This window comes from Micromonospora echinaurantiaca (assembly GCF_900090235.1).
Taxonomy (GTDB): Bacteria; Actinomycetota; Actinomycetes; order Mycobacteriales; family Micromonosporaceae; genus Micromonospora; species Micromonospora echinaurantiaca.
The window spans coordinates 113,550-168,910 of the sequence record NZ_LT607750.1; the positions used below are offsets into that span (position 1 = coordinate 113,550).

Annotated in this window: 49 protein-coding genes and 2 pseudogenes (1 of these 51 only partly in view); 31 read left to right on the top strand and 20 right to left on the bottom strand. The window is 72.7% G+C overall.

Annotation, left to right across the window (positions count from 1 at the left end):
• Positions 1-369, top strand: partial view of an FAD-dependent oxidoreductase gene (locus tag GA0070609_RS00535; protein ID WP_088991963.1) — the 3' end only. It extends 1,329 nt beyond the left edge of the window; only the last 369 of its 1,698 coding nucleotides appear in the window; its start codon lies off the left edge, out of view; it ends in the stop codon at positions 367-369.
• 18 nt (positions 370-387) lie between these two features.
• On the opposite strand, the gene GA0070609_RS00540 is transcribed toward GA0070609_RS00535, so the two are convergent.
• Together GA0070609_RS00540 and GA0070609_RS00545 are read right to left on the bottom strand one after the other, a co-directional pair.
• Positions 388-1,305, bottom strand: a complete 918-nt coding sequence (locus tag GA0070609_RS00540) for a Brp/Blh family beta-carotene 15,15'-dioxygenase (RefSeq protein ID WP_157748025.1) — start codon at positions 1,303-1,305, stop codon at positions 388-390.
• 139 nt (positions 1,306-1,444) lie between these two features.
• Positions 1,445-2,143 carry a bacteriorhodopsin gene (locus tag GA0070609_RS00545; RefSeq protein WP_088991965.1) on the bottom strand — a complete coding sequence of 233 codons (699 nt, stop codon included), beginning with the start codon at positions 2,141-2,143 and terminating at the stop codon, positions 1,445-1,447.
• A 355-nt stretch (positions 2,144-2,498) separates the two neighbouring features.
• Here GA0070609_RS00545 and guaA point away from each other — a divergent pair, with 355 nt between their 5' ends.
• Positions 2,499-4,052, top strand: a complete 1,554-nt coding sequence (guaA, locus tag GA0070609_RS00550) for a glutamine-hydrolyzing GMP synthase (protein ID WP_088991966.1) — start codon at positions 2,499-2,501, stop codon at positions 4,050-4,052.
• A gap of 7 nt (positions 4,053-4,059) precedes the next feature.
• Here the strand turns inward: guaA and GA0070609_RS00555 are convergent, their stop codons facing one another.
• Positions 4,060-4,392 (bottom strand): PspC domain-containing protein, encoded by a 333-nt coding sequence (locus tag GA0070609_RS00555; RefSeq protein ID WP_088991967.1) that lies wholly within the window; start codon positions 4,390-4,392, stop codon positions 4,060-4,062.
• Between the two features lie 144 nt (positions 4,393-4,536).
• On the opposite strand from GA0070609_RS00555, the gene GA0070609_RS00560 reads away from it, so the two are divergent.
• The 3 genes from GA0070609_RS00560 (at position 4,537) to GA0070609_RS00570 (ending at position 7,953) form a co-directional block, all read left to right on the top strand.
• Positions 4,537-5,484: an NUDIX domain-containing protein gene (locus tag GA0070609_RS00560; RefSeq protein WP_088991968.1), complete on the top strand. Its 948-nt coding sequence runs from the start codon at positions 4,537-4,539 to the stop codon at positions 5,482-5,484.
• Positions 5,485-5,596: 112 nt separating this feature from the next.
• A complete protein-coding gene (locus GA0070609_RS00565; RefSeq protein WP_088991969.1) occupies positions 5,597-6,502 on the top strand; it encodes an NUDIX hydrolase in 906 nt (301 codons plus the stop codon).
• Between the two features lie 530 nt (positions 6,503-7,032).
• A complete protein-coding gene (locus GA0070609_RS00570; protein ID WP_088991970.1) occupies positions 7,033-7,953 on the top strand; it encodes a CDP-alcohol phosphatidyltransferase family protein in 921 nt (306 codons plus the stop codon).
• A gap of 55 nt (positions 7,954-8,008) precedes the next feature.
• Here GA0070609_RS00570 and GA0070609_RS00575 read toward each other — a convergent pair whose 3' ends face one another.
• The 3 genes and pseudogenes from GA0070609_RS00575 to GA0070609_RS00585 all read right to left on the bottom strand — a co-directional run bounded on the left by GA0070609_RS00575 (position 8,009) and on the right by GA0070609_RS00585 (position 11,728).
• Positions 8,009-9,256: a phosphatidylserine decarboxylase gene (locus tag GA0070609_RS00575; protein ID WP_088991971.1), complete on the bottom strand. Its 1,248-nt coding sequence runs from the start codon at positions 9,254-9,256 to the stop codon at positions 8,009-8,011.
• A gap of 535 nt (positions 9,257-9,791) precedes the next feature.
• A pseudogene (locus GA0070609_RS00580) lies at positions 9,792-10,058 on the bottom strand (hypothetical protein); the annotation flags it as partial.
• Positions 10,055-11,728 carry a PspC domain-containing protein gene (locus GA0070609_RS00585; RefSeq protein WP_088991972.1) on the bottom strand — a complete coding sequence of 558 codons (1,674 nt, stop codon included), beginning with the start codon at positions 11,726-11,728 and terminating at the stop codon, positions 10,055-10,057. The gene GA0070609_RS00585 and the pseudogene GA0070609_RS00580, both read right to left, overlap by 4 nt.
• A 240-nt stretch (positions 11,729-11,968) precedes the next feature.
• Between GA0070609_RS00585 and GA0070609_RS00590 the strand changes: the two genes are divergently transcribed.
• The 3 genes from GA0070609_RS00590 to GA0070609_RS00600 all read left to right on the top strand — a co-directional run bounded on the left by GA0070609_RS00590 (position 11,969) and on the right by GA0070609_RS00600 (position 15,180).
• On the top strand, positions 11,969-13,165 hold the full coding sequence (locus tag GA0070609_RS00590; RefSeq protein WP_231928824.1) for an ATP-binding protein: 1,197 nt from the start codon (positions 11,969-11,971) through the stop codon (positions 13,163-13,165).
• Complete coding sequence (locus tag GA0070609_RS00595) at positions 13,165-13,851, top strand: response regulator (RefSeq protein WP_088997398.1); 687 nt, start codon at positions 13,165-13,167, stop codon at positions 13,849-13,851. The genes GA0070609_RS00590 and GA0070609_RS00595 overlap by 1 nt, the downstream gene beginning before the upstream one ends.
• Positions 13,852-14,037: 186 nt before the next feature.
• Positions 14,038-15,180 (top strand): thioester domain-containing protein, encoded by a 1,143-nt coding sequence (locus tag GA0070609_RS00600; RefSeq protein WP_088991973.1) that lies wholly within the window; start codon positions 14,038-14,040, stop codon positions 15,178-15,180.
• Between the two features lie 123 nt (positions 15,181-15,303).
• On the opposite strand, the gene GA0070609_RS00605 is transcribed toward GA0070609_RS00600, so the two are convergent.
• The gene (locus GA0070609_RS00605; protein ID WP_088991974.1) at positions 15,304-15,486 is read right to left on the bottom strand and encodes a PIG-L family deacetylase; all 183 of its coding nucleotides are present in this window, start codon (positions 15,484-15,486) and stop codon (positions 15,304-15,306) included.
• Between the two features lie 430 nt (positions 15,487-15,916).
• On the opposite strand from GA0070609_RS00605, the gene GA0070609_RS00610 reads away from it, so the two are divergent.
• The 5 genes from GA0070609_RS00610 (at position 15,917) to GA0070609_RS00630 (ending at position 21,658) form a co-directional block, all read left to right on the top strand.
• Entirely contained in the window at positions 15,917-17,560 is a 1,644-nt protein-coding gene (locus GA0070609_RS00610) for a peptide ABC transporter substrate-binding protein (protein WP_088991975.1), read from the top strand.
• Positions 17,561-17,706: 146 nt separating this feature from the next.
• A complete protein-coding gene (locus GA0070609_RS00615) occupies positions 17,707-18,633 on the top strand; it encodes an ABC transporter permease (RefSeq protein ID WP_088991976.1) in 927 nt (308 codons plus the stop codon).
• Entirely contained in the window at positions 18,626-19,603 is a 978-nt protein-coding gene (locus tag GA0070609_RS00620; RefSeq protein ID WP_088991977.1) for an ABC transporter permease, read from the top strand. The genes GA0070609_RS00615 and GA0070609_RS00620 overlap by 8 nt, the downstream gene beginning before the upstream one ends.
• Positions 19,604-19,629: 26 nt before the next feature.
• Complete coding sequence (locus GA0070609_RS00625; RefSeq protein WP_088991978.1) at positions 19,630-20,652, top strand: ABC transporter ATP-binding protein; 1,023 nt, start codon at positions 19,630-19,632, stop codon at positions 20,650-20,652.
• Positions 20,645-21,658 (top strand): ABC transporter ATP-binding protein, encoded by a 1,014-nt coding sequence (locus GA0070609_RS00630; protein WP_088991979.1) that lies wholly within the window; start codon positions 20,645-20,647, stop codon positions 21,656-21,658. The genes GA0070609_RS00625 and GA0070609_RS00630 overlap by 8 nt, the downstream gene beginning before the upstream one ends.
• A 78-nt stretch (positions 21,659-21,736) precedes the next feature.
• Here GA0070609_RS00630 and GA0070609_RS00635 read toward each other — a convergent pair whose 3' ends face one another.
• Positions 21,737-22,147: a chorismate mutase gene (locus tag GA0070609_RS00635; protein ID WP_088991980.1), complete on the bottom strand. Its 411-nt coding sequence runs from the start codon at positions 22,145-22,147 to the stop codon at positions 21,737-21,739.
• A gap of 287 nt (positions 22,148-22,434) precedes the next feature.
• On the opposite strand from GA0070609_RS00635, the gene pcrA reads away from it, so the two are divergent.
• A complete protein-coding gene (gene pcrA, locus GA0070609_RS00640) occupies positions 22,435-24,840 on the top strand; it encodes a DNA helicase PcrA (RefSeq protein WP_088991981.1) in 2,406 nt (801 codons plus the stop codon).
• A gap of 93 nt (positions 24,841-24,933) precedes the next feature.
• Positions 24,934-26,028, top strand: coding sequence for a winged helix DNA-binding domain-containing protein (locus GA0070609_RS00645; RefSeq protein ID WP_088991982.1), 1,095 nt, complete (start codon positions 24,934-24,936; stop codon positions 26,026-26,028).
• Between the two features lie 77 nt (positions 26,029-26,105).
• Here GA0070609_RS00645 and GA0070609_RS00650 read toward each other — a convergent pair whose 3' ends face one another.
• On the bottom strand, positions 26,106-26,876 hold the full coding sequence (locus tag GA0070609_RS00650; protein ID WP_408630623.1) for a M23 family metallopeptidase: 771 nt from the start codon (positions 26,874-26,876) through the stop codon (positions 26,106-26,108).
• 271 nt (positions 26,877-27,147) lie between these two features.
• Positions 27,148-27,858, bottom strand: a complete 711-nt coding sequence (locus GA0070609_RS00655) for a M23 family metallopeptidase (RefSeq protein ID WP_088991983.1) — start codon at positions 27,856-27,858, stop codon at positions 27,148-27,150.
• A 456-nt stretch (positions 27,859-28,314) separates the two neighbouring features.
• Here GA0070609_RS00655 and GA0070609_RS00660 point away from each other — a divergent pair, with 456 nt between their 5' ends.
• The 3 genes from GA0070609_RS00660 to sucD all read left to right on the top strand — a co-directional run bounded on the left by GA0070609_RS00660 (position 28,315) and on the right by sucD (position 31,302).
• On the top strand, positions 28,315-28,719 hold the full coding sequence (locus tag GA0070609_RS00660; RefSeq protein WP_088991984.1) for a cobalamin B12-binding domain-containing protein: 405 nt from the start codon (positions 28,315-28,317) through the stop codon (positions 28,717-28,719).
• Positions 28,720-29,233: 514 nt separating this feature from the next.
• On the top strand, positions 29,234-30,412 hold the full coding sequence (gene sucC / locus GA0070609_RS00665) for an ADP-forming succinate--CoA ligase subunit beta (protein WP_088991985.1): 1,179 nt from the start codon (positions 29,234-29,236) through the stop codon (positions 30,410-30,412).
• Positions 30,413-30,414: 2 nt separating this feature from the next.
• On the top strand, positions 30,415-31,302 hold the full coding sequence (gene sucD / locus GA0070609_RS00670; RefSeq protein WP_088991986.1) for a succinate--CoA ligase subunit alpha: 888 nt from the start codon (positions 30,415-30,417) through the stop codon (positions 31,300-31,302).
• Between the two features lie 49 nt (positions 31,303-31,351).
• Here sucD and GA0070609_RS00675 read toward each other — a convergent pair whose 3' ends face one another.
• On the bottom strand, positions 31,352-31,609 hold the full coding sequence (locus GA0070609_RS00675) for a hypothetical protein (protein ID WP_088991987.1): 258 nt from the start codon (positions 31,607-31,609) through the stop codon (positions 31,352-31,354).
• A 156-nt stretch (positions 31,610-31,765) separates the two neighbouring features.
• Here GA0070609_RS00675 and GA0070609_RS00680 point away from each other — a divergent pair, with 156 nt between their 5' ends.
• A complete protein-coding gene (locus GA0070609_RS00680) occupies positions 31,766-33,055 on the top strand; it encodes a cell division protein PerM (RefSeq protein ID WP_088991988.1) in 1,290 nt (429 codons plus the stop codon).
• Positions 33,056-33,160: 105 nt separating this feature from the next.
• On the opposite strand, the gene GA0070609_RS00685 is transcribed toward GA0070609_RS00680, so the two are convergent.
• Positions 33,161-33,736, bottom strand: a complete 576-nt coding sequence (locus GA0070609_RS00685; RefSeq protein ID WP_088991989.1) for a DUF4190 domain-containing protein — start codon at positions 33,734-33,736, stop codon at positions 33,161-33,163.
• A gap of 25 nt (positions 33,737-33,761) precedes the next feature.
• The gene (locus tag GA0070609_RS00690; protein ID WP_088991990.1) at positions 33,762-34,061 is read right to left on the bottom strand and encodes a CD225/dispanin family protein; all 300 of its coding nucleotides are present in this window, start codon (positions 34,059-34,061) and stop codon (positions 33,762-33,764) included.
• A 179-nt stretch (positions 34,062-34,240) separates the two neighbouring features.
• Here GA0070609_RS00690 and purN point away from each other — a divergent pair, with 179 nt between their 5' ends.
• Together purN and purH are read left to right on the top strand one after the other, a co-directional pair.
• The gene (gene purN, locus GA0070609_RS00695; protein ID WP_088991991.1) at positions 34,241-34,861 is read left to right on the top strand and encodes a phosphoribosylglycinamide formyltransferase; all 621 of its coding nucleotides are present in this window, start codon (positions 34,241-34,243) and stop codon (positions 34,859-34,861) included.
• Positions 34,858-36,429: a bifunctional phosphoribosylaminoimidazolecarboxamide formyltransferase/IMP cyclohydrolase gene (gene purH / locus GA0070609_RS00700; protein ID WP_088991992.1), complete on the top strand. Its 1,572-nt coding sequence runs from the start codon at positions 34,858-34,860 to the stop codon at positions 36,427-36,429. The genes purN and purH overlap by 4 nt, the downstream gene beginning before the upstream one ends.
• A gap of 79 nt (positions 36,430-36,508) precedes the next feature.
• On the opposite strand, the pseudogene GA0070609_RS00705 reads toward purH, so the two are convergent.
• Positions 36,509-37,204: pseudogene (locus tag GA0070609_RS00705) on the bottom strand (IS30 family transposase); the annotation flags it as partial.
• 169 nt (positions 37,205-37,373) lie between these two features.
• On the opposite strand from GA0070609_RS00705, the gene GA0070609_RS00710 reads away from it, so the two are divergent.
• On the top strand, positions 37,374-38,234 hold the full coding sequence (locus tag GA0070609_RS00710) for a bifunctional methylenetetrahydrofolate dehydrogenase/methenyltetrahydrofolate cyclohydrolase (protein WP_088991994.1): 861 nt from the start codon (positions 37,374-37,376) through the stop codon (positions 38,232-38,234).
• A gap of 132 nt (positions 38,235-38,366) precedes the next feature.
• Positions 38,367-39,317: a malate dehydrogenase gene (mdh, locus tag GA0070609_RS00715; protein WP_088991995.1), complete on the top strand. Its 951-nt coding sequence runs from the start codon at positions 38,367-38,369 to the stop codon at positions 39,315-39,317.
• 162 nt (positions 39,318-39,479) lie between these two features.
• Here mdh and GA0070609_RS00720 read toward each other — a convergent pair whose 3' ends face one another.
• Positions 39,480-40,274, bottom strand: coding sequence for an MBL fold metallo-hydrolase (locus GA0070609_RS00720; RefSeq protein ID WP_231928482.1), 795 nt, complete (start codon positions 40,272-40,274; stop codon positions 39,480-39,482).
• A gap of 161 nt (positions 40,275-40,435) precedes the next feature.
• Here GA0070609_RS00720 and GA0070609_RS00725 point away from each other — a divergent pair, with 161 nt between their 5' ends.
• A complete protein-coding gene (locus tag GA0070609_RS00725; RefSeq protein ID WP_088991996.1) occupies positions 40,436-41,653 on the top strand; it encodes an NADP-dependent isocitrate dehydrogenase in 1,218 nt (405 codons plus the stop codon).
• A gap of 304 nt (positions 41,654-41,957) precedes the next feature.
• Here the strand turns inward: GA0070609_RS00725 and galT are convergent, their stop codons facing one another.
• The 4 genes from galT to GA0070609_RS00745 form a co-directional block, all read right to left on the bottom strand.
• Positions 41,958-43,034, bottom strand: a complete 1,077-nt coding sequence (galT, locus tag GA0070609_RS00730; RefSeq protein ID WP_088991997.1) for a galactose-1-phosphate uridylyltransferase — start codon at positions 43,032-43,034, stop codon at positions 41,958-41,960.
• Positions 43,031-43,852, bottom strand: coding sequence for a DeoR/GlpR family DNA-binding transcription regulator (locus GA0070609_RS00735; RefSeq protein WP_088991998.1), 822 nt, complete (start codon positions 43,850-43,852; stop codon positions 43,031-43,033). Before GA0070609_RS00735 ends, galT begins: the two co-directional genes overlap by 4 nt.
• A gap of 112 nt (positions 43,853-43,964) precedes the next feature.
• On the bottom strand, positions 43,965-45,494 hold the full coding sequence (gene cysC / locus GA0070609_RS00740) for an adenylyl-sulfate kinase (RefSeq protein ID WP_088991999.1): 1,530 nt from the start codon (positions 45,492-45,494) through the stop codon (positions 43,965-43,967).
• Between the two features lie 162 nt (positions 45,495-45,656).
• Positions 45,657-46,217 (bottom strand): DM13 domain-containing protein, encoded by a 561-nt coding sequence (locus GA0070609_RS00745; protein ID WP_088992000.1) that lies wholly within the window; start codon positions 46,215-46,217, stop codon positions 45,657-45,659.
• A 208-nt stretch (positions 46,218-46,425) separates the two neighbouring features.
• Here GA0070609_RS00745 and GA0070609_RS00750 point away from each other — a divergent pair, with 208 nt between their 5' ends.
• From GA0070609_RS00750 to GA0070609_RS00760, 3 genes are read left to right on the top strand one after another with little or no spacing between them, the layout of a single operon-like run.
• The gene (locus GA0070609_RS00750) at positions 46,426-47,355 is read left to right on the top strand and encodes a polyphosphate polymerase domain-containing protein (RefSeq protein WP_088992001.1); all 930 of its coding nucleotides are present in this window, start codon (positions 46,426-46,428) and stop codon (positions 47,353-47,355) included.
• Positions 47,356-47,360: 5 nt separating this feature from the next.
• On the top strand, positions 47,361-48,038 hold the full coding sequence (locus GA0070609_RS00755) for a DUF4956 domain-containing protein (protein ID WP_088992002.1): 678 nt from the start codon (positions 47,361-47,363) through the stop codon (positions 48,036-48,038).
• A complete protein-coding gene (locus GA0070609_RS00760; protein WP_088992003.1) occupies positions 48,038-49,846 on the top strand; it encodes a CotH kinase family protein in 1,809 nt (602 codons plus the stop codon). The genes GA0070609_RS00755 and GA0070609_RS00760 overlap by 1 nt, the downstream gene beginning before the upstream one ends.
• Here the strand turns inward: GA0070609_RS00760 and GA0070609_RS00765 are convergent.
• The gene (locus GA0070609_RS00765) at positions 49,824-51,344 is read right to left on the bottom strand and encodes a glycosyltransferase family 2 protein (protein ID WP_088997400.1); all 1,521 of its coding nucleotides are present in this window, start codon (positions 51,342-51,344) and stop codon (positions 49,824-49,826) included. The genes GA0070609_RS00760 and GA0070609_RS00765 overlap by 23 nt on opposite strands.
• Before the next feature lie 194 nt (positions 51,345-51,538).
• Here GA0070609_RS00765 and GA0070609_RS00770 point away from each other — a divergent pair, with 194 nt between their 5' ends.
• From GA0070609_RS00770 to GA0070609_RS00785, 4 genes are read left to right on the top strand one after another with little or no spacing between them, the layout of a single operon-like run.
• Positions 51,539-52,453: an ABC transporter ATP-binding protein gene (locus tag GA0070609_RS00770; RefSeq protein ID WP_088992004.1), complete on the top strand. Its 915-nt coding sequence runs from the start codon at positions 51,539-51,541 to the stop codon at positions 52,451-52,453.
• Positions 52,446-53,333 carry an ABC transporter permease gene (locus GA0070609_RS00775; RefSeq protein ID WP_088992005.1) on the top strand — a complete coding sequence of 296 codons (888 nt, stop codon included), beginning with the start codon at positions 52,446-52,448 and terminating at the stop codon, positions 53,331-53,333. The genes GA0070609_RS00770 and GA0070609_RS00775 overlap by 8 nt, the downstream gene beginning before the upstream one ends.
• Positions 53,330-54,301, top strand: a complete 972-nt coding sequence (locus GA0070609_RS00780) for an ABC transporter ATP-binding protein (protein WP_088992006.1) — start codon at positions 53,330-53,332, stop codon at positions 54,299-54,301. Before GA0070609_RS00775 ends, GA0070609_RS00780 begins: the two co-directional genes overlap by 4 nt.
• A 1-nt stretch (position 54,302) precedes the next feature.
• Entirely contained in the window at positions 54,303-55,013 is a 711-nt protein-coding gene (locus GA0070609_RS00785) for an ABC transporter permease (protein ID WP_088992007.1), read from the top strand.
• Positions 55,014-55,361 lie beyond the last annotated feature (348 nt).

Genomic DNA, 55,361 nt, shown 5'->3' on the forward strand with positions numbered 1-55,361 from the left:
CTCGCCGAGGAGATCGGTGGGGTGCCCGGCGGCTCGCTCACCGAGCCCTTCGACATCCCGATGACCGCGCACATCCTGGGCGGAGCGGTGATCGGCGCCACGGCGGCCGACGGGGTGATCGACCCCTGGCACCGGGTCTACGGGCACCCCGGGCTGCACGTGGTGGACGGCGCGGCGATCTCGGCGAACCTCGGGGTGAACCCGTCGCTGACCATCACCGCCCAGGCCGAACGCGCCATGTCGTTCTGGCCCAACAAGGGCGAGCCGGACCCCCGGCCCCCGCTCGGTGCCGCGTACCGCCGCCTGGACCCGGTCCCCCCACGCCACCCCGCGGTCCCGGCGGACGCCCCCGGCGCCCTCCGGAGGTGACCGGGGCCGGCGCCCGGGTCAACCCGCCGGGCGTCGGAGCACGGGTTCGCGCCGGTCCGTCCAGGCGACCAGTGCCGCGTGCGGGAGGGTCAGCGCGGCCAGCACGGCGACCGTCGCGGGCAGCGGGTCCGCCCGGTGGCCGGGCCAGGTGACCAGGGCGAGCAGGGCGGCGACGGCGACCGCCGTGGGGGCCGCCGCCTGCCGCGCGAAGCGACGCAGCGGCGGTCCGACCCGCCCGGCCTCCAGGTCGGCCGCGTTCCCCGGATCGTGTCGCAGCAACCGGGCGACGTGGCGGCAGGAGTGCCAGGCCGCGAAGTACGCCCCGATGGCCAGGGCCGGCGGCACGGTGCTGAACAGCGCGGTGAGCAGGGCCGGTGGGACGGCGTCGCGGACGCGTCCGGCACGCACCTCCCGGATCGCGGTGGCCGCGACCGCGCACAGCACGGTGGCCAGTGCCAGCGTCCTCACCTCGACGGTGAGCAGCGCCGGTGCCCGTGGGGCCACCGCCGCCAGCAACGGGTCGACCTGGTCCCGCCACAGCGCCAACGGGACGACCACCGGCGGTCCCCCGTACGCGAGCACGGCGGCCACTCTCGGCCGGATCGGTCGGCGGTCCCGTTCGGCGTGGAACGCCTCGTCGGCGGTGCCGAAGTGGACAACCGACACGATGAGGAAGCCGACCAGCGCCAGGTCCGGCGCGGCCCGGAAGGCCGTCAGCCCGACGCCGGCCACGGCCGGGTAGGCGACCAGCAGCGCCACGCGTGCCGACACCGGGCGGCCGCGCGCCGACAACCAGGCGGGCACCAGGTGGTCGACGGCGCCGTGCGGGAGCCCGAGGAGCAGCCCCGCGAGCAGGAAGGCCGGCGAGCTGACCGGCCCGGCGGCGTCGATCAGCGGCGACAGTGCCAGCAGGCCGCCGAGCGCGAGCTGCGACACTGTCCCGGCGCACCGCAGCAGCCGGTCCGGCCTTCGCGGGCCCTCCGCCTCGTCGGTCGCGCCCGACGGCGGCCGTGCGGTCCGGGCGGGTGCCCGGCCGTCCGCCACCGGCACTCGGGGGCCGGCCCCGCGCGCCGGGTCAGACGACGGTGAGGTGTCCACGGTCGGACAGGGCGCGAAGCCGGCCGAGATCGAGGATGCTCCAGCCCACCTTCGTGAGGATGGACAGCAGGACGAAGAGCAGGCTGGTGGTGGCGGAGCTGATCAGGCCGAGACCGGTCGGGCCGATCATCCAGAACAGGGGGTAGCCCACCCAGAGCACGCTGAGCATCAGGGCGGCCTCCGTGTACACCGCCGCGACCGGTTCCGGCTGACGGTGCGCGTGGGTGCGCAGCGGGCCCCAGACCAGGCCGTAGATGCCGAGGAACGCCAGGACCCCGATCGTGAACAGGGTGTATCGGAGCGTGGCGTCCGCCGCGAGCTCGGCGGTCACCCCGCTGAGGAACACCACCAGGTTCGTCCCGACGAGGGCACCCGCCAGTCCCCAGCGGCGCCCGGGCAGCGAGTGCGTCGCGGTCAGAACCAGGGCCACCAGCAGCAGGGGGGAGGTGACCGCCCAGTCGACGTACCGCGCCCAGTAGAGCGTGTGGCCAGCCACCTCCGCCCGGCCGCCGCCCAGCGCCATGACCAGGTACCAGAAGCCCGACCAGAGCGGGATCGCGATCGCCACCCGGTACTCGCTGAGCGGGACTCCCCGCGGGTTGGCCTGCCAGCGAATGAACAGCACGACCCCAGCGGCCATGGCGGCGACGTACATCCACAGCCACCACTCGGTCATGCCCACTCCTCGGCCGACTCCCGACGCGCCGCGCACCCGGCTGCGCGCTTCCGATCCCGGGCGGGAGCCTGTGCGGGACGACAGGGACACCGTATACAGCCCAAAAGCCGCAGATCTGGCTAATGACTCCCGCGGGCGGGGTGGTGCCGCCGTCAGATCACCTGCACGGTGGCCGACATCACCTCCGGGGTGGCGCGCGGCGTCCGGCTCCACGACGTCGCGTGCGGGCTCGGCGTGGCCGAGAGGTACGTGCGCCGGTCGCCGCGCGTCGCCCGGCCACCTGGGGGTCTACCCGCGGTGGCGTAGCGGCGGACCGGCGGGGGGTCCGGCGGCGTCGTCGGTAGGATTTGCTGCCATGAGCACGCCTCGCCCCGTCCTCGTGGTGGACTTCGGAGCCCAGTACGCCCAGCTCATCGCGCGCCGGGTGCGCGAGGCCAACGTCTACTCGGAGATCGTGCCGCACTCGATGCCGGTCGCCGAGATGCTGGCCAGGGACCCGGCCGCGATCATCCTCTCCGGCGGTCCGGCCAGCGTCTACGCCCCGGAGGCGCCGCAGATCGACGCCGGCATGTTCGACGCCGGGGTGCCGGTCTTCGGCATCTGCTACGGCTTCCAGGCGATGGCCCAGGCGCTCGGCGGCACGGTGGCCCGCACCGGCAACCGGGAGTACGGCGGCACCCCGCTGCGCGCCCGCTCAGAGGCCGGTGTGCTGCTCCGCGAGCTGCCGGACGACCTGCCGGTCTGGATGAGCCATGGCGACTGCGTGACCGAGGCCCCGGCCGGCTTCACGGTGACCGCCGAGTCGGCGGGCGCGCCGGTGGCCGCGTTCGAGGACCTGGCCGGCCGCCGCGCCGGCGTGCAGTTCCACCCGGAGGTCGGGCACACCGCGCACGGCCAGGAGATGCTGCGCCGCTTCCTCTACGACATCGCCGGCATCGAGCCCACCTGGACGCCGGAGAACATCATCGACGAGCAGGTGGCCCGGATCCGTGAGCAGGTCGGTGACAAGGAGGTCATCTGCGGCCTGAGCGGCGGGGTCGACTCGGCGGTCGCCGCCGCGCTGGTGCACAAGGCCGTCGGCGACCAGCTCACCTGCGTCTTCGTCGACCACGGCCTGCTCCGCGCCGGTGAGGCCGAGCAGGTGGAGAAGGACTACGTCGCCGCCACCGGGATCAAGCTGAAGGTGGTGGACGCCGCCGACCGGTTCCTCGGCGCGCTGACCGGGGTGACCGACCCGGAGCAGAAGCGCAAGATCATCGGCCGGGAGTTCATCCGGGTCTTCGAGGCCGCCGCCCGTGAGGTCGCCGCGCACGGCGACGTCGAGTTCCTGGTGCAGGGCACCCTCTACCCGGACGTGGTGGAGTCCGGCGGCGGCACCGGCACGGCCAACATCAAGAGCCACCACAACGTCGGCGGTCTTCCGGAGGACCTGAAGTTCGCCCTGGTCGAGCCGCTGCGCACGCTCTTCAAGGACGAGGTCCGCACGCTCGGCCTCCAGCTCGGCCTGCCCGAGGCGATGGTCTGGCGGCACCCGTTCCCGGGGCCGGGCCTGGCCATCCGGATCATCGGCGCGGTGGACCGGGAGCGGCTGGACGTGCTGCGCCGGGCCGACCTGATCGCCCGGGAGGAGTTGAGCGCCGCCGGGCTGGACCGGGGCGTCTGGCAGTTCCCGGTGGTGCTCCTGGCCGACGTGCGCAGCGTCGGGGTGCAGGGCGACGGGCGCAGCTACGGGCATCCCGTGGTGCTGCGCCCGGTCTCCAGCGAGGACGCGATGACCGCCGACTGGTCGCGGCTGCCGTACGAGGTGGTCGCGAAGATCTCCACCCGGATCACCAACGAGGTCGCCGAGGTCAACCGGGTGGTGCTGGACGTGACCAGCAAGCCGCCGGGCACCATCGAGTGGGAGTGACCCGGCGTCACGCCGCCGGCGGGTAGGTCGGCGGCGCCGGCTGCCCGGTGGCGGTCGGCGGGACGGTGGGCTGCGCCACCGTGGGCGGCGCGGTCTCCGCCGGGTGCGGCCAGGCCGGCGCGTCCGCCGGCTCCTCGGGCATCAGGAACCACATGATCGGGTACGCGAGCAGCGCGAGCCCGCCGGTGAGCAGGCCGGTGACGGCGAACACGACCCGGACCAGGGTGGGGTCGACGGCGAAGTAGCGGCCGAGGCCGCTGGCCACCCCGGCCACCATCCGGTCGGTGGTCGGGCGGCGGAGCTGCTTGTACGGGGCCTGGGGAGGGCTGGTGTGTGTCATGCCTCAACCCTCCGCGCGGGCGGCCGGATCGACCTCGGTGACCGCCCGGAGCCTTACCCTGACCGGCCCCTGATTCGGGAGCCTTGAGTCAGGAATCTGACTCTTTTCGATGCCGGTAACCGGCGCCGGGGAGAATTTCCTCCCGTGACCACCACGCTCAAGCCGCTCCGCAGGATCGCGGCATACGCAGTCTGTGCTGACCCGATCGGCCGGGTGTTGCTGGTCCGCGCGTCGGAGCGGTCCGGCACACCGGGCACGTGGTCGCTGCCCGGCGGGGCGGTCGACCACGGCGAGGACCCGAACCACACGGTGGTCCGGGAGACCGCTGCCGAGACCGGCCTCTCGGTCACCGTCGACGGTCTCGACGACGTGCTGGCCGACATGCGGGCGCTGCCCGAGCGGGGCATCACCATCCACACCGACCGGCTGCTCTACCGGGTGTCGGTCCGCGGCGGGACGCTCACCGACCGGGTCGACCGGCCGACCGACCTGGCCCGCTGGTTCACCCGTGAGGAGGCCGCCGAGCTGCCGCTGCGCTCGTTCACCGCGCGCGCCCTCGACCTGCCCGCCTCCTCGGCCGACGTGGTGCCCGACGAGCCGCCGGAGTTCCCCTCCTTCTACGCCGTGCCCGGCCCCGACGGGCTGCACCGGGCGCAGCGCTTCGCCGCGTACGCGGTCTGCACCGACCCGGAGGGGCGGGTGCTGCTCACCCGGGTGGCCGACGGCTACCCCGGCGCGGGCTGCTGGCACCTGCCCGGCGGCGGCACCGACTACGGCGAGCAGCCGGGTGCGGCGCTGATCCGGGAGCTGGTCGAGGAGACCGGGCAGACCGGCCGGCTGGTCGAGCTGCTCGGGGTGGCCAGCCACCGGGACGCCGCCTCGCTCGGCCCCGAGGGTTACCCGATCGACTGGCACGGCGTCCGCGCGTTCTACCGGGTGGTGGTCGACCAGCCCGCCCCGCCCACGGTCGCCGACGTCGGCGGCTCCACCTGCGAGGCCCGCTGGTTCGCCCCCGCCGAGCTCGGCGCCCTGCCCACCGACCGGCTCACCGAGGTGACCGCCGAGGCCGTCCAGGCCGCCCGCCTCGCCTGACCCGGTTCCGCACCCGCCCGTTGATCATGAGGTTGACCGCGCGACACGCCGCCACGCAGCCCGCTAACCTCATGATCGACGGGGTGGAGCCGGCGGTGCGGGGGAGCGGCGGGTGGTCCGGGAAGTGCGGCGGGTGGGGGCGTACGGGGTGTGCGAGGACGCCGGGCGGGTGTTGCTGGCCCGGAGCTCGGCCGGGTGCCCGTACCCGGGCGTCTGGCAGTTGCCGGGCGGCGGGGTGGAGCACGCCGAGCACCCGGCGCACGCCGTGGTCCGCGAGTTCGCCGAGGAGACCGGCCTCACCGTCGAGGTGACCGGGCTGCGGGCCGTCCTGGCGGACGTGGCCAGCTTCTCCGAGGACGACGTCGCCGTGCACACCGACCGGCTGGTCTTCGACGTGGTCGCGCGGGGCGGCGAGCTGCGGCCGGAGCCGGCCGGCGGCAGCGACGACGTGGCCTGGTTCACCCCCGCCGAGGCGGCCGGGGCGCCGCTGATGCCGTTCACCGCCGAGCTGCTCGGGTTGCCCGTGTCGCCCCTGCCCGGCCTGCCCCGGTCACTGCCTGTCGAGCAGGCCGCCCCGCCGCACCCCGACCGGCGGCTGCGCTTCGGTGCGTACGGGCTGGTGACCGATCCGGCCGGGCGGGTGCTGCTGACGATGATCGCCGACGGCTACCCGGGGGCGGGCCGGTGGCACCTGCCCGGCGGCGGCACCGACCACGGTGAGCAGCCGGTCGCCGCGCTGCTGCGGGAGCTGGTCGAGGAGGGCGGCCAGCTCGGCCGGGTGGTCGAGCTGATCGGGGTGGACAACCTGCACAACCCGGCCGCCCTCGGCCCGGAGGGGCGCCCGCTGGACTGGCACGGCGTCCGGGTGATCTACCGGGTGGCGGTGGACGCGCCCACCGAGGCGCGGGTCACCGAGCTGGCCGGGGGCTCCACCGCGCGGGCCGCCTGGTTTACCCCGGAGCAGCTCGCCGGGCTCCCGCTCACCGAGATCGCCGCAAAGGTGGTCCCGCGCCCGTAAAGCTGACCGGCCCGACCCGGCCCGACCCGGCGCGACCCGGCGCGGCCCGGCGCGGCGCGGCCCGGCCCGACCCGGCGCGGCCCGGCCCGGACGGGCATGGCCACGGTCCCGGTCAGCCGTGTCCGGGCAGGCCGTGTCCGGTCGGTCACCGTTCGGTGGCGGGAACCGGACAGCCGGGCGGACAGCACCCGCTCACCGAGCTGAGGTGGGCGCGCTCCGGTACAGTCGGGGTGGGGTTGGTGGAGGAAACGGGCGATGGAGCCCGGGATGGGAATAAGAGAGCGGTTCGCGCGGTTTAAGGGAGATATAAGTACCGCCGGCAGCTATCGCCAATCCCCGTCCCTCTATGCAATGGTGTACTCCGCAAAACGGCTGCCGGGCCGAAGCGGTCCGGCACGAGACAGCCGGACGCTCCCGCCCTCGCGGCGGCCAGCCGATCCGGTGATGGAGGAAACGTGCCGAGAGCCCCATGGCGCCGGCGTCGTACGACTGACAGTCCGCGCCCCGCAGGGCGTCGCTGGGCGGGCCCGTTGCGCCGCAGCAGCACGTTCGCCCGCCAGGTGCTGCTGGTCCGGGTGGGTCGCCGCGATGGCGGTCCCCAGTCCGCCACCGACGTCGCGCTGCCGGAGCACCGTTACGCCGACCGACCCGGTCGCCGTTACGGCCTGAGCCGGATCCGTCGCGCCGAGGTCGAGGCGGTCATGCCGGTCAGCCCGGCCCTCGCGCCCGCCGCGCCGGTCGACGAGTCGCCCTCGATGTCGATCCCGCTGCTGCCCGGCGAGCGGACGGCCGCCCGCCGGATGAAGTTCGCGGTGGTCAACGCGTGCACTCTGGCCAGCCTGATGCTCGGCATGCTGGCGATCTTCCTCGCCATGCAGGGCGAGGTGCGGGTGGCCGCGCTCTGCCTGATCGCCTGCGTCGCCTTCGACGGGCTGGACGGCGCGCTCGCCCGCAAGCTCGGCGTGGCCAGCCCGTTCGGCGCGCAGATGGACTCGCTGGCCGACATGTGCTCGTTCGGCCTCGCCGCCCCGGTGGTGGTCTACGCCTCACTCGCCGGCTCGGTCTCCACGCCCGCCGCCGCGGTGGCGTGCGCGCTGGTCGCGGCGTGCGCGGCGATCCGGCTGGCCCGGTTCAACGTCTCGCCCAAGGACGGCCGGTTCTTCTGCGGGGTGCCCACCACGATGGCCGCCGCGGTGCTCGCGCTGACCGTCGCCATCGGGCTGCCCGTGCCGGGACCGGTGCTGGTGGCCGGGGTGGCCGTGCTGGCCTTCACGATGGTCTCCAGCTTCCCGTACGCCAAGCTCGCCCGGCTGGTCAAGCTACCGCCGTGGCTGTGGCTGGCGCCGGTGATCGGCGCCCTGGTCGACGTCCGGCTGACCTTCGCCCTGGTCGTGGTCGGCTACCTGGTCAGCGGCCCGGTGCTCTGGCTGCGCCAGCGCCGCACCGCCTGATCCTGAACAGCGAGAAGGGGGCGCCGCGAGCAGCGGCGCCCCCTTCTTCGTTCGCTCAGCGCCAGCGGGCGATGATCGTCGACCCGCCGACCACCTTGTCGCCCGGGCCGACCAGCGGCTCGGCGGCCTCGGCGGGCAGGTAGACGTCGGTCCGCGAGCCGAACCGGATCAGCCCGAAGCGCTCGCCCCGGGCCAGCAGCGTCCCGACCGGGGCCCGCTGCACGATCCGCCGGGCGATCAGGCCGGTCCGCTGCGCCACCACGACCGTGCCGCGGGTGGTGTCCAGCACCGTGTACGCCGCCACGTTGTGCTCCGCGTCCGGCTTCATCGCGTTGACGAAGCCGCCGTCGGCGACGAAGTAGTCGACCACCTTGCCGGCCACCGGCGACCGGTTGACGTGCACGTCCAGCACCGACAGGAAGACAGCGATCCGCAGCCACTCGCCGTCGCCGAAGCGCTCGTCGTGCAGCCGCTGCACCGACAGCACCTGGCCGTCGGCGCTGGCGACCACGGCCGACGGGTCCTCGGGCACGTCCCGCTCCGGGTCCCGGAAGAACGCCGCCACCGGAGCGGCGGCCAGCGCGGGCAGCAGCCAGAGCTTCGACTTGGGCCGGGCGAGGCGGGCCAGCGCGGCCAGCCCCAGGGTGATGCCGGCCGCGGCCACCCCGTTCGAGTCGATGTGCATGGTCCGGGTCAGCGGCACGCTCGACGGGCGGTAGGCCGGGGCCAGCCGGTCCGCCGCGGCGACGTCGGCCGGGGTGAAGCGCAGCCGGTGCACCCGTACCGGCGGGTTGTTGCGCAGCACCAGGTCGTTGCCGACGCCGTACAGCGCGCTCTGCCGGTCGAGTTCGGCCGCGGCTCCGGCGGTACGGCCCGGTGCGGTGGCCACGCTGAGCACCCCGCCGTCGGCGAGGTACTTCGTCAGCGACTCGATGCTGGTGCGGGCCTCGTCGGCGGTGCCGACGAACGCCTCGCCCGCGACGACCACGGCGGCGGGCTCGGCCTCGGCGAGCGTGTCCACCACCCGGACCCGCTCGGCGACCCAGCGGCCCTGGGCGGTCACGTGCTCCCGCAACCCGGCCGAGCTGGCCGTCCCGGCCGGCACGAGGGTGAGCGTGTCACCGGGCAGCAGCGCCTCGATCGCCGCGGCCAGCACCGCGGACTCCGGGGCGGCGCCGACCAGCAGGGCGGCCTTCGGGTCGTTGATCCGGGCGAGCTCGGCGACGAGGGTACGGGCGGCTCGCTCGCCGATGCGGACCGGACCGGACCGGCCGGGGGTGCGCACGGCGGGGGACTGGGTCATGTCGGACGGGCTCCTGACGGGGTAGCGACGGGCATCGCGGCGGGACCGCCACCGCGGCGCGGGCCGGCCGGCGAAGGCGAAATCTCCACCGGCCAGCATAGGCGGCCCCGGACCGGGGTCGCACCGGACGCGGTCAGCCGCGGGACCTGTCCCCGCCGGCCGGTGGCCCGGTGACCGGAGCTCCGGCGGACCGCTCCTCGGTGGCCGGGTTCTCGCCACCCGGCCGGCCCTGGTCGGTGAGGCGGTCCTCGGTCTCGTCGACCGGTCGGTCGGTGACGGTGCCGGCCGGCCATTCGTCGGCGGGGCGGTCCTCGGTGCCCTCGACCGGTCGGTCGGTCACCGCGTCGGTCGGCCACTCGTCGGCCTCGTCCCGGCCGACCCGGTTCGCGTCGGACACCGGGGCACCGGACATGGGCGCGGACACCTCCCAGTCGGAGCGGCCGGTCGGCCAGCCCGACCCGTCCGCCTCCGGCCAGCTGGGCTCGCCCGCGTCCGAGGTCGGCCGGTCGGCGACCGCCGGCAGGTCCAGGGCCGTCGGGTCGGTGCCGGCGGCACCGGCCGTGCCGGTGGCCGGCTCGCCCGTGGCCGGCGTGCTCGGCTGCTCCTCCCGGTTGGCCGAGCGGCCCGAGCGCAGCGCGCCGACCAGGCCGAGCAGGCCGATGACGATCAGCGCGCCGGCCAGGAACCAGCCCACGGGCGGCAGGGCCAACCCGAGCAGTTGGGCGAGCAGCCACCAGGCGGAGAGCCCGACGAAGATCAGCCCGAAGGCGAACGAGACGACGTCCGTGCGGTGGGCCTTCACCGGGTCACCTCCAGGTTGCCGGCGTTGACGTGGATGTAGAGCCGTAGCTTCCCGCCGCCGGGACCGTCCGCGCCCAGGTCCGTGGTCTCCCGCAGCGGGCCGTCCAGGCCGCCCGAGCGCCGGCCGAAGACGTTCGCGTCACCGGCGTTGACGTCCGCGACCGTGGTGACGTCCACGTTCGGCGGCACCACCACGGTGGCCTCACCGAAGTTGATCGACACGGTGATCTCGGTGTCCTTCTGGTCGAAGTCGACCGCCCGCAGATCCAGCACGGCGTCGCCGAAGCTGTTCTCGTACCGGACGGCGAGGTCGCGGTAGTCGGTCGGTGCCCAGGTCACCGCGCCGTCCACGCCGCGCACCCGGTCGTACGACTCGGCGACGGTGGCCACGGCCAGCGCGGCGGCGGTCACCAGACCGAGCGCGATCAGCCAGCGGGCCCGGCCGAACCAGGTGCCGACCAGCAGGCCGAGACCGATGGTGGCCAGCGCCGCCGCGAAGTAGGCCGACGCGCCGACCGCGAAGACGTCCAGCAGGTCGAGCACGGCTACCACGCCGAGGGCGAGGAAGATCAGCGAGAACGTCACGGCACCCAGCGGGGACCGCTCGCGCGGCCGCTTCGGTGGCTTCGGTGGCTTGGGCGGCTTCGGTGCGGGCGCGGTCTTCCCGGCGTACGGCCCGTGCGGGGCGAACGGCGGCCGGTAGCCGGCCGGAGGCAGCGGCGCGGTGACCGGCTGCCCGCTGGTCGGCGCGGGCGCGGGCCAGCCGGAGGTGGGCGCGGCGGGCGGCCAGCCGGTGGCCGGGCCGGCCACCGGGGGGTAGCCCTGCGTGGGAGCGGCCGGCGGGGCCGGCGGCCAGGCGGGCAGCTCGGCGGTGGTCGCGGCCGGCTGGCCGGAGATCGGCGGAGCCGGCGGCGCGCCCAGCTCACCGGTCACCGGGGCGGGTGCCGCGGCGGGCGCGACCGGCCCGGCCTGCGGCGCCGGGTACGCGGCGGGGGCCGGGTAGCTGACCGGCGGGACCGGGCCGGGCGGTGGCGCCGGGGTCGGCGGGACCGGTTGCGCCGGCCGGCCCTGGTTCTCCCGGTTCAGCAGCAGCGCGCCGCCGATCAGGATGGCCGCGCCGAGCAGCACCGCGCGGAACGCGTCGGTGACGATGTAGCCGAAGCTGACCGCGACCAGGATGCTGAGCACGATCACGGTGACCGGGGACATGCTCGACCGGCCCCGGCCCAGCATCGACTCGACCGGGGAGGCGCTGTCGCCCTCGCCCGGGATGATCAGCCACGCGGTGACGTAGACCAGGATGCCGATGCCGCCGAAGAAGCCGAGCACGGCGAGCAGCACCCGCCACAGCACCGGGTCGGTGTTGGTGGCCCGGCCGATCGCCGCGCAGACGCCGGCCAGGTAGCGGCCGTCGCGCGGGCGTACCAGCCCGTACCGCGTGGTGAAGCCGGCGGCGCCCGGCGGTGGCGGCGCGCCCGGGCCGGGCGGCGGCGTCCCCGCGCCAGGGGGTGGCGGCGGCGTCCCCGCGGTGCCACCGGCGTCGTTCGGCGCGGCCACCGGCGGTGGCGTCCCGAACGTGCCGGACGCGGTCCCGCCGGCGGTGGCACCGGGTGGTGGTCCACCCGGCTGCGCCGCCCCGGGACGGGGGGACTGGGCAGCTTCCTCGGTCATGCCCTCGATCCTGCTGCGCCGACCGCCCGAACGACCTCAGGACCCGACCCTGACCCCACCCTGAGATCCCGGCGCCCCGAATGTCGGGGGCGTCCCCGTGGCCGGGCGGCGGCGCAGCGTGTGACGATCGAACCGGCGCCGGCAGCGGCCCGCCGCCCGCCCCGTGCCCAGCCGAACAGGGAGCCTCCGATCAGCACCGTGACCCAGCCACCGCGCCTCTACCGCGCCCCCGAGCACCGGATGGCCGCCGGGGTGGCCGCCGGCATCGCCGACCATCTCGGCATCTCGGTGGTCCGGGTGCGGATCGCCTTCATGGTGCTGCTCGGGCTGAGCGGGCTCGGCCTGCTGCTCTACGCGGCGTTCTGGGCGGTGGTGCCGCTGCGACCGGGCGACACCGCGGTGCCGCCCCGGCGCGACGTCGCCCAGCTGCTGCCGTTCGTGGCGATCGGCCTCGGCGTGCTGCTGGTCCAGGTGATGGTCTTCGACTCGGTCGGCGCCGCCGGCACCGCCGGCTGGCTGGTCGCGATCATCGCGGTCGGCGCCGGGGTGATCTGGCACCAGTCCGCTCCGGAGCGGCGGCAGCGGTGGGGCGAGTCGTTGCCGGTGCCGTGGCTGGGCGCGGTGGTGGAGGAGAGCGACCGCCGGGCGTTCGTGCTCCGGTTCATCGGCGGCGGGGTGCTGGTCGCGGTCGGCATCATCGGCGTCGCCGCGGTCTACTCCCCGGCGCAGAACTTCGACGCCGTGCTCAACGGGGTGATCTTCGCGCTGGTCGGCCTGGCCGGGGTCGGTGTGGTGGCGGCGCCGGTGCTCTGGCGGACGTACAACCAGCTCCGCTCCGAGCGTGAGGGGCGGATACGGGAGCAGGAGCGGGCCGAGCTGGCCGCCATGGTGCACGACCAGGTGCTGCACACCCTCGCGCTGATCCAGCGCAACGCCGGTGACGTGAAGACGGTGCAGCGGCTCGCCCGGGGCCAGGAACGCTCGCTGCGCAACTGGCTCTACAAGCCGACCGGGTCGCCGACCGAGCGCTTCGCCGCGGCGCTGGAGCAGGCCGCCGCCGAGGTGGAGGACACCTTCGCGATCACCGTCGAGGCGGTGGTGGTCGGTGACCGGGAGACCGACGAGCGGGTCGGCGCGCTGGTCGCGGCCGCCCGCGAGGCGCTGGTGAACGCGGCCCGGCACGCGGGGGTGCAGACCGTCTCGCTCTACGCCGAGGTCGAGCCGGATCAGGTCAGCGTCTTCGTCCGGGACCGGGGGAAGGGCTTCGACCCGGATACGGTGGAGGATCACCGGCACGGTGTCCGGGGCTCGATCATCGGGCGGATGAAGCGGCACGGCGGCCGGGCGGAGATCCGGTCCGAGCCGGGGGAGGGGACCGAGGTCCGGTTGATCCTGCCGATCTCCCGGGACTCGTCCACGTCGGAAAGGGACAAGTGATGACCGAGCAGTCGATGGAACCGGTCGAGGGAGCGGGTGCCGGCGCGGAGCGGCTGCGGGTCTTCCTCGTCGACGACCACGCCATGTTCCGTGCGGGGGTCCGCGCCGAGCTGGGCGCCCACGTCGAGGTGGTGGGCGAGGCGAGCACCGTGGCCGAGGCGGTCAGCCGGATCGCCGCCACCCTGCCCGACGTGGTCCTGCTCGACGTGCACATGCCCGACGGCGGGGGCCGCGCGGTGCTGGACGCGATGCGGCGTACCCACCCGCAGGTGAAGTTCCTGGCGCTGAGCGTCTCGGACGCGGCCGAGGACGTGATCGGGCTGATCCGGGCCGGTGCCCGGGGCTACGTCACCAAGACCATCTCGCCGGACGAGCTGGCCGCGGCGATCCGCCGGGTGGCCGACGGCGACGCGGTGTTCAGTCCCCGGCTGGCCGGGTTCGTGCTGGACGCCTTCGCCGCCCGGCCGGACGCCCCGGTGGCCGACCCCGAGCTGGACCAGCTGACCAACCGGGAGCGCGAGGTGCTCCGGCTGCTCGCCCGGGGGTACGCGTACAAGGAGATCGCCAAGGAGCTCTACATCTCGATCAAGACGGTCGAGACGCACGTGTCGAACGTGCTCCGCAAGCTCCAGATGTCCAACCGGTACGAATTGTCCCGCTGGGCGGCCGATCGACGCCTGGTGTGACCTATTCCTCTTCCCCGTCAATCCGGACAGATGCCACGGATCTGGCCCGCAGGGGCTGACAAACGATCAATTCGCGTTTGATAATGCCCCGTCGCGTTCTCGCGCGCGGGTGGTGCGCATCCCGCGGGAACGGCGGCCCACGCAACCCGCCCGGAGCGGGTCACCCTGGGGAGAGGTACACATTTCATGATCGGACAACGAGGACGGCGCTGGGCCCGGATCGCCCTGGGCGTCGTCGCCGGTGGTGCGCTGGCGCTCGGCTTCGCCGCGCCGGCCGCCGCCGCGCCGGCCACCGGCGTGGCCAAGTCGGTCCCCGGCAGCAAGGTCACCCTGCTGCTGAACGGCAAGCCGAAGCCGGCCAGCGCCCTGGCGCTGAAGATCGACGGCAAGACCCTGCCGGCGTTCTGCATCGACTACCACACCAACGTGGCGATCAACGGCAAGTACGCCGAGGGCACCTGGGACGAGTCCCAGGTGAAGAACCTCGGCAAGGTGCAGTGGGTGCTCACCCACGGCTACCCGAACGCCGACCAGGCGAAGCTGCTGGCGGCCGCCGGTGCCACCATGCCGGAGAAGCTGGACGAGGCCAAGCGGAACAACCTGCTCTACTTCGGCACCCAGACCGCCGTCTGGCACTTCAGCGACGGCATCGAGTTGGGCGACTGGGTCAAGGACAAGGGCCTGCTCGGCAAGCAGCAGTACGACGTGGTCAAGAAGGTCCACGACTACCTGGTGGCCAACGCCACCGACCAGCCCGAGCCGAAGGCCGAGCTGACCGTCGACCCGACGAACGCCAAGGCGACCGTCGGCGAGAAGGCCGGTCCGTTCACGGTGAAGGGCCCGGCCGGCGAGATCACCATCAAGGTCACCGGCGGCGTGGCCGTCGACGCCGAGGGCAAGCCGGTCACCGCGACCACCAACGGCGGCCAGTTCTGGCTGACCGCCGAGGAGGCCGGTGAGGTCGAGGCGACGCTCTCCGCCAAGGGCTCGGTCTCCTTCGGGCGGGTCTTCCTCTACACCGGCGGCAAGGCGCAGAAGCTGATCCTCGGCGGTAGCACCGACGAGACGGTGACCGCCAAGGCGGCCGCCACCTTCACCGCCGCCCCGTCGTCGCCGACCCCGACGCCGACCACGCCGGCCGAGACGCCGTCGCCGTCGGCCCCGGCCGAGAGCCCGGCGCCGTCCACCTCGCCGGCCTCCAACGGCGGCGACCTGCCGCTGACCGGTTCCCCGATCGCCACCGCGATCACCGCCGGCCTGGTGCTGCTGGCCGCCGGCGCGGTCACCGTCCTGGTGGTCCGGCGCCGCAAGGTCCGCTTCACCGCCTGACCCGCCGTAGCTCGACCCGGCCCCGGCACCCGCCCCGCAGGCGGGCGCCGGGGCCGTCCCCATTCAGCCGCTCTGTCGTCCGACCCTCGGCAGGGCGGAAGCGCCGTTCTCGCCGTCCCAACATCAAACGATCATGTTCGGGGCCGGCTCGATCCGGCCGGCGACGACCGCGGTGGCCAGGTGGCCCTCGTCCACCCAGCTTGCTATCGTGCCCGCACAGCCGAAATCAACATCGTCCGGATGGGCAGACACGGCCGGCGCGCGGGTGACTCCGGAGAGCGCCGGAGCCGGCGCGGGGAAGGTCACAGCCGCTCCGTCCGCACCTGTCACAGAGCCCTACGTGGGTGTATCTTCCCTGCTCAGGGCGGTGCCGTTGAGATGCTTCATGATCTTTTCTCAAGTATCGGCAACGTGGCGACCAACTAACGGCTTGATAACGGCACCTTCACGCAACGGGCAAGTGAGTGTCACAGTGGCAGCACCTCACCCCTCGTGTGAGGCACTCCGTACGACCTGCGACCACCCTCCGCCGCCGCGAGCGGCTGCGGTTGGTGGTCGTGACGCGTGCGCGTGCCGAACCCGGTGGGTGCGGTGGCCCGGCGGATCGGTACCTCAGGGTGTCCCGATTTCTCTGCGGTAGGACCGGCGGCCCGCGGTACGGAGCCGACGGCGGCGTCACCCCCCAACGTGCGTGAAACCCACGACGAACCAGGTTAGAAAGAGGAGGCCCCTCGGAATGAGAGTCTCGAAGCGGGCAACGGGCGCGGTCGCGCTGGGCGCGGCGTTCGCGCTCGTCGCGTCCGGCTGCTCGGGCAGCGACAGCGACGGCGGCGACGCCGGCGCCAGCAGCGACGGCGCGATCACCATCGAAGGCACCCAGCCGGAGAACCCCCTGGTGCCGTCGAACACCACCGAGACCGGTGGTGGCAAGATCATCGACTGGATGTGGACCGGCCTGGTCGAGTACCCCAACGACGGTGGTGCTCCGCGGAACGCTCTCGCCGAGTCGATCGAGACGACCGACTCCAAGGTCTACAAGATCAAGATCAAGGAGAACACGAAGTTCCACGACGGCACCCCCGTCAAGGCCAAGAACTTCGTGGACGCCTGGAACTGGGGCGCGTACTCCCCGAACGGTGCCCAGAACGGCAGCTTCTTCGCCGACATCGACGGCTTCACCGAGGTCCACACCGAGGACCCGGACGGCGCCGAGGGCCCGCAGAAGGCCCCCGAGCCGACGGCCAAGGAGATGAAGGGCCTGAAGGTCCTGGACGACTGGACCTTCGAGGTCACCCTCGCGGCCCCGACCGCCGTGTTCCCGACCAAGCTCGGCTACAGCACCTTCATGCCGCTGCCGGACGCCTTCTTCACCCAGAAGCCGGAAGAGTTCGGCCGCAAGCCGATCGGTAACGGCCCGGTGAAGTTCGTGTCGTGGGAAGACGATCAGATGATCAAGCTGACTCGCTTCGACGACTACCAGCTGCGCGACAAGATGAAGATCAAGGACGTCAACGTCCGGATCTACCAGGACGACACGGCCGCCTACAACGATCTGCTGTCCGGCAACATCGACTTCATGCAGCAGGTTCCGGTCTCCTCGCTCGCGGGCGACAAGTGGAAGACCGACCTGGGCGAGCGGGCGATCGCCTCGACCACCCCGTCGACCGGCATCATCGCCTTCCCGATCTACGACGAGCGCTTCCGGAACGCCAAGCTCCGCAAGGCGATCTCGCTGTCGATCAACCGCCAGGAGATCAGCGACAAGATCTTCTTCGGCAACCGCAAGCCGGCCGACAGCTGGGCGAACCCGCTGACCCCGGGTGCCGCGCCGGGTAACTGCACCTCCTGCCAGTTCAACCCGGAGGAGGCCAAGAAGCTCCTGGCCGACGCCGGTGGCTTCACGGGCAAGCTGACCCTGGCCTACAACGCGGACGCCAGCCACAAGGAGTGGATGGAGGCCGTCGCCCAGCAGATCAAGACCAACCTGGGCATCGACGCCGTCGCCGAGGGTGTGCCGACCTTCGCGGTGTTCCGCCAGAACATCAACGCCCACAAGATGACCGGCATGTACCGCGCCGGCTGGCAGCAGGACTACCCGGACGTGGAGAACTGGGTCAACCCGCTCTACGTGACCGGTGGTTCCTCGAACGACGGCCAATACAGCAACAAGGAGGTCGACCGGCTGGCCAGGGAGGCGAGCTCCGCGGCGAACATCGAGGAGTCGCACGCCAAGTTCGCCGAGGCGGTCAAGCTCATCGACCAGGACGTTCCGTCGGTGCCGATCTACTTCGGTGGCCAGCAGTCCGGCCACTCGGAGAAGGTCAAGAAGCTCGAGCTGACCAACGTCGGCGAGCTCGACATCACCTCGGTCGAGCTCTGATCCGAACGGTCTGACCCCGGGTCGGGCTCACCTACCGGTGGGCCCGACCCGGGCCGTTCCGTGAGGAGGTGTTACAACATCTCCTCGCAAGGTCTGTCATCCCCGTGTCGGCCGTCCGACGCGCCCCCTGTCTGGAGGACCACCCCATGGGCCGTTATCTGTTGAGACGGCTGCTCCAACTCATTCCGGTCTTCATCGGCACCACGTTCCTCATCTACTGGCTCGTGTGGTCGGTGCCGGGCGACCCGTTCGCCGGCAAGTGCGGTGAGCGCGCTTGCCCGGACGCGTACGTCAACATGATGACCGAGAAGTTCAAGCTGAACGAGAACATTTTCGTCCAGTACGGCAACTACATGCAGAACCTGTTCCAGGGCGACTTCGGCACCACCTTCGGTGGCCGGCCGATCGGCGACATCATCGCCACGTCGTACCCGAACACGCTGAAGCTGGCCGTGGTCGCCCTCGCCATCGAGGCCCTCATCGGTCTCACCGCGGGCGTGCTGACCGGTCTGCGCCGCAACGGCTTCCTGGACAACCTGGTTCTCGTCTCCACCCTGTTCCTGATCGCGCTGCCGGTCTTCGTCATCGGCTTCGTGCTGCAGTGGGTGCTGGGTGTGCAGTGGGGCATCGTCAAGCCGACCGTCTCGAACGAGATGCGGATCTCCGAACTCATCGTGCCCGGCTTCGTGCTGGGCAGCGCCTCCATGGCGTACATCGCCCGGGTGTCGCGGACGAGCATCGCCGAGAACCGGCGGGCCGACTACGTGCGCACGGCGATCGCCAAGGGCCTGCCGATGCGCCGGGTGGTCGGGGTGCACCTGCTGCGCAACTCCCTCATCCCGGTCGTCACGCTGCTCGGCACCGACCTCGGCGCCCTGATGGGCGGCGCCATCGTCACCGAGGGCATCTTCGGCATCAACGGGATCGGTCGCCAGGTCTTCCGAGCGATCGTCACCAAGGAGAGCGCTACCGTTGTCTCCATCGTGGTGGTCCTGGTGCTGGTCTACCTGCTGATGAACCTGCTGGTCGACCTGCTCTACGCCGCCCTGGACCCGAGGATCCGCTATGAGTGACCCGAGCACCGCATCGATCGTCAGCACCCCCCGTCCCGAGCAGCCGAGTCAGATCGGTGCGCCGGCCGACGCGGGGCTGCCGGAGAACGCTCGCAAGGAGAAGCCGCGGGGTCTACTCGGCGACGCCTGGCAGGATCTGCGCCGTAAGCCGCTGTTCTGGATCTCGGCAAGTTTCATCGTGCTCTTCCTGGTGATGGCGGCGTTCCCGTCGCTGTTCACCAACGGCGACCCGGTCAACGGCTCGCTGTCGAACAGCCGGGTGGAGCCGGGGGCCAACGGCTGGTTCGGCTACGACGTGCAGGGCCGTGACGTGTTCGCCCGGGTCATCTACGGCGCCCGCGCCTCGATCGTGGTGGCGGTGCTCTCGGTGGCCGGCACGCTGCTGATCGGCGGCACGATGGGCATCATCGCCGGCTACCGCGGCGGCTGGGTGGACGGTTTGCTGTCCCGGATCGCCGACGTCTTCTTCGGCCTGCCGTTCGTGCTCGGCGCGATCGTCATCCTGACCACCTTCAACGGCTCGGGCACCGACAACAGCACCCCGGAGATCATGGGTCTGGTGATCCTCTCCCTGACGGTGCTGAGCTGGCCGGTGGTGATGCGGCTGATGCGCTCCTCGGTGCTGGCCACCAAGGAGGCGGACTACATCGTGGCCGCGCGGGCGCTGGGTGCCGGCACCGGCCGGATCATCCTGAAGCACCTGCTGCCGAACTGCCTGGCGCCGCTGCTGGTGTACGGCACGATCATGGTGGGTTCGTTCATCGGCGCCGAGGCGACGCTGTCCTTCCTGGGCGTCGGCCTGAAGACCCCGGTGGTGTCCTGGGGCATCATGATCAGCGAGGCGCAGAACTACATCCGCGTCTCGCCGTTCCTGCTCTTCTTCCCCGCCGCGTTCCTCGTCACCGCCGTGCTGAGCTTCGTGATGCTCGGTGAGGCGGTCCGCGAGGCCCTCGATCCGAAACTCCGCTAGGGGCGATTCAGTTGTCCGACATTCTCGTGTCCGAGCAGTCCGCGGCAGGCGCCTCCGGGCGCCCCGCCGGCCGGCTGCTGGAGGTCGACGACCTGCGCGTGGAGTTCCGTACCCGGGACGGCGTCGCCAAGGTCATCAACGGAGTCACGTACCACGTCGACGCGGGGGAGACCCTCGCCGTGCTCGGCGAGTCCGGCTCCGGCAAGAGCGTCACCGCCCAGACGATCATGGGCATCCTGGACACGCCCCCCGGCTTCGTCACCGGTGGTCAGGTCCGCTTCCACGGCAAGGACATGCTGAAGATGTCCGCCGAGGAGCGTCGCCGCATCCGCGGCGAGGGGATCGCCATGATCTTCCAGGACGCGCTCTCCGCGCTCAACCCGGTTTTCACCGTCGGGTTCCAGATCGCCGAGCAGTTCCGGGTGCGGCGTGGCCTGGGTCGCGCCGAGGCCAAGAAGCGCGCGATCGAGATGCTCGACCAGGTGAAGATCCCGAACGCCAAGGGCCGGTTCAACAACTACCCGCACCAGTTCTCCGGCGGTATGCGGCAGCGCGCCATGATCGCGATGTCGCTGGCGCTCGACCCGGAGGTGCTGATCGCGGACGAGCCGACCACGGCGCTGGACGTGACGGTGCAGGCCCAGATCATGGACCTGCTGGCCGAGCTCCAGCGGGAGCGGCAGATGGGCATGATCCTGATCACCCACGACCTCGGCGTGGTCGCCGACGTCGCGGACCGGATCGCGGTCATGTACGCGGGCCGGATCGTCGAGGAAGCCAACGTGTACGACCTGTACGCCAGGCCGGCGCACCCGTACACGCTCGGCCTGCTCAACTCGATCCCCCGGCTCGACGAGAAGGGGCAGCAGCTCCGGACGATCAAGGGTCTCCCGCCGAACCTGATGAACATCCCGCCGGGCTGCCCGTTCAACCCGCGCTGCCCCATGGCGCAGCCGGTCTGCCGGGAGAAGGTCCCGCCGCTGCTGCAGGTGGGTGCCGGCCGGGCCAGCGCCTGCCACTTCGCCGAGGAGCTGGTGAACCGTGACTGAGAACATCCTCGAGGTCCGTGACCTGGTCAAGCACTACCCCGTCACCCGCGGTGTGGTGTTCAAGAAGACGATCGGTCACGTCAAGGCCGTCGACGGGGTCTCCTTCGACCTGCGGGCCGGCGAGACCCTCGGCGTGGTGGGCGAGTCCGGTTGCGGCAAGTCGACGCTGGCCCGGGTGCTGATGAACCTGGAGCGGCCGACCGCCGGCAGCGTGCACTACAAGGGGCAGGACATCTCCAAGCTCTCCGGCGGTGCGCTGCGGCGGCTGCGCCGGCAGATCCAGCTGGTGATGCAGGACCCGTACACCTCGCTGAACCCGCGGATGACGGTCGGTGACCTGATCGGCGAGCCGTTCGAGATCCACCCGGAGGTGGCTCCCAAGGGCAGCCGCCGGAACAAGGTCAAGGAACTGCTCGACCTGGTGGGCCTCAACCCGGAGCACATCAACCGGTACCCGCACCAGTTCTCCGGCGGTCAGCGGCAGCGCATCGGCATCGCCCGGGCGCTGGCCCTGCGGCCCGAGATCATCGTCTGCGACGAGCCGGTGTCGGCGCTGGACGTGTCGATCCAGGCCCAGGTGATGAACCTGCTGGAGCAGCTGCAGAGCGAGTTCGGCCTGTCGTACGTGTTCATCGCGCACGACCTGTCGGTGGTGCGGCACCTCTCCGACCGGGTCGCGGTGATGTACCTCGGCAAGATCGTCGAGGTCGGCACCGAGGACGAGATCTACGAGCGGCCGACCCACCCGTACACCCAGGCGCTGCTGTCGGCGGTGCCGGTGCCGGACCCGACCGTGCGGGACAACAAGGCGATCATCCGCCTGACCGGTGACGTGCCGTCGCCGGTCAGCCCGCCCTCGGGCTGCCGGTTCCGTACCCGGTGCTGGAAGGCGCAGGACGTCTGCGCCGAGCAGGTGCCGCTGCTGGAGATCCGGCGGGGCTCGGACCACCCGAGCGCCTGCCACTTCGCCGAGAAGCGGGAGATCGTCGCCACCCACGAGGCGTGACCCCACCGGAACCGCCTGCCCGCGTCACCACGACGCCGGCAGGCGGTTCCGCGTCTGCGGGCCCGGCCGGCGTACGGCTCAGAGCGGCCCGCGCCCGGCGCGGAGCAGCAGCAGCGCCAGCTGGGTGCCGTCGGCGCCGAGGGCGACCCGGAAGCGCTCCAGGATCTCCCGCTCGCGGGCGAGCACCAGGCGGGTGCCGCCGGAGGCCATCCGGGTCGCGCCGACCTCCTGGGAGAGCCGGGCCCGCTCCTGCCACAGCTCGATGAGCGCCCGGTCGATCTCGTCGATCCGCTCCCGGATCTCCACGATCCGGGCGGCGGCGGACGGTTCCGCGGTGCCGGTGCCCGGGGTGGTCGTGCCGGGCCTGCCGGTCCGGCCCGCCGCGCCGTTGGCGGTCACGCCGTCGGCCGGGGCGTCGGCTTCCGCGCCGGCGCCGCCGGCGCCGGTCCGAGCCGGTCCGCCGCTCTGCTTCACCACGTCTGTCATCATCGGGTACCCCTCGCGCTGTGGTGCCCGGTGCCGGGATCCCGGGACGGAAAAAGCCCCGGGCTCCAGGAGCCCGGGGCTTTTTCGTAGGTCTGATCGATCAGGCGCGACCTACGGCTGCCGGACTCCCGGAGCCGTAGTAAAAGTAGAAGCGCTGACCGAACACGCCGTCGAGTATGCCGCCCGGCCCGCGTCCGGCGCAAGGAAACCGGCAACCCGGCTGCCGGCGGCGGCCCGCCGGGCGTCCACGGCGGGGAAGTGTCCGGCCGGCGGCATAGACTCGCCGTGCGATGCATCCTCTCTTCGACATCCCCGCGTCCCCGCCCGCGCCGACGACCACGCCGACGCCTGCGCGGCGGCCCGGGTCCGCCGCTGCCCGCCTGGATCCGCAGGCCCTGCTCACCGGCCTGAACGGGCCGCAGCGCGACGCGGTCACCCACGCCGGCTCGCCGCTGCTGATCGTGGCCGGCGCCGGCTCGGGCAAGACCCGGGTGCTCACCCACCGGATCGCCTACCTGCTCGCCGCGCGCGACGTGCATCCGGGCGAGATCATCGCGATCACCTTCACCAACAAGGCCGCCGGCGAGATGAAGGAGCGGGTGGCCGCCCTGGTCGGGCCGCGCGCCCGGCTGATGTGGGTGTCGACCTTCCACTCCGCGTGCGTCCGCATCCTGCGCGCCGAGCACGAGCACGCCGGGCTGAAGTCAACCTTCTCCATCTACGACGCGGACGACTCGCGCCGGTTGATGCAGCTCGTCGCCCGCGAGTTGGACCTCGACCCGAAGCGCTACCCGGCGCGCGGGCTGGCCGCCCAGGTCTCCAACCTGAAGAACGAGCTGGTCGACCCGGAGGAGTTCGCCGGCCGCGCCAAGGGCCCGAACGAGCGGGCGCTGGCCGAGGCCTACACGCTCTACCAGCGCCGGCTGCGCGAGGCGCACGCGCTGGACTTCGACGACCTGATCATGACGACGGTGCACCTGCTCCAGTCGCACCCGCACGTGGCGGAGAGCTACCGCCGGCGATTCCGGCACGTGCTGGTCGACGAGTACCAGGACACCAACCACGCCCAGTACGTGCTGATCAAGGAGCTGGTCTCCGGCACCGAGGGGGTGGAGCCGGCCGAGCTCTGCGTGGTCGGCGACGCCGACCAGTCGATCTACGCGTTCCGCGGCGCGACGATCCGCAACATCCTGGAGTTCGAGCGGGACTTCACCGACGCCCGGACGATCCTGCTGGAGCAGAACTACCGCTCCACGCAGACCATCCTGAACGCGGCCAACGCGGTGATCGACCGGAACACCTCGCGCAAGCCGAAGCGGCTGTGGAGCGAGGCGGGGGCCGGCGAGCAGATCGTCGGCTACGTCGCCGACACCGAACACGCCGAGGCGGACTGGGTGGCCCGGGAGATCGACCGGCTGGTCGACGCCGGCGACACCCGCCCCGGCGACGTGGCGGTCTTCTACCGCACCAACGCCCAGTCCCGGGTCTTCGAGGAGGTGTTCATCCGGGTCGGCCTCCCCTACAAGGTGGTCGGCGGGGTGCGCTTCTACGAGCGCAAGGAGGTCCGCGACGCGCTGGCCTATCTGCGCGCCGTGGTCAACGACGACGACACGGTCAGCCTGCGCCGGGTGCTGAACACCCCGCGCCGGGGCATCGGCGACCGCGCCGAGGCGTGCGTGGAGGCGCTCTCCAGCCGCGACCGGATCTCCTTCGGCGCCGCACTGCGCCGGGCCAAGGACGCGCCGGGCATCTCCACCCGGGCGGCCAACGGGATCGCCGAGTTCGTCGCCCTGCTCGACGGGGCGCGTGAGCTGGCCGAGACCGGCACCCCCGAGGAGGTGCTGGAGGCGTTGCTGACCCGCTCGGGCTACCTCACCGAGCTGGAGGAGAGCCTGGATCCGCAGGACGCCGGCCGGGTCGACAACCTCCAGGAACTGGTCAGCGTCGCCCGGGAGTACACCGAGCGGGTCGAGGCGCTCGGCGCCGAGGGGGAACGGGCCACCGTGGCCGGCTTCCTGGAGCAGGTCGCGCTGGTCGCCGACGCCGACCAGGTGCCCACCGACGACCCCGACCACCAGGGCGTGGTCACCCTGATGACGCTGCACACCGCCAAGGGGCTGGAGTTCCCGGTGGTGTTCCTGACCGGGCTGGAGGACGGCGTCTTCCCGCACCTGCGCTCGCTCGGCGACACCCGCGAGCTGGAGGAGGAGCGTCGGCTGGCGTACGTGGGCATCACCCGGGCCCGGCAGCGCCTCTACCTCTCCCGGGCGGTCACCCGCTCGGCGTGGGGCGCCCCGGCCTACAACCCGCCCTCCCGGTTCGTCGAGGAGCTGCCGCCGGAGCTGGTGCGCTGGGAGCGCACCGAGGGGTCGTACACCTCGTGGGGTGGCGGAGGCGGCGGCGTCGGCGGCCGCGCGGACCGCACGCCCGGCGGGCGTGGCGGCTTCACCGGCGGTACGCCCAAGGCGGCGCAGCTGGCCAAGCGGCTCGGCGTCGACGGCAGCCGGCTCGCCACCGCGAGCGAGCTGCCGCAGGGGCCGAAGGTGGCCGCCGGCGACCGGGTCAACCACCAGCGCTACGGGCTGGGCCGGGTGCTCGCGGTGGAGGGGCACGGCCCGAGCGCCCGGGCGCAGATCGACTTCGGCGACCAGACGATGTGGCTGGTGCTGCGGCACGCGCCGCTCGACAAGCTCTGAGCGCGTCGCCCGGCCTGGCGGTGACGGAGGTCCTGACGCGGATGGGCCGGTACGGGTAGGGAAAGTGTCTGGGGTGGGCGATAGCGTTCCGCCATGAGCGTGCTCGATCGCCGCGCCCTCAACCGGTCGCTTCTGGCCCGCCAGCTTCTGCTGCAGCGGCACGACATGCCGGTCGTCGACGCGCTTGAACACCTGGTGGGGTTGCAGGCGCAGGAGCCCCTGGAGCCGTACGTCGGGTTGTGGAGCCGGCTGGCCGGCTTCCAGCCGCCGGCGCTGGCCGAGCTGCTGCTGAGCCGCGGGGCGGTCCGCACTCTGCTGATGCGCCGCACCCTGCACCTGGTGACCGCGCGCGACTGCCTCGCGTTGCGGCCCGTGCACCAGGCAATGCTGGTCTCACGCATGTGGTCGACGTTGCGCCGGGTGCTGCCCGGGGTCGACCTCGACGAGCTGACCAAACTGGGCCGGCCGCTGTTCGAGGAGCGGCCGCGGATGCTGACCGAGGCGGCCCGCGCCATCGCCGACCGCTGGCCAGGGGTGGAGCCGCGCTGGCTGGGCGACGCGCTCAGCACGCTCGTGCCGCTCGTACAGGTGCCACCCCGCGGCGTCTGGGGCGAGCGCGGCGCCGCGTACAACACCACGATCGAGGCGTGGCTGGGCCGCCCGCTGGAGCCGGCGTCGCCTGCCACCGTCGACGCGCTGGTCCTGCGCTACCTCGCCGCCTACGGCCCGGCGGCCAGCGCTGACATCCGCGCATGGTCGGGGCTGAGCGGGCTGCGGGAGTCCATCCAGCGGTTGCGACCGTCGTTGCGGACGTTCCGCGACGAGCGCGGCCGCGAGCTGCTCGACGTGCCCGACGGCGCGCTGCCCGACCCGGAGACCCCGGCGCCGCCGCGCTTCCTGCCGGCGTTCGACAACGCGGTGCTCGGCTACGACGACCGCAGCCGCGTCATCGACGCCGAGCATCGCGGGCTGAGCGTCACGGGTGCCCGCTTCCTGCTGGTCGACGGCCGGGTCGCTGGCACCTGGGCGGTCACCGTCGACGACGGCGCGGCGACGTTGCGGGTCACGCCGCTGCGCACTTTCACGACGGGCGAGCGCGACGCCGTCGTCGCCGAGGGCGAGAGCCTGCTGACCATGTTCCAGACCGAGCCACGGCACGCCAACCACGTCTTGATCACGGACGCTTGACGCAGGTGTGGGCTGGTGCGGCGCGTGCCCGCGTGAGCACCGCATCGAACGCTTGGAGCAGACGAGACCTACCGGGGTCAGCAGGCCACGTCGATGCCTCGGGCGCGCAGGAACGGCGCGGGGTCGATCTGGTTCCACATCTGCCCCTTGTGCACCTCGAAGTGCAGGTGCGGGCCGGTGGAGTCGCCGGTGGAACCCTCGTAGCCGATGACCTCGCCGGCGCTGACCTTGTCACCCACGCCGACCGCGGTGCGGCTCTGGTGCGCGTAGTGGGTCAGGTAGCCGTTGCCGTGGTCGATGAAGACCGAGATGCCGTACCCGTCGCCGGCGTCGCCGGCCTTGACCACGGTGCCGCCGAAGGCAGCGCGGATCGGGGTGCCGGCGGGCATGGCGAAGTCGATGCCGGCGTGCAGGGTGCCCCACCGCTGGCCGTAGCAGGAGGTGATCTCGGCGCCCTTCATCGGGATGACCCAGGTCGGCTTGGGCTTGGCCTTCGGCTTCGGCTTGCTGGTGGTCGCCTTCGGGCTGGGCTTTGCGGAGGGGCTGGCCGTCGACGGGCTGGGCGCGGGGCTGGTGGGGGTGGCGCTCGGGGTGACCGGTGCCGTCGACTCCCGGTCGGACCGGTCGGCGCGGGCGGCGGCCTCGGCCCGGGCCTGCGCGTCCAGGGACACGGCGGCCGGGGTGCCGTCGTCGGCGCCGGTGGTCGCCACGGCGACGCCGCCGAGGCCGAGGGCGACCAGGACCGCCGCCGCGAGGACCACCTGCCGGGTGCGCCCGCCCATCCGCCGCCGGTGCCGGGCTGGCGCGTTCGGGGTCTTCTCGTTCTGGATGGAGCTGTCTTCCTGCACGGTTGACCTTCACAGTCGAGGGGCACTTGACCTCGAAATACTGGTGTCGGCCCGATCCGCGCCGGGTACCGGGAGGATGGCGGCGCCGTCGGCCGCTGGCGCCGAGAGGCCCCTTGTCCCTCTCTGGGGTCATACGTCCGGATAAGTGATCATGCGGGTGGGTGCTCTGCGTCACACCGTCAACTGTGACCCGGGAGACTTTGTCGGCCCACGGGCAACGAAAAACCGCCCGGATCGGCAGATCCGGGCGGTCATCGGTCGGTACGCAGCGTCAGGAAGCGGCTACCTCGTTGTAGATTGCCTCGACCTGTAGCTGGATGTCCACTCCGCGCTCCTGGAGGTAGGGCACCGGGTCGCGCGGCTCGCCCTTGACATGGATCTCCAGGTGCAGGTGGGAGCCGTAGGAGTGGCCGGTGTTGCCGACCAGGCCGAGCTGGTCGCCCGCCTTGACCTGCTGCCCCACCTGGACGCTCAGTGCCTGCGAGTGGCCGTAGATGGCCTCGCTGCCGTCGGAGTGCTGGACGATCACCGTGTAGCCGTAGCCGCCGAACCAGCCGGCGGTGGTGACGGTGCCGTCGTGGATGGCGACGTACGGGGTGCCCTCGGGGGCGACCAGATCGACGCCGGTGTGCATCTTGCCCCAGCGCACGCCGTAGGGGGACTTGAAGTCGTAGCCCTGCAGCGGCAGCAGCCAGACCTCGGGCTCCGCGGCCTCCTCGGCGCGCCCGCTGTCACGGGAGGCGCGCTCGGCGGAGTCGGCGCGGGCGGCCGCGTCCTGACTCAGCGTGGAGGCCGCCTTGAGTTCGTCGAGGACCGACGGGTTGACGCTCTTCGCGTCCGGCATGGCTCCCGCGCCGAGGGCCACCACACCGGCTCCGACGAACGCGGTGGTGACGACGGCGGCGTAGCGGCTCCGCGGGGGGGTGGGTACGCGGCGGCGACCGCGATATCGATCGGGCTCAGACGACAGGCGCTGGCGCACGCACACCCTCCGTTGTCGGGGTCTCGAAGCGGTCGGACCGGCGTTCGTGAAGCCGTGGTGAACGTCTGCTGACCGCGTCGCCACCCGTCCGTGGACCTGATGACAACCGTGGACACGTTAGCCAACCACCAGACGAGTCACAAGCCGGAGCGCCGAATTGGTGCTGCGTTCTGTCCAAATGCGTCCGTGATTGTCATGCCTCGTACCCGTCGATCGGCGCCCCCGTTACTGCCCGTTCGTCGCGGAGCGTGACCGAACGGCGGAGTCGTCCGGCTTGACGGCGGCGGCTCAACCGGCCTGCGGACCGGGATTCCCGCGACCGCGGCCGAGCGGCCACGAACCCCGTCCGCCGTCGCCGGCGCGGTACCGGCTGTGCGGCCCGGATTTCCGGGGGCCGGGCCGGCGGGTTACCGTTCGTTCAGGTCAAGCCGCGGAGCCGGTGAAAGGGATGCGCAGATGAGCTCTCGTGTTCGGGTCGTCGTCGCCAAGCCGGGCCTGGACGGCCACGACCGCGGCGCCAAGGTCGTCGCGCGTGCCCTCCGGGACGCCGGCATGGAGGTCGTCTACACCGGTCTGCACCAGACCCCGGAGCAGATCGTGGAGGCCGCGATCCAGGAGGACGCCGACGGCATCGGGCTCTCGGTGCTCTCCGGTGCGCACATGACGCTCTTCCGCCGGGTGCTGGAGCTGCTGGCCGAGCGGGACGCCCGGGACATCGTGGTGTTCGGCGGCGGCATCATCCCGGACGCCGACATCCCCGAGCTGGAGCAGCTCGGCGTCGCCAAGATCTTCACGCCGGGCGCCACCACCCAGTCCATCGTCGACTGGGTGCGGGCGAACGTGGCGCAGCCGGTCGGCTGACCTCTCCGGGGCTGCCCGCCTCGGCCTCGGCGGCAGGCAGCCCGGCAGGATGCCGGAGCGGGGCGCTGGGCGGAAGCCGGGCGGTGCGCCCGAGCCGGGCGCTGACGGCGGGCCGGCGGGACGCGGACACGGGGGAGGGGCCGGACGCACCCCTCACACGTCCGGCCCCTCTATGCACGATGCCCCGCCGCCACCCCTCGACCGACAGGGCATCGGCCGTCTCCCGTCTTCGCGCTGAGCAGCGCTCCGACACCTGACTCAACGACGCCCCCGGCGGGGGGTTACGCACCCGCCTGAACATCCCCCGGATGGTTGACGGCGGGGCGAACGGAGGCCCGCCCGGCGACGGCTGTGCATTACCGCACACCGCGCACCCGCTCGGTTGCCGGCGGTGCCCACCTCGCTAGGCTGCGCCCAATGGCCTGCTTCAACTGATGACAGGCGTCAAACTGTTTTCCATAACGCTGGTGGCGGCGCGACGGCGCGCCGCGGAGACGGGACGGGACGCGCAAACGTGGACCTGTACGAGTACCAGGGGCGGGACCTGTTCGAGCGGCACGGCTTGCCCGTGCTCGCCGGCGGCGTCGCCACGACCCCGGAGGAGGCCCGCGCGATCGCCGAACGCCTCGGCGGTCGGGTGGTCGTCAAGGCGCAGGTGAAGGTCGGCGGCCGGGGCAAGGCCGGCGGCGTCAAGCTGGCCGAGGGCGCGGAGGAGACGGTGGCCCGGGCCACCGACATCCTCGGCATGGACATCAAGGGCCACACCGTCCACAAGGTCATGATCACCGTGACCGCGGACGTGGCTGAGGAGTACTACTTCTCCTACCTGCTGGACCGGGCGAACCGCACCTTCCTCTGCATCGCCAGCGTCGCCGGCGGCATGGACATCGAACAGGTCGCCGCGGAGACCCCGGAGAAGGTCGTCAAGGCCCCGATCGACGCGGTCGAGGGCGTGGACGAGGCCAAGGCGCGCGAGATCGTCACCGCCGCCGGCTTCCCGGCCGAGGTCGCCGACCAGGTCGTCGAGGTCGCCGTGGGGCTGTGGAAGGCCTTCGTCGCCGAGGACGCCACCCTGGTCGAGGTGAACCCGCTGGCCAAGACCGGCGACGGCAAGCTGCTGCTGCTCGACGCCAAGATCAGCCTGGACGAGAACGCCGCGTTCCGGCACCCGGACCACGAGGCGCTGGTCGACCAGGCCGCGGTGGACCCGCTGGAGCAGGCCGCCAAGGAGAAGGACCTCAACTACGTCAAGCTCGACGGTGAGGTCGGCATCATCGGCAACGGCGCGGGTCTGGTCATGTCGACCCTCGACGTGGTCGCGTACGCCGGTGAGCGGCACGGTGGCGTCAAGCCGGCCAACTTCCTCGACATCGGCGGCGGCGCGAGCGCCGCGGTGATGGCGAACGGGCTGGAGATCGTCCTCTCCGACCCGTCGGTCAAGAGCGTCTTCGTCAACGTCTTCGGCGGCATCACCGCCTGCGACGCGGTCGCCAACGGCATCGTGCAGGCGCTGGAGCTGCTGAAGCAGCGCGGCGAGCAGGTCACCAAGCCGCTCGTCGTCCGGCTCGACGGCAACAACGCCGAGGCCGGCCGGGCGATCCTCGACGGCGCTAACAACCCGCTGATCGAGCGGGTCGACACCATGGATGGCGCGGCCGAGCGGGCCGCCGAGCTGGCCGCTGCGGGGGTCTGACAATGGCTATCTGGCTGACCAAGGACTCGAAGGTCATCGTGCAGGGGATGACCGGCTCCGAGGGTTCCAAGCACACCCGGCGGATGCTCGCCGCGGGCACCACCATCGTCGGCGGCGTCAACCCGCGCAAGGCGGGCCAGACGGTCGACTTCGACGGCACCGAGCTGCCGGTCTTCGCCGGCGTCGCGGACGCGATGAAGGAGACCGGGGCGGACGTCACGGTCATCTTCGTGCCGCCGCAGTTCACCAAGGCCGCGGTGATCGAGGCGATCGACGCCGGCATCGAGCTGGCCGTGGTGATCACCGAGGGCGTGCCGGTGCACGACACCGCCGCGTTCTGGGCGTACAACGTGGCCAAGGGCGGCAAGACCCGGATCATCGGCCCGAACTGCCCCGGCATCGCCTCGCCGGGCGCCTCCAACGCGGGCATCATCCCGGCCGACATCACCGGCTCCGGCCGGATCGGCCTGGTCAGCAAGAGCGGCACGCTGACCTACCAGATGATGTACGAGCTGCGCGACATCGGCTTCTCCACCTGCGTCGGCATCGGCGGCGACCCGATCATCGGCACCACGCACATCGACGCCCTGGCCGCGTTCGAGGCCGACCCGGACACCGACGCGATCGTCATGATCGGTGAGATCGGCGGCGACGCCGAGGAGCGGGCCGCCGAGTTCATCAAGGCGAACGTGACCAAGCCGGTGGTCGGCTACATCGCCGGCTTCACCGCCCCGCCCGGCAAGACCATGGGGCACGCGGGCGCCATCATCTCCGGCTCGGCGGGCACCGCCGAGGCGAAGAAGGAGGCCCTGGAGGCGGTCGGGGTCAAGGTCGGCAAGACGCCGACCGAGACCGCGCGCCTGATGCGGGAGATCATGTCCGCCGGCTGACCGGACGGCTGACGAGCTGAGGGGGGTCGACCGGGTCCGGTCGGCCCCCTCAGTCGTTCCAGCCCGGGTAGTTCCCGGTGGCCCGCAGGATCGCGCTGCCGATGATGTTGATCACGCCGAAGGTGATGGCCAGGTAACCCAGCACCGGCGACTGGCCGGACCGCTTCGCGTCGCGGATGGACAGCCAGCCGAAGATGATGCCCAGGATGCCGCAGCAGAGCAGGCCGGTGATGATGCCCAGGATGCCCCAGAGGGTGGTGCGGTCCCGACCGCGGGCGGGCGGCGGCGGTGGATACGGAGCGTTCACGGCTTGCCTCCGGGCGGTCGGTGCCGCGACTGCCGTCGCGTCCTGGGCCGAGGCTAAACCGGATCCGGAGCCGACGGCGGTGGATCACGGAACTCGCCGCCGGCACGGGGCGGTATCGGACTGCCGTCGCCCGCGCGGCATGCCAGAGTAGACGTGATGTCCTCCGTCACCCCTGACCAGCCCAGCCGTCCCGTCGACGTCGGCCCCGACACCCGGCCGTCCGGCCGGGCCGGTGCGGGTCGGCGGGTGCCCGCCCCCCGGGCCGGGGAGCCGCCCCGCCGCCGGGCGCCGCTCGCCGTCGCCGCCGGGGTGGCCGCCGGGTGGGCGGCGATCACCTCGTGCCTGCCGGTCGTCGTCGTGCTCTGGCTGTTCCAGCTCAGCGAGGACGCCGCGTCGCTGCTCGGTGCGGTACGCGCCGGGCTGGCCGGCTGGCTGCTCGGGCACGGGGTCCCGCTGGCCACCGGCGCCGGCCCGGTCGCGCTGGCCCCGCTGGCGCTCACCGCGCTGGCGTTCTGGCGGCTGACCCGGGCGGGCGTGCACACCAGCCGGGCGATCGGCGCCCGCGGCAGCCGGTCGGTACCCCGGGCGGTCACCGCCGCCGGTGCGGTGGGCATCGCGTACGCCGTGCTGGGCGCGCTCGCCGCGCTCGCGGTCGGCACCGGCGGGCCCGGCGTGTCGCCGGTGCGGGCGGGGGTGACGCTCGGCGTGTTCGGCGGGCTCGCCGCCCTGGTCGGTGCCGCCCGCACCACCGGGGTGGCCGGCCTGCTCGCCGCACGCGCCCCGGCGCCGCTGCGGGACGCGCTCCGTACCGGCCTGGTCGCCGGGCTGCTGCTGCTCGCCGCGGGCGGCGGAGCGGCCGGGCTGGCCGTGGCGACCGGAGGCGGGGACGCCGCCGACATGATCGGCGCATACCGCACCGGGGTGGCCGGGCAGGCCGGGATCACGCTGGTCAGCCTCGCCTACGCGCCGAACGCCACGGTCTGGTCGGCCAGCTACCTGCTCGGCCCGGGCTTCGCGATGGGCACCGACACGGCGGTACGCACCAGCGAGGTCTCGGTCGCCGCGCTGCCGGCCGTACCGCTGCTGGCGGGGCTGCCGCGCGGGCCGGTCGACGGGCTCGGCGCCGGGCTGCTCGCGGTGCCGGTCCTCGCCGGGATGGCGGCCGGCTGCCTGCTGGCCCGCCGGCTGGTCCGGCTGGCCGCCGAGGAACGGGCGACGCTGCGCTGGGCCGGACTGCTCGGGCCGGCGGCGCTCGCCGGGCCGGTGGCCGGCCTGCTGCTCGGCGCGGCGGCCGCCGCCTCCGCCGGCCCGCTCGGCGGCGGCCGGCTGGCCGAGATCGGCCCGGTCGGCTGGCAGGTGGCCGCCGTGGCGACCGCGGTGATCGGGGTCGGCGCGCTGCTCGGCGCCGCCACCACCAAGGTGCTCGCCCGCCCCGCCGCGCGCTGAGCGCCACGCCGACCGCGCCGCCGGGCGGCGTCGGGCTGGGGGCGACCCGGCGGACGGCGAGGGGCGCCCCGGACGGATCCGGGACGCCCCTGTCTCGTGCGGTGCTCAGGACTGGGTCGGCAGGGCCACGTTGGCCACGACTCCCAGGATGATGAGCAGGATGCCGAGTCCGGCGCCGACGGCGCCGCAGATCAGGCCCGCCTTGGCCTGGCCGGCGTTGGACGCCAGCCCCTGGTCGGCCTTCTGCTTGCCCAGGTAACCGGTCACCACGGCGGCGATGCCGACCGGGATGCCCAGGTAGAAGCAGCAGACCAGCGGGATCGACGCGATGCCGAGGATCAGCGACACCAGGCCGAGGGTGTTCTGCTGGCCCTGCCCCTGCGGGTAGCCCGCGTTCGGGTAGGACGGCGCGGCGCCGTACGGCTGCTGCTGCTGGGCGTACGGGTCCTGGTACGGCTGCTGCTGGCCGTACGGCTGGCCCGAGGTGGGCTGCTGGCCGTACGGCGCGGCCGGCGGCTGGCCGTAGGGGTCGCTCGGCTGGCCGTAGGGCTGGCCGGAGGTGGGCTGCTGACCGTACGGGGCGGCCGGCGGCTGGGCGTAGGGGTCGTTGGGCTGGCCGTAGGGCTGGCCCGAGGTGGGCTGCTGGCCGTACGGGTCCTGACCGGGCTGTCCGGGCTGCATGTGGAGGCTCCTCGCTTGGGGTCGGTCAGTTGGTGCTGCTGGTGTCGGCGCCAATCAGCCCGGCGAGGCCGCCGAGCAGGCAGCACACCAGGACGATCACGTACCAGCCGATGCCGACGATCAGGGCCCACTTGGACCACTTCTTCGACTCGGCGGCGGCGGCCTGCGCGCCGGCGTAGTCACCCTGCTGGAGCAGCGGGTTGACCTTGGAGGCGTTGATGATGGCCGGGATGGCCAGCGGCCAGAACAGGAAGATCGCGACGATCGACATCGTCATGTTGTTGTTGATCTGCGGCGGCTGCTGGGGCTGGTATCCGGGCTGCATCGTGGGGGACTCCTCATTCCATCGACACGGCTCGCGTGCCGGTTCACTGACGGGTGCGGGCCGGACGTGCGCCTAGCCCGAGCGACGGGCAGCGTACCTGGTTCCGGCCAGCTTGGCTGTCAGCGAATGTCGTGCCGCCCAACGGATGGGCGCGCTGACCTGCCGGATAGGGTGACCGGGTGACCGAGCCCGCGTCCGCAGCCCGCATCGTCGTCCTGGTCTCCGGCTCCGGAAGCAACCTCCAGGCGCTGTTGGACGCGTGCGCCGATCCCTCGTACGGCGCGCGGGTGGTGGCCGTCGGCGCCGACCGGCACGGCACCGGTGGCGTGCAGCGGGCCGCGGCGGCCGGCGTGCCGACCTTCGTGGACGAGCTGAAGGCGTACCCCTCCCGGGAGGACTGGGACGCCGCGCTCACCGGGCACGTCGCCGAGCACCGGCCCGACCTGGTCATCTCCGCCGGTTTCCTCAAGTTGGTCGGCCCGCACTTCCTGGCCGAGTTCGGCGACCGCTACCTCAACACGCACAACACGCTGCTGCCGGCGTTCCCCGGCATCCACGGCCCGCGCGACGCCCTCGCCTACGGCGTGAAGATCACCGGGGCCACCCTCTTCTTCGTCGACGCCGGGATGGACACCGGCCCGATCGTCGCGCAGGTCGCCGTGCCGGTGCACGACGACGACGATGTGGCGACGCTCACCGAGCGCATCAAGGAAGCCGAGCGGCGCCAGCTCGTCGAGCAGGTGGGCCGACTGGTCCGTGAAGGTTGGACGATCACCGGAAGAAAGGTCACGGTTCCGTGAGTTCCACTCAGGACGAGCGCCGCCCGATCAAGCGGGCGCTGGTCAGCGTCTACGACAAGACCGGCCTGGTCGAGCTGGCCCGGGCCCTGCACGCGGCCGGGGTGGAGATCGTCTCGACCGGGAGCACGGCGGCCACCATCGCCGGGGCCGGGGTGCCGGTGACCCCGGTGGAGACGGTGACCGGTTTCCCGGAGATCCTCGACGGCCGGGTCAAGACCCTGCACCCGAAGATCCACGGTGGACTCCTGGCCGACCTGCGCAAGGAGTCGCACACCGGCCAGCTCGACGAGCACGGCATCGCCGGGATCGACCTGCTGGTGTCCAACCTCTACCCGTTCCAGGCCACTGTCGCCTCCGGCGCGTCGGACGACGAGTGCGTGGAGCAGATCGACATCGGCGGTCCCGCGATGGTCCGGGCGGCGGCCAAGAACCACGCCTCGGTCGCCGTGGTCACCGACCCGGCGGCGTACCCGGCGCTGCTGGCCGCGCTCGACGAGGGCGGTTTCACGCTGGCCCAGCGCCGCGCCCTGGCCGCCCGTGCCTTCGCCGACATCGCCGAGTACGACGTCGCCGTCGCCGAGTGGTTCGCCACCACGCTGGCCCCGCCCGCCGACGGCTGGCCGCGGTTCGCCGGGCTGGCCCTGCGCCGCGAGGCGGTGCTGCGCTACGGCGAGAACCCGCACCAGGAGGCCGCCGTGTACGCCGACCCGGCCAGCCCGCCCGGGCTGGCCCAGGCCGAGCAGCTGCACGGCAAGGAGATGTCCTACAACAACTACGTCGACGCGGACGCCGCCTGGCGGGCCGCGAACGACTTCCCGGACCAGCCGGCGGTGGCGATCATCAAGCACGCCAACCCGTGCGGGATCGCGGTCGGCGCGGACGTGGCCGAGGCGCACAGCCGGGCGCACGCCTGCGACCCGGTCTCCGCGTACGGCGGGGTGATCGCGGTGAACCGCCCGGTGAGCGTGGAGATGGCCCGGCAGGTCGCCGAGATCTTCACCGAGGTGGTGGTGGCGCCCGGCTACGACGACGGCGCGCTGGAGATCCTCCAGGCCAAGAAGAACGTGCGGCTGCTGCGCGCGCCGGAGTACGCCCCGCTGCCGGCGGAGTGGCGGCAGGTCACCGGCGGCGTGCTGGTGCAGCTGCGGGACCGGATCGACGCCACCGGCGACGACCCGGCGAACTGGCGACTCGCCACCGGCGAGGCGGCCGACGAGGCCACCCTGCGGGACCTGGTCTTCGCCTGGCGGGCGGTGCGTGCGGTGAAGAGCAACGCGATCCTGCTGGCGAAGGACGGCGCCTCGGTCGGTGTCGGGATGGGCCAGGTCAACCGGGTCGACTCCGCGCAGCTGGCGGTCAGCCGGGCCGGCGCGGACCGGGCGCGCGGCTCGGTCGCCGCCTCCGACGCGTTCTTCCCGTTCGCCGACGGTCCGAAGATCCTCATCGAGGCCGGCGTGCGGGCGATCGTCCAGCCCGGCGGCTCGATCCGCGACGAGGAGGTCATCGCCGCCTGCAAGCAGGCCGGCGTCACTATGTACCTCACCGCCACCCGCCACTTCTTCCACTGACCCGCAGCCCCTGCGGGGCCGTCGATCATGAAGTTGTTGCCACGACGCGCCGCTTGGGGTCAAGGGGTGAGTGCAATCGTTAGGTGGCGATGAGGTGGTCCAGGCGTTCGGCTGGGGTTGCCCAGTCGAGCGTCTGGCGGGGGCGGGTGTTCAGTTCGTGGGCGACTTCATCGAGGCCGGCCTGGTCGATGGTGCGGAAGTCGTAGCTGCCTTTGGGGAAGCATTGGCGCAGTAGGCCGTTGGTGTTCTCGTTGCTGCCGCGTTGCCAGGGGCTGTGCGGGTCGCAGAAGTAGACCGGGCAGCCGGTGGTGACGGTGAAGCGGGCGTGAGCGGCCAGTTCGTTGCCCTGGTCCCAGGTCAGGGAGCGGCGCAGATGCGCCAGTAGCCGGCCGGCCAGGGCGGTCAGGACACTGATGACGGAGTTGGTGTCTCGGCCCTCGGGCAGGGCGCCGAGCATGACGTATCGGGTGGCGCGTTCCACCAGAGTCACGATCGCTGACCGGCCGGCCTTGCCGATGACCAGGTCACCTTCGCAGTGCCCAGGCACCGCCCGGTCGGTGGCCTCGGCGGGACGGGCACTGATGTGCAGGTCCCCGATCCAGGGGCGGCGACCCCGATCCGCTGCCGCCACCCGCGACTGGGAACGCCGATCGGCCCGTCCCGAGCGCAGGGCGACCTGCCGAGTCAGCTCCTCGCGCAGGCCGCCCCGCGACTGCACATAGATCGCCTGGTAGATCGTTTCGTGCGACACCCACAACTCCGGCCGGTCGGCGAACGTGGCCCGCAACCACGCGGCGATCACCGTCCGGATCGGGTTATGGCCGGATTCACAGTCGATTACTCAGCGTGACAGATGATCCATGACTCGGCGTAATCGACCACCGGTGGTGGTCGGTTGATCGGGGTCATCGGCTGGAAGCCGTCCGCCGTGAGACGATCTGGGCGTGACGGCGACGCTTCTGGACGGCAAGGCGACCGCGGCCGAGATCAAGGACGAGCTGCGCGTGCGGGTCAAGGCGCTGGCCGAACGGGGCATCACGCCGGGGCTGGGCACGGTGCTGGTCGGCGCCGATCCGGGCTCGCAGGCGTACGTCGACGGCAAGCACCGTGACTGCGCGGAGGTGGGGATCGCCTCGATCCGTCGGGAACTGCCCGCCGACGCTACCCAGCAGCAGGTCGACGAGGTGCTCGCCGAGCTGAACGCCGATCCGGCCTGCCACGGGTACATCGTCCAGCTGCCGCTGCCGGCCCACCTGGACACCCAGCGGGTGCTGGAGCTGATCGACCCGGAGAAGGACGCCGACGGCCTGCACCCGGTGAACCTGGGCCGGCTGGTGCTCGGCTACGATGCCCCGCTGCCGTGCACCCCGCGCGGCATCGTCGAGCTGCTGCGCCGGCACGACGTGGCGTTGCGCGGGGCGAAGGTCGCCGTGGTCGGCCGGGGCAACACGGTCGGCCGTCCGCTCGGCCTGCTGCTCACCCGGCGCAGCGAGAACGCCACCGTGACGTTGTGCCACACCGGCACCCTCGACCTGGCCGCGCACACCCGGGCCGCGGACATCGTGATCGTGGCGGCCGGGGTGCCCGGGCTGCTCACCGCCGACATGGTCGACCCGGGTGCGGTGGTGGTCGACGTGGGCATCACCCGGGTGGTCGGTCCGGACGGCAAGGGCCGCTACACCGGCGACGTGGCCCCGGAGGTCGCCGAGGTGGCCGGAGCGCTGGTGCCGATGCCGGGTGGTGTCGGCCCGATGACCCGGGCCATGCTGCTCACCAACGTGGTCGAGCGCGCCGAGCGGGGCTGACCGGGCGCGGGCGCCGGCCCGGCGAGGCGGCTTCCGCCCATCGGGGTCATAACCGTCCGCCCCTGGCCGGATCGGTGCCAGGATGACTGATACGGTCCGGAAAACCGACTGGTATCAGGGAGTGGGACGACCATGGGTAAGAAGGTCACTGTCGTCGGCGCCGGCTTCTACGGCTCGACCACCGCACAGCGCCTGGCCGAGTACGACGTCTTCGACACCGTCGTGATCACCGACATCGTGGAGGGCAAGCCCGCCGGTCTCGCCCTGGACCTCAACCAGTCGCGGGCCATCGAGGGCTTCGAGACCAAGGTGGTCGGCGTGACCACCGGCCCGAACGGCGAGGGCTACGAGGCGATCGAGGGCTCGGACGTCGTGGTCATCACCGCCGGCCTGCCCCGCAAGCCGGGCATGAGCCGGATGGACCTGCTGGAGACGAACGCCAAGATCGTCCGTCAGGTCGCCGAGAACGTCGCCAAGTACGCCCCGAACGCCGTCGTCATCGTGGTCTCCAACCCGCTCGACGAGATGACCGCGCTGGCCCAGATCGCCACCCAGTTCCCGAAGAACCGAGTGCTCGGCCAGGCCGGCATGCTCGACACCGCCCGGTTCACCAACTTCGTGGCGGAGGCGCTGAACGTACCGGTGAAGTCGGTGAAGACGCTGACCCTCGGCTCGCACGGCGACACCATGGTGCCGGTGCCGTCGAAGAGCACGGTGAACGGCAAGCCGCTGCGCGACGCGATGCCGGCCGAGCAGATCGAGGAGCTGGTCGTCAAGACCCGCAACGGTGGCGCCGAGGTGGTCGCGCTGCTCAAGACCGGTTCGGCGTACTACGCCCCGTCGGCCGCCGCCGCTCGGATGGCCAAGGCGGTCGCCGAGGACTCCGGCGAGGTCATGCCGGTCTGCGCCTGGGTCGACGGCCAGTACGGCATCGCCGGCGTCTACCTGGGCGTCGAGGCCGAGATCGGCGCCGAGGGCGTCAAGCGGGTCGTCGAGACCGACCTGGACGCCGACGAGCTGGCCAGCCTCAAGGAGGCCGCCGAGGCCGTCCGCGCCAAGCAGGCTGACGTCGCCAACATGTGACCTGAGCACCACCCGCGAAGGGGCACGCCGGATCCCGGCGTGCCCCTTCCGCGTCTCCGCCCCCGCCCCTCCCCGTCGATCATGAAGTTGTTGCCCTCCGCGCCGGCGGGTCGCGGCAACAACTTCATGATCAACGCGCCTCCAGGGTGAGGAAGGGTGGGGTCAGGTGGGGGGTGGCCAGGGTGGTGGGGGGTGGGAGGCGAGGGTGGGGGTGAGGGTGGTCAGGAGGGTGGTGCGGGAGGTGCGGGCGGCCGCCGGGTCCATCTCGTGGGCGTACGCCAGGGTCGGATCGACCAGTTGGACGGCGTGCACCAGCAGGTCGCCGGTGAGCAGCAGGCGCTCGTCCCCGCCGTCGAGCAGCACGCACTGGTGTCCGGGGGTGTGCCCGGGCGTCGGCAGCAGCCGTACGCCCGGCGCGATGGTGGCCTCGCCGTCGACCGCCCGGAGCTGGCCGGCGGCGCGCAACGGCGCGACCAGGCCGGCCGGCAGGCCCGGGGTGATCGACCCGATCGCGTCCAGCTCGGCCCGCTGGACGAGGTAGTCGGCGTTCGGGAAGTACGGCGTGCCCGGCGAACCGGTGACCGCCCAGCCGATGTGGTCGCTGTGCAGGTGGGTGAGCACCACGGTGCGGACGTCGGCCGGTTCGATGCCGGCGGCGGCCAGCTCGGCGGGGAGCCGGCCGGGCACCGGCGCCCAACTGGCCGCGGCGGAGCCGGCCGGGCCGATGCCCGCGTCGACCAGGGTGACCGGCCCGTCCCCGACCCGCAGGGCGAAGCTGCGGAAGCGGAGCCACCACCGCCCGTCGGCGGTGACCGAGCCCGGGTCCAGTTGGTCGGCGGCGCGCCACTGCTCCGCCGTGGCGTGCGGGAACGCCTCCTCGCGGGGCTGGAAGAACGGCCCCTCGCCGTCGGTGAGCGCGGTGACCGTGATAGACCCGAGGGTGCGGTTCGGCGGCATCGGGCGATGGTGCCACCGATCCCGCTGGTCGGGCATCCCCGTTTTCCCGCGCCCGCATCCGGGCAGGTCAGCGCGCCGACGGAGGCCGAGTGGGGAACGCCAGCCGGTTCCAGTACGCTCGTACTGCTTGAGCACGTGTCCCCCGAGAGGAGCGCCGGCCGATGGCGAAGATCAAGGTAAACAACCCGGTCGTGGAGCTCGACGGCGACGAGATGACCCGGATCATCTGGAAGCAGATCCGGGAGCAGCTGATCCTGCCCTACCTCGACGTCGACCTGCACTACTACGACCTGTCGATCCAGCACCGCGACGAGACCGACGACCAGGTCACCGTCGACGCCGCCAACGCCATCAAGGAGCACGGCGTGGGCGTCAAGTGCGCGACGATCACCCCGGACGAGGCCCGGGTGGAGGAGTTCGGCCTCAAGAAGATGTGGCGGTCGCCGAACGGCACCATCCGCAACATCCTCGGCGGCGTCGTGTTCCGCGAGCCGATCATCATGTCCAACGTGCCGCGGCTGGTCCCCGGCTGGACCAAGCCGATCATCATCGGCCGGCACGCCCACGGCGACCAGTACAAGGCCACCGACTTCGTCGTCCCCGGCCCGGGTACGGTGACCATCACCTACACCCCGGCCGACGGCTCCGCCCCGATGGAGATGGAGGTCGCCAACTTCCCCGGCGGCGGCGTCGCCATGGGCATGTACAACTTCGACGAGTCGATCCGCGACTTCGCCCGCGCCTCGATGCGGTACGGCCTGGACCGGGGCTACCCGGTCTACCTGTCGACCAAGAACACCATCCTCAAGGCGTACGACGGCCGGTTCAAGGACATCTTCGCCGAGGTGTTCGAGAACGAGTTCAAGGCCGAGTTCGAGGCCGCCGGCATCAGCTACGAGCACCGGCTGATCGACGACATGGTCGCCGCCGCGCTCAAGTGGGAGGGCGGCTTCGTCTGGGCCTGCAAGAACTACGACGGTGACGTGCAGTCCGACACCGTCGCGCAGGGCTTCGGGTCGCTGGGCCTGATGACCTCGGTGCTGATGACCCCGGACGGCCGTACGGTCGAGGCCGAGGCCGCGCACGGCACTGTCACCCGGCACTACCGGCAGTACCAGAAGGGCGAGAAGACCTCGACCAACCCGATCGCGTCGATCTACGCCTGGACCCGGGGCCTCGCCCACCGGGGCAAGCTGGACAACACCCCGGCGGTCACCGAGTTCGCCAACACCCTGGAGCAGGTCATCATCGACACCGTCGAGGGCGGCCAGATGACCAAGGACCTCGCGCTGCTCATCTCGCGCGACGCTCCGTGGCTGACCACCGACGAGTTCATGGGCGCGCTCGACGAGAACCTGGCGCGCCGCCTCGCCGCCTGAGTCGTCGACCAGCACCACCCGGAAGCCCGCCGGCACCCGCCGGCGGGCTTCCGGCGTGTCGCGGGGGCGACACGCACGTAGCGTCACCATCCTCGGCGCGCCTCGTTGACCTGGGTGGACGAGATGCCAGTCGCGTCCAGGAGGGTTGACGCGGTCGCCTCGCGGCAGAGTGCCGATCAGCCAGCCTTCCCGGCTGTCGTGCACAGCCAGCCGTCCCTTCCCTGCGGGGGGCCCTGTCCCGGGCCCCCCGCGCCCTGTCCGGACCCTCCGCTGGCCGCCAGGCCCGTCAGGTGGCGAGGGCCCGTCAGGCGGCGCGGAGCAGTTCGGCGGCCCGCTCCGGGGCGATGTCGTTGATGAAGACACCCATCCCCGACTCCGAGCCGGCCAGGTACTTCAGCTTGTCCTTCGCCCGCCGGATGCTGAACAGCTGCAGGTGCAGGTGGCCCAGCTCGCGGTCGACCCGGACCGGGGCCTGGTGCCAGGCGGCGATGTAGGGCATCGGCAGGTCGAACAGCCCGTCGAAGCGGCGCAGCAGGTCCAGATAGAGCGGGCCGAACGCGTCCCGCTCCGCATCGTCCAGCGCCGGGATGTCCGGCACCGGCCGGTGCGGGGCCACGTGCACCTCGAACGGCCAGCGGGCGGCCGCCGGGACGTACGCCGTCCAGTGCTCGTTGGTCGCGACCACCCGTTCGCCGGCGGCCCGCTCCGCGGCGAGCACGTCCGCGTAGAGGTTGCCGCCGCCGGTGCGCTCGGCGTGCCGGCGGGCGGCCGCCAGCAGCGACCGGGTACGCGGCGTCACGAAGGGATACGCGTAGATCTGGCCGTGCGGGTGGTGCAGGGTGACGCCGATCTCCACGCCCCGGTTCTCGAAGCAGAACACCTGCTCGACCCCGGGCAGCTCGCCCAGCGCCGTGGTCCGGTCGGCGAGCGCGTCCAACACGGTGCGGACCCGGCTCGGCGGCAGGCTGGCGAAGGAGGCGTCGTGGTCGGCCGTGAAGCAGACCACCTCGCAGCGCCCCAGCCCCGGCCGGACCGGGGTGAACGGGGTGATCTCGCCGGGCTCGTCGGCCACCCGGCCGCTCAGCGACGGGAAGCGGTTCTCGAAGACCACCACGTCGTAGTCCGGCGCCGGGATCTCGGTGAGCCGCTCACCGACGGACGGGTCCAGCGGGCACTCGTTCGCCGGGGGCAGGAACGTGCGGGTCTGCCGGTGCACGGCGACCGCCACCCACTCGTCGGTGAGCGGGTCGTGGCGCAGCTGCGAGGCGGCCGGGAGCGGGGGCAGCTCCCGGCGGTCCGGCTGGTCGCGGACCGCGTCGTCCCGCTCGTCGAAGTAGATCAGCTCGCGGCCGTCGGCCAGCCTGATCGCGGTGCGCTTCACTCCGCCACCTCTCCACTCGTCGGGGTGGTCGTCCGTGCCCCGCCCGTCCCGGAAACCATCACCAGCTCACCCACCCGCTCGCCGAGTACCCGGCGGGCGTCGGCCGGCAACCGGTCGTCGCTGACCAGCACGTGGGCGGCGGAGAGCTCGACGATGGAGGAGATGCCGACCGTGCCCCACTTGGTGTGGTCGGCCAGCACCACCAGCCGGTCCGCCGCCGCCACCAGGGCCCGGTCGGTCTCGGCCTCCATCAGGTTGGGGGTGGTGAAGCCGGCCCGCTCGCTGATCCCGTGCACCCCGAGGAAGAGCAGGTCCAGGTGCAGCGACCGGATCGCGGTCACGGCCAGCGGCCCGACCAGGGCGTCCGAGGGCGTACGCACCCCGCCGGTGAGCACCACCGTCTGGTCGGAGCGGCCGCCGGCGTGCAGGATCTCGGCCACCGGCAGCGAGTTGGTCACCACGGTCAGGCCGGGCACGTCGACCAGCCGGCGGGCCAGCTCGGCGGTGGTGGTGCCGGCGGAGAGGGCGATCGCCGCGCCGGGCCGGACCAGTTCGGCGGCCCGGCCGGCGATGGCCGCCTTCTCCGGCAGCTGCCGCACCGACTTGGCCCGGAAGCCGGGTTCGTCGGTGGAGCCGGGGCCGGCCGCGGTGGCCCCGCCGTGCACCTTGGCCAGCAGGCCGCGGTCGTGCAGCGCCTCCAGGTCGCGCCGGATGGTCATGTCCGAGACGCCGAACTCGGCGGCCAGCTCGGTGACCCGGACCCCGCCGGTGCTCCGCACCCGGTCGAGGATGGCCGCCTGCCGCTGCTGGGCGAGCATCGCGCCGCACCTCCCGCACCAGCCGCGCAGTCTCACGCGGTCGAACGTGTTCCAACAAGAATGAACACTAGCGCGTACGGCTCGACGGCGGGAAGGAACCCCGCGCAGGTGATCAGGTGGACTGCAGGCGGGGCTCGACCCAGCCCGTCTCGGTCAGGTGGTGCAGCACCGCCTGCACCGCCTCGTCAACGGTCAGCTCCGTGGTGTCGATGACCAGGTCGGCGTCGGTCGGCTCCTCGTACGGGTCGTCGACGCCGGTCATCCCGGTGAGCAGGCCGGCCCGGGCCCGCGCGTACAGGCCCTTGCGGTCGCGCTGCTCGCAGACCTCCAGCGGGGTGGCGACGTGCACCAGCAGGAAGCCCGCCCCGGCCGCCAGCGCCATCTCCCGGGCGGTCGCCCGCGCCTGGGCGTACGGGGCGATCGGGCAGCAGATGCCGACCCCCCGATGCCGGGCGATCTCGGCGGCGACCCAGCCGATCCGGCGGACGTTGAGGTCCCGGTCGGTCTTGCTGAAGCCCAGGCCGGCGGAGAGTTCCCGGCGCACCACGTCGCCGTCGAGCAGGCTGACCGTTCGGTCGCCCTGCTCGCGCAGCGCGTCGGCCAGCCCACGGGCGATGGTCGACTTGCCGGAACCGGAGAGGCCGGTCAGGAAGACCACCAGGCCCCGGTGCCGCCGGGGCGGCCGGGCCCGGGCCAGCTCCTTGGCGACCGCTGGCGGGGTGTGCCACTCCGGCAGCGGGAAGCCGCGGTCCAGCAGGTCGTCGATCTCGGCCTGGGTGAGCGCGAGCCGCCGGTTGCGCGGCGGGATGTCCTCCCGCCAGCGCCACTGCCCGTCCCGGTTGTCGTAGGCCAGCTCCCGCGGCACCAGCACCCGCAGCCCCGCTCCGGAGAGCATCTCGCCGGTGGAGAGCAGGTGGGTCACCCCGTACGCGGCGGAGACCCGGGCCCGCAGCAGCGCGTCGCTGATCTCGTCCCGGCGGCGGGACAGCGGCACCGCCACCAGCGTGGCCGGCGGCATCCGGTCGCGGGCGGCGAAGATGCTGCGCACCAGCGCCTCCGGCGGCAGCCCGCCGGTGCCGTCCTCGCCGACCGGGATCATCACCAGCAGGTGCGCGGCCAGGGTGCGGGCGGCGTGCGCGATCTGGGCCAGCTGCGGCCGGTGCAGCGGCCGGTCGGCCACCACCCCGAGCACCCGGCCCGGGGGCAGCAGCGCGCGGACCTCCTCCGGGGTGCGGCGCAGCCGCTGGAACGGACCGCGGCCGCCGTCGCCGAGCCGGCGCACCGTACCGCCGACACCGGCCACCCCCTCGCGCACCTGCCACGCGTCGGCCACGTCCAGCGCGGCCACCGGGGCGCCCTCGCCGTCGGTGAGCACCAGCACCCGGCGCGCCGGGTCGCGCGGATCGAGCCCCTGGGCCAGCGCCGCGGGCACCTGGAGGGTCACCGCGACCTGCCACGGGGTGTCGTCGGCGAGCCGGCCGCGGCGGCTGACCGAGACCAGGTCGGCGCGGGTCATGAAGCCGGTGAGCGGAGCGTACGCCCCGATCAGCAGCAGTTCCAGATCGGCCAGCTCGCCGGGCCGCGGTGTGTACGCCGGCGCGTCCCGCAGCACCTCGTCCGGCAGCACCCATCCGTTGCTCATCAGACCCCCAACCCGCTGACCGGCACACAGTTTCTCAGTCGACCGTGAATCGGTCGAGAGCGCCACTCCACTCGCGCCGGGTCGGCGACGCGACCGGCGGGTGGGGTGCGGCGACCCGGGTCGGGTGGGGTGCGGAGAACGGAGGCCGGTGCCGGGCGGGCGTCAGCCGGCGGGGTTCAGCGGCGCGGCGCCGAACGAGACGGCGAACCGCTTGCACCAGATGGAGACGCTGGTCAACCCGGCCAGGTCGACCCCGGCCGGTATCTCGTAGCCCTGGTCACCCCGGTTGCCCTTGAGCCGGCCCAACTCGACCCAGCGGCCGTCGTCGAAGACCCGCCAACCCGCGGTGCCGGTGCGCACCGGCTGGTCGGTGAGCCAGACCCGCAGGTCCGGCCCGTTCGACGTGTCCAGCCCGACGAGTTCCAGCCGGTGCCGGCCGTCCACGCCCCGGACGATCCGGGCGGTGCCGGAGGTGTCGTGCTCGTGGGTGACGAACGTGCCGCTGCGGACCACCGTCGGGCCGGCGGGCGGGGCGGTTGGGGCGTCGGCGGGGGTCACCGGCCCGCTCGGCACGGCGGTGGCCACCACCGACAGTTCCTCGTCGACCTCGGCGTCGGTGACCAGCTTCCACGGCTGGAACCACCAGAGGCCGAGGGCGGCGCCCGCGCCGACCGTGGCGAGCACCAGCCAGGTCAGGGGCGTACGGAACAGGTGGCTTCGCATGGCGTCCAGTCTCGTCGCCGGCCGGCGGGCGGTCACCGGGTCGACCGGTTACGGGACCCTTACCGATCCCGCCGCGCCGCGCCCCGGGTCGCGGGCCGCGGGCCGCTCAAGCGTCCATAGCTCGTCCACAGGTCGTTCACATGGCCTTCGCATCCTGGTCGGTTTCCCTTCCACCGGTCCGCACCGAGTGACGACCGGAGGAAGGTCTATGCGTCTACGGTTCACCCGTCCCGCCCGTCCCGCCCGTCCACCCGACCGGGCCGCCGAGGCCGCCGCCCCGGCGACCGGACGTCCGGCGAGCCCTCGCCGGGACGGGGACCAAGCCGGTCACGCGCTGCGCGCACCGAGCAAGCTGCACGCCTTCAACCGGTACGAGATCAAGTACCTGGTCGACACGGCCCGGGTGCCGGCGTTGCGGGAGCAGCTCGCCGTCCGCCTGGCGCCGGACAGTCACGGCGCCGACGGCGGGTACGGCGTGTGGAGCGTCTACTACGACACCGCCGGGCTGCGGTTCTACTGGGAGAAGATCGAAGGGCTGCGGTTCCGCCGCAAGCTGCGGATCCGGCACTACGGCGACCGGTCCACGGTGGACGACGACAGCACCGTCTACGTCGAGATCAAGCAGCGGGTCAACCGGGTCACCCAGAAGCGCCGGATCGCGCTGCCGTACCGGACCGCCCGCCGGCTCTGCGACGAGCGGGTGCTGATCGAGCACGACCCGGCCCAGCGGGGTTTCGTGTCCGAGGTGCTCGGCCTCGTCTCCGGCCTGGACCTGCGGCCGGTCGCGATGACCGGCTACCAGCGCGAGGCGTTCGTCGGCCAGGACGCCGACCTCGGCCTGCGGGTCACCCTGGACCACCGGGTACGCGGCCGGGACCGGGACTTCCACCTCGGCGCGGACGCCGAGAACCGGCTGATCGTCCCGGCCTCCCGGTCGATCGTCGAGGTCAAGGCCAACGAGCGGGTCCCGTACTGGCTCACCGACCTCGCTGCCCGCGCCGAACTGCAGGTGGTGCGGGTCTCCAAGTACTGCCAGAGCGTCGAGGCGTTCGGCCGGGCGCCGCGCTCGATCTTCCACGTCCACGACCACGATCCGGCCGCCGACCTGACGGCGGCCGCCCCGGGAAGCGAGGCCTGAACTTCATGGACATCACGTTCCAGGATCTGTCCGGCACCTTCAGCGTCGGCGACATCGCCCTCGCGCTGTCGCTGTCGTTCCTGCTGAGCACCATGATCGGCCTGGTCTACCGGGCCACCCACCGCAACGTGTCGTACAGCCAGTCGTACGTCCAGACGCTGATCGTCCTCGGCATGCTGATCTCGCTGATCATGCTGGTGGTGGGTTCCAACATCGCGCGGGCCTTCGCCCTGGTCGGGGCGCTGTCGGTGGTCCGCTTCCGCAACGCGATCAAGGAGACCCGCGACGTCGGTTTCATCTTCCTGGTGATGGGTGTCGGCATGGCCTGCGGCACCCGCTTCTACACCCTGGCCGTGGTCGCCGCCTTCGCGATCAGCCTGGTCGTCGTGGTGATGTACCGGTTCAACTGGTTCGCCCTCCAGGTGCAGCGGCAGGTGGTGAAGGTGCAGGTGCCCGCCGGCGGTGACCGCACGGCGGACATCCAGGACGTGCTGGTCCGGTACACCACCGAGTTCGAGCTGGTGAGCCTGGAGTCGATCCGGGCCGGCGCGCTCACCGAGCTGATGTACACGGTCCGGCTGAAGAAGGGCAGCGAGCCGGGTGACCTGGTCTCGGCGCTCAGCGAGCGGACCTCGGGCCAGCGGGTCACCGTGCTGACCGGCTACGACCAGACGGACCTGTGATGCCGCGGCTTCCCCGCCCGGCGCTGCCGCGTCGGCTCCGGCGCCGGATCCCGGTCCGGGTCCGGCAGAACTGGCGGCTGCTGACCACCTGTGTGGCCTTCCTCGCCGTGCTCACCCTGGTGCTCGGCACCGAGCGGATCCGCCCGTACGTGGCCAGCGCCGGCACCGCCGGGGCGGAGACGGTGACGGTCGACATCGCCGGCACCCGGGACCTCTTCGACGCCGGGGCGGCCCACTCGATCAGCCTCACCTTCCGGGACGCGGACTACCAGCGGATGCTGGAGACGTACTGGACGGAGGGGGAGAAGGAGTACGTCGAGGCGGACCTGGTCGTCGACGGCACCTCGATCCCCAGCGTCGGTGTCCGGCTCAAGGGCAACTCGACCCTGGGCGCGTTGACCTGGAACGGGCAGACCCGGCCGCGCCAGGAGGGCGAGGCGGGTGGGCCGGCCGGCGGCCGGCCGCCCACCGGCGCCGACCAGCGGCAGGGCGACCAGCAGCCGGGCGACCGCCCGCAGCGGGTTCGCCCGGGCGGCGCGGCGCCGGGCGGCGCGGCGCCGGGCGGGACGGCCCCGGGCGGGGCAGCTCCCGGCGGGACGGCCCCGGGCGGGACGGCGCCGGGCGGGACGGCGCCGGGCGGGACGGCCCCGGGCGGTACCGGTCCGGGCGCGGCCGGACCCGGCGGCGGGATGGGTCGGGTCGGCCTGAAGGCCGAGGAACCGGAGACGCTGCCCTGGTTGATCAGCTTCGACGAGTTCGTCGAGGGGCGCCGCTACCAGGGGCACCGGGAGGTGGCGGTCCGGGTCGGCGGGATGGGCGGTGGCTCGACCGTGCTGAACGAGGCCCTGTCGCTGTCCCTGCTGGACGGCGTCGGCGAGACCACCCAGCGGTACGCGTACTCGTCGTTCACCGTCAACGACCGGCCGACCACGGCCCGGCTGCTGGTCGAGCACCCGGACGAGCACTTCGCCGAGCGGCTGGACGGCGACGGGGTGCTCTACAAGGCGCTGGCCGGCGGCAGCTTCACCGACCAGGGTGACGACCCGACCGACTACCAGGACGACTTCAAGCAGATCACCATGCGCGGCAGCCAGGACCTGCAACCGGTGATCAACCTGATCCGCTGGGTGCACTCGGCGAGCGACGAGGAGTTCGCCGCCGGGCTCGCCGAGAAGGTGGACGTGGGGTCCTTCGCCCGCTACGTCGCGCTGCAGAACCTGCTGCTCAACTTCGACGACATGGCCGGCCCGGGGCGGAACTACTACCTCTGGTACGACCTCGGCACGAAGAAGTTCAGCGTGCTCAGCTGGGACCACAACCTGACGTTCAGCGGCAGCGCCACCCAGGGCCCGCACGACACCGGCGGGCTGGGCATGCGCGGCGCCGGCCGTACCCAGGGAACCGGCCCGGCCCCCGACACGCCGGACAACCCGGACGCCGGCACCGCTCCGGACGCCGCCGCAGCCGCCCCAGGGGCCGACGTGGCGGACGCCCCGGGCGCCGGTGCCGCTCCGGAGGGCGGGCGGCGGGGTGGCGCGATGGGCGGCCACCGGCTGAAGGAGCGGTTCCTGGCCAGCGCCGCCTTCACGCAGGTCTATGAGGACGCGTACCGGGAGCTGTTCCAGGAGGTCTACGGCAGCGGCCGGGCCACCGGAGCGCTGGACGCGATCAGCACGGTGCTGAAGACGGTGGCCGGGGTGGACGCCGCGGCCGTGGACCGGGACGCCGGCCAGTTGCGCACGCTGATCCAGCAGCGCACCGAGAGCCTGCGCGACGACGAGGTGGTCACCGGGGGAGGCGGCGGCTGACCGCCCAGCGTGCCCGCCGCCACAGCCCCACCCGGTCGCGTACCACCGGTCGGGCGCCGTCGGCGGAGAAGTGCAGGACGAGCGCCAGCGGAGTGTCAGCGGTCCACCCGGCACTGGTGATCCGGGCCTTCAGGAACCAGGTGCCTCTCGTCCGGCCGGAGTTGAGCCGGTCGAGGTCGACCGTGGCGGTGGCGTGGTGGACGAGGTGCAGGGTGCCGTCGTCCGTGGTGCCGGTCACCTTCTCGGTGTGGAAGGTGACCGGCAGGAAGACCTCCTCGTTGGTCTCCCGGCGCCGGGCGATCAGGTCGAGCCGGCTCTTGTCGAGCGTGCCGGTCGAGTCGCTCAGCGCCGGGTCGACGTCGGTCACCGGCAGCACCAGCACCTCCCGGCCACTGTCGGCGGCGAAGGTCACCGGCCGGCCCCCGGACTCCAGGTGGGCGGAGACGGCGACGGTCAGGGTCGAGCCGCTCAGCTCACGGCGGTCCACGGCGCCGGTGGCCGCGATGCCCGTCTCCCACTCGGCGAGCCGGCGCAGGTCGTCCACCCGCCCCTGCTCGGCGAGGTGGGCGGCCACCCGCTGCAGCGGCGGCAGTCCGGCGGCGACGCCGGGTGCGAAGCGTTCCCGGATGATCTGCCGTACCTCGTGGGCGACCTGGTCGGCCCACTCCGGCGGGGCCTCCAGCAGCCGCCGCCGGCGCAGCCGGTGGAGCATCTCGTGACGCAGCCACCGTCGGTGCAGGCGGTCCCGCACCTCACCCGGTGCGATGTGCGCGTCGACGATGTCGAGCGCCTCGCGCAGACCGGCGAAGTAGCTGGCCGGGTCGAAGAACTTGCGGGCCGTGACGTTGCCGGCGTCCTTTCGCCGCCGGTGGTGGTAGCAGGTGTAGTCGGCCAGGACGCAGGTCCGCTTGGAGAGCAGGTAGGCCCGGATGACCATCCGGTGGTCCTCCAGCCGCAGGTGCGGCCCCTCGGAGAAGCGCAGCCGGTGTTCGTCGAGGAAGGACCGCCGGAACAGCTTGTGGCAGGTCAGGCTGTCGATCAGCGGGGAGTTGGCGAGCGTGGCGTCGAAGCGGTTGCGGCGGAACAGCTCGCGGGGCACCCGCCGGCCGTGCCCGGCCATCTTGCCGACCACCACGTCGGCGGCGTGCGTCGTCGCGCAGTCGTGCAGGCGTTCGAGCGCCTCGTCGCCGAACCAGTCGTCGTCGTCGGCGAAGAAGACGTACTCGCCCCGGGCGCGCTCGATGCCCAGGTTGCGCGGTCGCGACGGCCAGCCGGAGTTGGGGATGTGCAGCACATGCAGGTGCGGGTGCGCGGCGGCCAACTCGTCCAGCCGGGCCGGCGTGCCGTCGGTCGAGCCGTCGTCGACGAAGATCACCTCGAACTCGTCGGCCGGCAGCGACTGACGCAGCAGCGAGGCGACCAGCTTCTCGATGTGCGCCCCACTGTCGTGTACCGGAACCACGACACTGACCCGGGGCGCCCTGGTGTCGAGGGTCATCTGTCCTCCGGTGGGTTCGGTACCGCTCGGGATGGCGTCCGGACAGTCGTCGACGAACGGCACCATTCTGGTCGCGATGCCGCCCGCTGTGGGGGCAGGCCGTCGGGACCCTAGGGGACCCCGGCCGCAGAATCAGGGGCGCGCCAGGGGTCCACCAGGCCCGCGACGGCCGCGGAATGCCTACGCTGGGCGGCGTGACACTCATCGCGACCGAGTCGCTGACCAAGACGTACGGGGGTGGGGTCACCGCGCTGGCCGACCTGACCGTCGCGGTCGAGCCCGGGATCATCGGCCTGGTCGGCGCGAACGGCGCCGGCAAGTCGACGCTGATCAAGATCCTGCTCGGCCTGCTCGCCCCGACCAGCGGTCGGGTGCGGGTGCTGGGCCTCGACCCCACCACCGAATCCGCGGGCGTCCGCGCGCGGGTCGGCTACATGCCCGAGCACGACGCCCTGCCGCCCGACCTCACCGCCGCCGAGCTGGTCACCCATCTCGGCCGGATCAGCGGGCTGCCGCGTACGGTGGCCCGCGAGCGGGCCTCCGAGGCGCTGCGGCACGTCGGGCTCTACGAGGAGCGCTACCGCCCGGTGGGCGGCTACTCCACCGGCATGAAGCAGCGGGTGAAGCTCGCCCAGGCGCTGGTGCACGACCCCGACCTGCTGCTGCTCGACGAGCCCACCAACGGCCTCGACCCGGCCGGCCGGGACGCCATGCTGGCCCTGGTGCACCGGATCGGCACCGAGTTCGGCATCTCCGTCCTGGTCTGCTCGCACCTGCTCGGCGAGGTGGAGCGGATCTGCGACACCCTGATCGCCATCGACGGCGGGCGGCTGCTGCGCGCCGACCGTATCGACGCGATGACCTCGGCCACCGACGTGCTCGCCGTCGAGGTCAGCGAGGGCACCGAGGAGTTGGCCGCCCGGCTCGGCGCGCTGCGGCTGCCGGTGCGCCGGGACGGCCGACTGCTGCTCGTCGAACTCGCCGACGACGCCACCTACGACCTCATCCTCGGCGCGGTCGCCGAGCTGGACCTGCCGCTGCACCGGCTGGACCAGCGCCGGCACCGGGTGGCCGAGCTCTTCGCCACGAGGGAGCCCAGCCATGTCTGAGCCCACCGGCGTCATCCACGACATCGGATACCAGCGCTACACCGGCCCCCGGCTGGGGCGCCGCCAGGTCTTCGGCGCCCTCTACCTGCACGGCCTGCGTACCGCCTTCGGTCTGGGTCGCAGCGCCAAAGCCAAGATCTTCCCCTGGCTGGTGGTCGGCATCGTCACCGTGGTGGCCGCCGGCGCGACAGCGGTCCGCAGCCAGATCGGCGAGGTGGTGATGACATACGCCCAGTTCGCCGACAACATGAGCTGGCTGGTCATCTTCTTCGTCGCGGTGGTCGCACCCGAGCTGGTCTCCCGGGACCTGCGCAGCGGGGTGCTGCCGCTCTACTTCTCCCGGCCGCTGCCCCGGTCGGACTACCCGCTGGCCAAGCTGCTGGCGATGGCGACCGCGCTCTGGCTGCTGCTCGGCGCGCCGCAACTGGTGATGTTCCTGGGCGCCGCCTTCACCACCAAGGAGGGGATGCGGGGCGTCTGGAACGAGCTGCTCGACCTGCTGCCGGGGCTGCTCTACGCCGGGCTCTGGGCGGTGGTCTTCGCCTCGATCGGCCTGCTGATCGCCTCGCTCACCGGCAAGCGGGCGTTCGCCGCCGGCGGGATCGTGGCGGTCTTCCTGATGACCACGCCGATCGTCGGCATCCTCTCCATCCTGCCCTCTCAGACGGTCAACGAGCTGGCCTTCATCGCCTCGCCGTCCACCCTGGTGCAGGGGGTCGGGGTCTGGTCTCTCGGCGACCTGTTGGTCACCGAGGACGCGGCCCCGTTCAGCAGCCTGATCGGCGACTTCGGCCCGGTCTACGCGGTCGCCGCCGTACTGCTGGTGGCCGTCTGCGTCACCCTGCTGCTTGCCCGGTACCGGAAGGTGGCCGCCCGATGAGCACGACGAGTGCCGACACCCGGCCCACGGCGGCCGGTGAGCCGCCCGCCCCGACCGTGAGCACCCTGGAGCTGGCCGGCGTCTCCCGCTGGTACGGCAACGTGGTGGCGGTCAACGACGTCAGCATGAGCCTCGGCCCGGGTGTCACCGGGCTGCTCGGCCCGAACGGCGCGGGCAAGACCACCCTGCTGCACATGATGGCCGGCTTCCTCGCCCCGTCGCGCGGCGCGGTCACCCTGGACGGCCGACCCACCTGGCGCAACCCCGACGTCTACCGCCGACTCGGCCTGGTCAGCGAGCGGGAGGCGGTACACACCTTCCTCACCGCCCACGAGTTCGTGCTGGCCAGCGCGAAGCTGCACCGGCTGCCGGACCCGGCGGAGGCGGCCCGACGGGCGATCGCGCTGGTCGAGATGGAGAGCGCGCAGGACCGCCGGATCGGCACGTACTCCAAGGGCATGCGGCAGCGCGCCCGGGTGGCGGCGGCCCTCGTGCACGACCCGCAGGTGCTGCTGCTCGACGAGCCGTTCAACGGGATGGACCCGCGCCAGCGGCTGCACATGATGGAGCTGCTGCACCGCCTCGGCGACGCGGGCCGGACGATCCTGTTCAGCTCGCACATCCTGGAGGAGGTCGAGCAGGTCTCCGGCACGGTCCAGGTGATGGTCGCCGGCCGGCTGGCCGCCTCCGGCGACTTCCGTACCATCCGTCGGCTGATGACCAACCGGCCGCACGTGTTCGCGGTGCGCTCCACCGACGACCGGGCGCTGGCGGTCGCGCTGATGGCCGAGGCGTCGGTGACCGGCGTCGAGCTGGACCGCACCGGCCTGACCGTGCGGGCCGGCGACTACGGCGCGTTCACCCGGGCGCTGCCGCGGATCGCGCTGGCGCACGGCATCCGGGTCCGGCAACTGGTGCCCGAGGACGAGTCCCTGGAGAGCGTCTTCTCCTACCTGGTGGAGGCCTGACATGTCGACCGTTTCCTGGATCACCGCGCGGGGACTGTTCGGCCGGCGCCGGTTCCTCCTGCTGCTGCCGCTCCCGGCGGTGCTGGTGCTGCTCGCCGTGCTCTCCCGCGCGCTCGGGGTCGACCCGGGCGAGTGGGGGCCGGCGGTGCTGGTCGGCCTCGGCCTGGCCGTGGTGCTGCCGGTGGTGGCCCTGATCGTCGGCACCGGCGTGCTGGGCGCCGAGATCGACGACGGCACCGTGGTGCACATCCTGACCAAGCCGCTGCCGCGCTGGCAGATCGTGCTGCCGAAGCTCGCGGTGGCCACCGGCGTCAGCGCGGTCACCGTAGCGGTGCCGCTCTACGTCGCGGGCGTGCTGGCCGATTCGGTACGCCTCGGACTGGCGCTGGCCGCCGCCGCGTCGGCCGGGGCGCTGGCCTACTCGGCGCTGTTCGTGGCGCTCAGCCTGGTCACCCGGCGACCGGTCCTGCTCGGCCTGGTCTACGTGCTGATCTGGGAGGGGCTGCTGGGCAACTTCGTCAGCGGCACCAAGGTGCTCTCCATCCAGCAGTACGTGATCGCCCTCGCCGACCGGCTCGCCCCGACCGGCATGCTGGAGGCCGACGTCTCCGTGCCGGTGGCGGCGGTGATGACCACGCTGATCAGCGTCGGCTTCACCGTGCTGGCGATCGACCGGCTGCGCTCGTTCAGCGTGGCCGGCGAGACCAGCTGAGCGACGCTGGCCGGCACGCGGCCGGCGCGCGCCGGACACATCTCCCGTGGCGGCGCGCCGGGCGCTCGCGGCGCTGGATCCGCTCACCGGTGCCCCGCTCCCGGTGGACGTGCTCGACGAGGGCGACATGGTTCCACGAGGGTGATACCGCTGAGTCAGCACGATGACTCAGCGGTATCACCCTCGCGCCGTATCGGCCCGGACGGCCGGCCGGTTCCGGGCTGGGCGTCCTCACCGGCGCCGGCCCGCCGCCGCGGTGGGACGGCTGGCGCCAGGGGCGTCCGGGCTGCCGGTGGGCGGATGGTAGGGCTGGCCGGATGGACCGGGCCGGGCCGGTCGGCGAGGCTG

What these genes read in the sequence shown, in the direction of transcription:
- GA0070609_RS00545 (WP_088991965.1), bottom strand. Translation starts at nt 2,143, where the DNA reads ATGACCGAGTGGTGGCTGTGGATGTACGTCGCCGCCATGGCCGCTGGG.
- guaA (WP_088991966.1), top strand. Translation starts at nt 2,499, where the DNA reads ATGAGCACGCCTCGCCCCGTCCTCGTGGTGGACTTCGGAGCCCAGTAC.
- GA0070609_RS00555 (WP_088991967.1), bottom strand. Translation starts at nt 4,392, where the DNA reads ATGACACACACCAGCCCTCCCCAGGCCCCGTACAAGCAGCTCCGCCGC.
- GA0070609_RS00575 (WP_088991971.1), bottom strand. Translation starts at nt 9,256, where the DNA reads ATGACCCAGTCCCCCGCCGTGCGCACCCCCGGCCGGTCCGGTCCGGTC.
- GA0070609_RS00585 (WP_088991972.1), bottom strand. Translation starts at nt 11,728, where the DNA reads ATGACCGAGGAAGCTGCCCAGTCCCCCCGTCCCGGGGCGGCGCAGCCG.
- GA0070609_RS00590 (WP_231928824.1), top strand. Translation starts at nt 11,969, where the DNA reads ATGGCCGCCGGGGTGGCCGCCGGCATCGCCGACCATCTCGGCATCTCG.
- GA0070609_RS00595 (WP_088997398.1), top strand. Translation starts at nt 13,165, where the DNA reads ATGACCGAGCAGTCGATGGAACCGGTCGAGGGAGCGGGTGCCGGCGCG.
- GA0070609_RS00600 (WP_088991973.1), top strand. Translation starts at nt 14,038, where the DNA reads ATGATCGGACAACGAGGACGGCGCTGGGCCCGGATCGCCCTGGGCGTC.
- GA0070609_RS00610 (WP_088991975.1), top strand. Translation starts at nt 15,917, where the DNA reads ATGAGAGTCTCGAAGCGGGCAACGGGCGCGGTCGCGCTGGGCGCGGCG.
- GA0070609_RS00615 (WP_088991976.1), top strand. Translation starts at nt 17,707, where the DNA reads ATGGGCCGTTATCTGTTGAGACGGCTGCTCCAACTCATTCCGGTCTTC.
- GA0070609_RS00620 (WP_088991977.1), top strand. Translation starts at nt 18,626, where the DNA reads ATGAGTGACCCGAGCACCGCATCGATCGTCAGCACCCCCCGTCCCGAG.
- GA0070609_RS00635 (WP_088991980.1), bottom strand. Translation starts at nt 22,147, where the DNA reads ATGATGACAGACGTGGTGAAGCAGAGCGGCGGACCGGCTCGGACCGGC.
- pcrA (WP_088991981.1), top strand. Translation starts at nt 22,435, where the DNA reads ATGCATCCTCTCTTCGACATCCCCGCGTCCCCGCCCGCGCCGACGACC.
- GA0070609_RS00645 (WP_088991982.1), top strand. Translation starts at nt 24,934, where the DNA reads ATGAGCGTGCTCGATCGCCGCGCCCTCAACCGGTCGCTTCTGGCCCGC.
- GA0070609_RS00660 (WP_088991984.1), top strand. Translation starts at nt 28,315, where the DNA reads ATGAGCTCTCGTGTTCGGGTCGTCGTCGCCAAGCCGGGCCTGGACGGC.
- sucD (WP_088991986.1), top strand. Translation starts at nt 30,415, where the DNA reads ATGGCTATCTGGCTGACCAAGGACTCGAAGGTCATCGTGCAGGGGATG.
- GA0070609_RS00680 (WP_088991988.1), top strand. Translation starts at nt 31,766, where the DNA reads ATGTCCTCCGTCACCCCTGACCAGCCCAGCCGTCCCGTCGACGTCGGC.
- GA0070609_RS00685 (WP_088991989.1), bottom strand. Translation starts at nt 33,736, where the DNA reads ATGCAGCCCGGACAGCCCGGTCAGGACCCGTACGGCCAGCAGCCCACC.
- GA0070609_RS00690 (WP_088991990.1), bottom strand. Translation starts at nt 34,061, where the DNA reads ATGCAGCCCGGATACCAGCCCCAGCAGCCGCCGCAGATCAACAACAAC.
- mdh (WP_088991995.1), top strand. Translation starts at nt 38,367, where the DNA reads ATGGGTAAGAAGGTCACTGTCGTCGGCGCCGGCTTCTACGGCTCGACC.
- GA0070609_RS00720 (WP_231928482.1), bottom strand. Translation starts at nt 40,274, where the DNA reads ATGCCGCCGAACCGCACCCTCGGGTCTATCACGGTCACCGCGCTCACC.
- GA0070609_RS00725 (WP_088991996.1), top strand. Translation starts at nt 40,436, where the DNA reads ATGGCGAAGATCAAGGTAAACAACCCGGTCGTGGAGCTCGACGGCGAC.
- GA0070609_RS00735 (WP_088991998.1), bottom strand. Translation starts at nt 43,852, where the DNA reads ATGCTCGCCCAGCAGCGGCAGGCGGCCATCCTCGACCGGGTGCGGAGC.
- cysC (WP_088991999.1), bottom strand. Translation starts at nt 45,494, where the DNA reads ATGAGCAACGGATGGGTGCTGCCGGACGAGGTGCTGCGGGACGCGCCG.
- GA0070609_RS00745 (WP_088992000.1), bottom strand. Translation starts at nt 46,217, where the DNA reads ATGCGAAGCCACCTGTTCCGTACGCCCCTGACCTGGCTGGTGCTCGCC.
- GA0070609_RS00750 (WP_088992001.1), top strand. Translation starts at nt 46,426, where the DNA reads ATGCGTCTACGGTTCACCCGTCCCGCCCGTCCCGCCCGTCCACCCGAC.
- GA0070609_RS00755 (WP_088992002.1), top strand. Translation starts at nt 47,361, where the DNA reads ATGGACATCACGTTCCAGGATCTGTCCGGCACCTTCAGCGTCGGCGAC.
- GA0070609_RS00760 (WP_088992003.1), top strand. Translation starts at nt 48,038, where the DNA reads ATGCCGCGGCTTCCCCGCCCGGCGCTGCCGCGTCGGCTCCGGCGCCGG.
- GA0070609_RS00765 (WP_088997400.1), bottom strand. Translation starts at nt 51,344, where the DNA reads ATGACCCTCGACACCAGGGCGCCCCGGGTCAGTGTCGTGGTTCCGGTA.
- GA0070609_RS00775 (WP_088992005.1), top strand. Translation starts at nt 52,446, where the DNA reads ATGTCTGAGCCCACCGGCGTCATCCACGACATCGGATACCAGCGCTAC.
- GA0070609_RS00780 (WP_088992006.1), top strand. Translation starts at nt 53,330, where the DNA reads ATGAGCACGACGAGTGCCGACACCCGGCCCACGGCGGCCGGTGAGCCG.
- GA0070609_RS00785 (WP_088992007.1), top strand. Translation starts at nt 54,303, where the DNA reads ATGTCGACCGTTTCCTGGATCACCGCGCGGGGACTGTTCGGCCGGCGC.